Origin of the sequence: Phytohabitans rumicis (genome assembly GCF_011764445.1) — a bacterium.
Taxonomy (GTDB): Bacteria; Actinomycetota; Actinomycetes; order Mycobacteriales; family Micromonosporaceae; genus Phytohabitans; species Phytohabitans rumicis.
This window is the reverse complement of record NZ_BLPG01000001.1, coordinates 8,367,731-8,425,401: the sequence shown is the minus strand read 5'-3', so window position 1 is coordinate 8,425,401 and position 57,671 is coordinate 8,367,731. Positions and strand designations below refer to the sequence as shown.

Annotated in this window: 43 protein-coding genes and 5 pseudogenes (2 of these 48 running past the window's edge); 22 read left to right on the top strand and 26 right to left on the bottom strand. The window is 73.3% G+C overall.

What is annotated here, in order from left to right:
• On the bottom strand, positions 1-601 hold the 5' portion of the coding sequence (locus Prum_RS50135) for an MMPL family transporter (RefSeq protein WP_218577568.1). It extends 296 nt beyond the left edge of the window; 601 of the gene's 897 nt are visible here — the first part of the coding sequence; its start codon is at positions 599-601; its stop codon lies off the left edge, out of view.
• 133 nt (positions 602-734) lie between these two features.
• Here Prum_RS50135 and Prum_RS38110 point away from each other — a divergent pair, with 133 nt between their 5' ends.
• Both Prum_RS38110 and Prum_RS38105 read left to right on the top strand, forming a co-directional pair.
• The gene (locus Prum_RS38110; protein WP_173081572.1) at positions 735-1,895 is read left to right on the top strand and encodes a sensor histidine kinase; all 1,161 of its coding nucleotides are present in this window, start codon (positions 735-737) and stop codon (positions 1,893-1,895) included.
• Between the two features lie 108 nt (positions 1,896-2,003).
• Positions 2,004-2,623, top strand: a pseudogene (locus Prum_RS38105) (response regulator).
• A 285-nt stretch (positions 2,624-2,908) separates the two neighbouring features.
• Here Prum_RS38105 and Prum_RS38100 read toward each other — a convergent pair.
• The gene (locus Prum_RS38100; protein ID WP_173081570.1) at positions 2,909-3,904 is read right to left on the bottom strand and encodes a DUF2278 family protein; all 996 of its coding nucleotides are present in this window, start codon (positions 3,902-3,904) and stop codon (positions 2,909-2,911) included.
• 82 nt (positions 3,905-3,986) lie between these two features.
• Between Prum_RS38100 and Prum_RS38095 the strand changes: the two genes are divergently transcribed.
• Complete coding sequence (locus Prum_RS38095) at positions 3,987-4,568, top strand: thioredoxin family protein (RefSeq protein WP_173081568.1); 582 nt, start codon at positions 3,987-3,989, stop codon at positions 4,566-4,568.
• On the opposite strand, the gene Prum_RS38090 is transcribed toward Prum_RS38095, so the two are convergent.
• From Prum_RS38090 to Prum_RS38080, 3 genes are all read right to left on the bottom strand, one after another.
• On the bottom strand, positions 4,552-5,901 hold the full coding sequence (locus Prum_RS38090) for a sulfatase-like hydrolase/transferase (RefSeq protein ID WP_173081566.1): 1,350 nt from the start codon (positions 5,899-5,901) through the stop codon (positions 4,552-4,554). The two genes, Prum_RS38095 and Prum_RS38090, sit on opposite strands and share 17 nt — an antisense overlap.
• A 27-nt stretch (positions 5,902-5,928) precedes the next feature.
• Positions 5,929-6,873, bottom strand: coding sequence for a WD40/YVTN/BNR-like repeat-containing protein (locus tag Prum_RS38085; protein WP_246278369.1), 945 nt, complete (start codon positions 6,871-6,873; stop codon positions 5,929-5,931).
• 124 nt (positions 6,874-6,997) lie between these two features.
• Complete coding sequence (locus Prum_RS38080; protein ID WP_246278368.1) at positions 6,998-8,785, bottom strand: cellulase family glycosylhydrolase; 1,788 nt, start codon at positions 8,783-8,785, stop codon at positions 6,998-7,000.
• A gap of 55 nt (positions 8,786-8,840) precedes the next feature.
• Between Prum_RS38080 and Prum_RS38075 the strand changes: the two genes are divergently transcribed.
• On the top strand, positions 8,841-10,085 hold the full coding sequence (locus Prum_RS38075; protein WP_246278367.1) for an MFS transporter: 1,245 nt from the start codon (positions 8,841-8,843) through the stop codon (positions 10,083-10,085).
• On the opposite strand, the gene Prum_RS38070 is transcribed toward Prum_RS38075, so the two are convergent.
• The 3 genes from Prum_RS38070 to Prum_RS38060 form a co-directional block, all read right to left on the bottom strand.
• A complete protein-coding gene (locus Prum_RS38070; protein WP_173081562.1) occupies positions 10,039-10,848 on the bottom strand; it encodes a PrsW family intramembrane metalloprotease in 810 nt (269 codons plus the stop codon). The genes Prum_RS38075 and Prum_RS38070 overlap by 47 nt on opposite strands.
• 14 nt (positions 10,849-10,862) lie before the next feature.
• Entirely contained in the window at positions 10,863-12,113 is a 1,251-nt protein-coding gene (locus tag Prum_RS38065) for a sulfite oxidase (protein WP_173081560.1), read from the bottom strand.
• Between the two features lie 407 nt (positions 12,114-12,520).
• Positions 12,521-13,990, bottom strand: a complete 1,470-nt coding sequence (locus tag Prum_RS38060; protein WP_173081558.1) for an MFS transporter — start codon at positions 13,988-13,990, stop codon at positions 12,521-12,523.
• Here Prum_RS38060 and Prum_RS38055 point away from each other — a divergent pair.
• Together Prum_RS38055 and Prum_RS38050 are read left to right on the top strand one after the other, a co-directional pair.
• Complete coding sequence (locus tag Prum_RS38055) at positions 13,989-14,993, top strand: GlxA family transcriptional regulator (protein WP_173081556.1); 1,005 nt, start codon at positions 13,989-13,991, stop codon at positions 14,991-14,993. The genes Prum_RS38060 and Prum_RS38055 overlap by 2 nt on opposite strands.
• Positions 14,994-15,004: 11 nt before the next feature.
• Positions 15,005-15,775, top strand: a complete 771-nt coding sequence (locus tag Prum_RS38050; protein WP_173081554.1) for an IclR family transcriptional regulator — start codon at positions 15,005-15,007, stop codon at positions 15,773-15,775.
• Here Prum_RS38050 and Prum_RS38045 read toward each other — a convergent pair.
• Positions 15,756-16,145, bottom strand: coding sequence for a nuclear transport factor 2 family protein (locus Prum_RS38045; protein WP_246278366.1), 390 nt, complete (start codon positions 16,143-16,145; stop codon positions 15,756-15,758). The two genes, Prum_RS38050 and Prum_RS38045, sit on opposite strands and share 20 nt — an antisense overlap.
• Positions 16,127-16,594 (bottom strand): VOC family protein, encoded by a 468-nt coding sequence (locus tag Prum_RS38040; RefSeq protein ID WP_173081552.1) that lies wholly within the window; start codon positions 16,592-16,594, stop codon positions 16,127-16,129. The genes Prum_RS38045 and Prum_RS38040 overlap by 19 nt, the downstream gene beginning before the upstream one ends.
• A gap of 86 nt (positions 16,595-16,680) precedes the next feature.
• Here Prum_RS38040 and Prum_RS38035 point away from each other — a divergent pair, with 86 nt between their 5' ends.
• A complete protein-coding gene (locus Prum_RS38035; RefSeq protein WP_173081550.1) occupies positions 16,681-17,688 on the top strand; it encodes an aldo/keto reductase in 1,008 nt (335 codons plus the stop codon).
• Between the two features lie 199 nt (positions 17,689-17,887).
• On the opposite strand, the gene Prum_RS38030 is transcribed toward Prum_RS38035, so the two are convergent.
• The 9 genes and pseudogenes from Prum_RS38030 to Prum_RS37990 all read right to left on the bottom strand — a co-directional run bounded on the left by Prum_RS38030 (position 17,888) and on the right by Prum_RS37990 (position 27,458).
• Positions 17,888-18,796, bottom strand: coding sequence for an ABC transporter permease (locus Prum_RS38030; protein WP_173081548.1), 909 nt, complete (start codon positions 18,794-18,796; stop codon positions 17,888-17,890).
• Positions 18,793-19,881, bottom strand: a complete 1,089-nt coding sequence (locus Prum_RS38025; RefSeq protein WP_173081546.1) for an ABC transporter permease — start codon at positions 19,879-19,881, stop codon at positions 18,793-18,795. Before Prum_RS38025 ends, Prum_RS38030 begins: the two co-directional genes overlap by 4 nt.
• A gap of 43 nt (positions 19,882-19,924) precedes the next feature.
• Positions 19,925-21,430: an ABC transporter ATP-binding protein gene (locus Prum_RS38020; protein ID WP_173081544.1), complete on the bottom strand. Its 1,506-nt coding sequence runs from the start codon at positions 21,428-21,430 to the stop codon at positions 19,925-19,927.
• A gap of 2 nt (positions 21,431-21,432) precedes the next feature.
• Entirely contained in the window at positions 21,433-22,497 is a 1,065-nt protein-coding gene (locus tag Prum_RS38015) for a BMP family ABC transporter substrate-binding protein (RefSeq protein WP_246278365.1), read from the bottom strand.
• A gap of 26 nt (positions 22,498-22,523) precedes the next feature.
• Positions 22,524-23,204: a flavin reductase family protein gene (locus Prum_RS38010; protein WP_173081534.1), complete on the bottom strand. Its 681-nt coding sequence runs from the start codon at positions 23,202-23,204 to the stop codon at positions 22,524-22,526.
• Positions 23,201-24,592, bottom strand: coding sequence for an amidohydrolase family protein (locus Prum_RS38005; RefSeq protein ID WP_218577567.1), 1,392 nt, complete (start codon positions 24,590-24,592; stop codon positions 23,201-23,203). The genes Prum_RS38010 and Prum_RS38005 overlap by 4 nt, the downstream gene beginning before the upstream one ends.
• On the bottom strand, positions 24,589-25,608 hold the full coding sequence (locus tag Prum_RS38000) for a zinc-binding dehydrogenase (RefSeq protein WP_246278686.1): 1,020 nt from the start codon (positions 25,606-25,608) through the stop codon (positions 24,589-24,591). Before Prum_RS38000 ends, Prum_RS38005 begins: the two co-directional genes overlap by 4 nt.
• A gap of 103 nt (positions 25,609-25,711) precedes the next feature.
• A complete protein-coding gene (locus Prum_RS37995; RefSeq protein WP_173081530.1) occupies positions 25,712-26,017 on the bottom strand; it encodes a helix-turn-helix domain-containing protein in 306 nt (101 codons plus the stop codon).
• A pseudogene (locus Prum_RS37990) lies at positions 26,014-27,458 on the bottom strand (aldehyde dehydrogenase family protein). Before Prum_RS37990 ends, Prum_RS37995 begins: the two are co-directional and overlap by 4 nt.
• Before the next feature lie 72 nt (positions 27,459-27,530).
• Here Prum_RS37990 and Prum_RS37985 point away from each other — a divergent pair.
• Positions 27,531-28,601, top strand: a complete 1,071-nt coding sequence (locus tag Prum_RS37985) for an NAD(P)-dependent alcohol dehydrogenase (protein WP_173081528.1) — start codon at positions 27,531-27,533, stop codon at positions 28,599-28,601.
• Positions 28,594-30,789 (top strand): cytochrome P450/oxidoreductase, encoded by a 2,196-nt coding sequence (locus Prum_RS37980; RefSeq protein WP_173081526.1) that lies wholly within the window; start codon positions 28,594-28,596, stop codon positions 30,787-30,789. The genes Prum_RS37985 and Prum_RS37980 overlap by 8 nt, the downstream gene beginning before the upstream one ends.
• A 270-nt stretch (positions 30,790-31,059) precedes the next feature.
• Here Prum_RS37980 and Prum_RS37975 read toward each other — a convergent pair whose 3' ends face one another.
• Complete coding sequence (locus Prum_RS37975) at positions 31,060-31,779, bottom strand: hypothetical protein (protein ID WP_173081518.1); 720 nt, start codon at positions 31,777-31,779, stop codon at positions 31,060-31,062.
• Positions 31,780-31,883: 104 nt separating this feature from the next.
• Here Prum_RS37975 and Prum_RS37970 point away from each other — a divergent pair, with 104 nt between their 5' ends.
• Complete coding sequence (locus tag Prum_RS37970; RefSeq protein ID WP_218577564.1) at positions 31,884-35,156, top strand: NACHT domain-containing protein; 3,273 nt, start codon at positions 31,884-31,886, stop codon at positions 35,154-35,156.
• A gap of 64 nt (positions 35,157-35,220) precedes the next feature.
• Here Prum_RS37970 and Prum_RS37965 read toward each other — a convergent pair whose 3' ends face one another.
• Positions 35,221-36,300 (bottom strand): TauD/TfdA family dioxygenase, encoded by a 1,080-nt coding sequence (locus tag Prum_RS37965; RefSeq protein ID WP_173081516.1) that lies wholly within the window; start codon positions 36,298-36,300, stop codon positions 35,221-35,223.
• A gap of 269 nt (positions 36,301-36,569) precedes the next feature.
• A complete protein-coding gene (locus Prum_RS37960; RefSeq protein WP_173081514.1) occupies positions 36,570-37,010 on the bottom strand; it encodes a universal stress protein in 441 nt (146 codons plus the stop codon).
• 67 nt (positions 37,011-37,077) lie between these two features.
• Between Prum_RS37960 and Prum_RS37955 the strand changes: the two genes are divergently transcribed.
• Positions 37,078-37,785, top strand: coding sequence for an RraA family protein (locus tag Prum_RS37955; protein WP_173081512.1), 708 nt, complete (start codon positions 37,078-37,080; stop codon positions 37,783-37,785).
• 19 nt (positions 37,786-37,804) lie between these two features.
• Here Prum_RS37955 and Prum_RS37950 read toward each other — a convergent pair whose 3' ends face one another.
• Both Prum_RS37950 and Prum_RS37945 read right to left on the bottom strand, forming a co-directional pair.
• Positions 37,805-39,286, bottom strand: coding sequence for an MFS transporter (locus tag Prum_RS37950; protein ID WP_173081511.1), 1,482 nt, complete (start codon positions 39,284-39,286; stop codon positions 37,805-37,807).
• Position 39,287: 1 nt separating this feature from the next.
• Complete coding sequence (locus Prum_RS37945) at positions 39,288-40,589, bottom strand: NAD(P)/FAD-dependent oxidoreductase (protein ID WP_173081509.1); 1,302 nt, start codon at positions 40,587-40,589, stop codon at positions 39,288-39,290.
• Between the two features lie 74 nt (positions 40,590-40,663).
• On the opposite strand from Prum_RS37945, the gene Prum_RS37940 reads away from it, so the two are divergent.
• The 3 genes from Prum_RS37940 to Prum_RS37935 are packed head-to-tail and all read left to right on the top strand — an operon-like array spanning position 40,664 to position 43,351.
• Positions 40,664-41,620 carry an FAD-binding oxidoreductase gene (locus Prum_RS37940; RefSeq protein WP_218577563.1) on the top strand — a complete coding sequence of 319 codons (957 nt, stop codon included), beginning with the start codon at positions 40,664-40,666 and terminating at the stop codon, positions 41,618-41,620.
• Positions 41,563-42,033, top strand: a complete 471-nt coding sequence (locus Prum_RS50125; protein WP_218577562.1) for a BBE domain-containing protein — start codon at positions 41,563-41,565, stop codon at positions 42,031-42,033. Before Prum_RS37940 ends, Prum_RS50125 begins: the two co-directional genes overlap by 58 nt.
• A gap of 16 nt (positions 42,034-42,049) precedes the next feature.
• Positions 42,050-43,351 carry a ferredoxin reductase family protein gene (locus Prum_RS37935; RefSeq protein ID WP_246278363.1) on the top strand — a complete coding sequence of 434 codons (1,302 nt, stop codon included), beginning with the start codon at positions 42,050-42,052 and terminating at the stop codon, positions 43,349-43,351.
• Positions 43,352-43,415: 64 nt separating this feature from the next.
• Here Prum_RS37935 and Prum_RS37930 read toward each other — a convergent pair.
• Both Prum_RS37930 and Prum_RS37925 read right to left on the bottom strand, forming a co-directional pair.
• Positions 43,416-44,075, bottom strand: a pseudogene (locus tag Prum_RS37930) (DivIVA domain-containing protein); the annotation flags it as partial.
• Between the two features lie 50 nt (positions 44,076-44,125).
• Positions 44,126-45,088 carry a CapA family protein gene (locus Prum_RS37925; protein ID WP_173081507.1) on the bottom strand — a complete coding sequence of 321 codons (963 nt, stop codon included), beginning with the start codon at positions 45,086-45,088 and terminating at the stop codon, positions 44,126-44,128.
• 225 nt (positions 45,089-45,313) lie between these two features.
• Between Prum_RS37925 and Prum_RS37920 the strand changes: the two genes are divergently transcribed.
• The 8 genes and pseudogenes from Prum_RS37920 to Prum_RS52595 all read left to right on the top strand — a co-directional run.
• Positions 45,314-47,332: an HAD-IIIC family phosphatase gene (locus Prum_RS37920; protein WP_173081505.1), complete on the top strand. Its 2,019-nt coding sequence runs from the start codon at positions 45,314-45,316 to the stop codon at positions 47,330-47,332.
• Positions 47,333-47,340: 8 nt separating this feature from the next.
• The gene (locus Prum_RS37915) at positions 47,341-48,243 is read left to right on the top strand and encodes a glycosyltransferase (protein ID WP_173081503.1); all 903 of its coding nucleotides are present in this window, start codon (positions 47,341-47,343) and stop codon (positions 48,241-48,243) included.
• Positions 48,132-49,418 (top strand): annotated as a pseudogene (locus tag Prum_RS52615) (condensation domain-containing protein); the annotation flags it as partial. The gene Prum_RS37915 and the pseudogene Prum_RS52615, both read left to right, overlap by 112 nt.
• Before the next feature lie 104 nt (positions 49,419-49,522).
• A complete protein-coding gene (locus tag Prum_RS54115; RefSeq protein ID WP_173081501.1) occupies positions 49,523-50,383 on the top strand; it encodes a condensation domain-containing protein in 861 nt (286 codons plus the stop codon).
• Entirely contained in the window at positions 50,380-50,817 is a 438-nt protein-coding gene (locus tag Prum_RS54110; RefSeq protein WP_218577561.1) for a condensation domain-containing protein, read from the top strand. The genes Prum_RS54115 and Prum_RS54110 overlap by 4 nt, the downstream gene beginning before the upstream one ends.
• Positions 50,730-55,640, top strand: a complete 4,911-nt coding sequence (locus Prum_RS54105; RefSeq protein WP_218577560.1) for a non-ribosomal peptide synthetase/MFS transporter — start codon at positions 50,730-50,732, stop codon at positions 55,638-55,640. Before Prum_RS54110 ends, Prum_RS54105 begins: the two co-directional genes overlap by 88 nt.
• 726 nt (positions 55,641-56,366) lie before the next feature.
• Positions 56,367-57,113, top strand: a pseudogene (locus Prum_RS37900) (glutamate-cysteine ligase family protein); the annotation flags it as partial.
• A 206-nt stretch (positions 57,114-57,319) separates the two neighbouring features.
• Positions 57,320-57,671: the 5' portion of a glutamate-cysteine ligase family protein gene (locus tag Prum_RS52595; RefSeq protein WP_178132681.1), read on the top strand. 140 nt of this gene lie beyond the right edge of the window; the window shows 352 of its 492 coding nt (coding positions 1-352); its start codon is at positions 57,320-57,322; the stop codon falls past the right edge of the window.

The following is a 57,671-nucleotide window of genomic DNA, read 5'->3' as shown; positions in this document are numbered from 1 at the left end:
GCAGGCTGGCCGCCAGCAGCGAACCGAAGAGCAGCACGAGGATGACCAGCGCGGCGAGCAGGCCGATGCCCTCGGCCGCCCCGCCCTCGGCCTCCTCCGCGCCCCGGATCGCGTCGCCGCCCAGCTCGACGCGCAGCCCGTCGCCCTCGGCCGCCCGCGCGGTGTCGATGATCCGGCGTACGTCGTCGGCCGGCACGTCCTGGGCAAGTCCGTCCAGCGTGACAGTGGCGTACCCGATCGTGCCGCCGCCCTCGTTCAGGCTGCCGACGTCGGCCACGTGCGGCAGCGCGCGTACCCGATCGAGCATGACCTCGACGCGCTCCCGCGCCTGCGGCGCGCCCTGCACCACCACCTGGATCGTGTCGCCGGCCCGGACCGGGGCGCGTTCGCGCAGCGTGTCCACCGCCCGCTGGGACTGCGTGCCGGGCAGCGAGAAGTCGTTGTGGTAGTCGCTGCCGAGCGCCTGCGAGCCGGCGGTCACGCCGGCGAGCACGAGCACCCACAGCGCCAGTGCCCACCACCGGCGGCGGTACGACCAGCCGGCCAGCCGGGCGAACCGGGACGGCGCGGTCACGGCGCGGGACGATGTCGAGACAGCCATGTGCCGGGACGCTACGAACGGCCGGCGCCCAGCCACAACGCGCCGTGGGACGAAGCGCGCCTCCCCCACGGGGTAAGGGGCGTGCCTCCACGGGGCGATCCGGCACCCCGCCCGGGTGCCCTACGCTCGGGTGGTGACCCGCAGGAACGCCGTGTTCGACGCCGGTCTCGCCGTCCTGGCGTTCACCGTGTCGCTGGGCGTGCTGGCGTCGGACGGGTTCGGGACGCCGGACGCGGCGGTCCGCCACCTGGACGGGCTGGGCGTCGCGCTGGCCGGGGCGACCGCGCTGCCGCTGGCCGCCCGCCGGTTCGCCCCGCTGACGGTGTGCCTGGTGACGATCGCGGCCAGCGCCGTCATGTACCGGCTCGGGTACCCGCTCGACACCCCGGTCGGCCCGGCCATCGCGATCTACTCGGCGGGCGCGGCGTACGGCGGCGACCCGCGGCTGGCCCGCCGCCGGCTGGCCCTGCTGCCCGCCCTCGCGTTCGCCCCGGTGCTCGGCCTGGCGTACGCGGCGCGCGGCGCCGACGTCGTCTCGATCCTGGTGCCCGAGCTGCTGAGCGTGGCCCTGGTCGCCGGCGTGCTGTGGCTGGCCGGCGACCACACCCGGCTGCGCCGCGAGCGGATGGCGGAGCTGGAGCGGCGGGCCCGGCAGGCCGAGCGGGAGGCCGAGCGGGAACGCCGGCTCGCGGTCGCCGAGGAGCGCACCCGGATCGCCCGGGAGCTGCACGACTCGGCCGGCCACGCGATCAACGTGATCCTGGTGCAGGCCGGGGCCGCGCGGCTGTTACACGAGCGCGACCCGGACCGCTCGCAGCGCGCGATCGCCACCATCGAGGAGGTGGCCCGCGGCACGATCGGCGAGATCGACCGCCTGGTCCGGGCGCTGCGCGACGACGAGCCGGTGCCGGCCGCGGCCACCGGCCCGGTCGCGCTGGAGGAGCTGGTCGAACGGCACCGGGCCGGTGGACTGGCGATCGCCGCCACGATCCCCGCACCGGGTCGGGCGCTGCCGCACGGGGTGGCCTGGGCGGCGTACCGGATCCTGCAGGAGGCCCTCACGAACGCCGCGCGGCACGGCCGCGGCACCGCCGACGTGGCCGTCCAGTTCACCCCAGACGCGGTCGACATCCGGGTAACCAACCCAACCACCGCCCCCGCGCCGCCAGCGTCGCCCGGCGGCCACGGCATCGTAGGCATGCGCGAACGCGCCACCCTGCTGGGCGGCACCCTGGTGGCCGCCGCGGTTGCCGGCGAGTTCCGCCTCCACGCCCGCCTCCCCATACCAGGTTGATCAGGGAGTGACTCTGGTGTGTCGTCGGCGATTCGGAGAGCTGGTCCCTGATCAACGGGAGGGTCGGCCGCTTTGGTGACCGTGCTGATCGTGGACGACGACGACCTCATGCGGGCCGGGCTGCGCGCCGTCCTGTCCAGCGACGAGACGATCGACGTCGTCGGTGAGGCCGCCGACGGGCGCGCCGCGCTCGACCGCGTCCGCCAACTGTCCCCGAGGTGGTGCTGATGGACGTGCGGATGCCGCGCATGGACGGCATCGCGGCCACCCGGGAGCTCAGCGCCGCCGCGCCCGCGTCGCGGATCCTGATGCTGACCACGTTCGAGGACGACGACTACGTCTTCGGGGCGCTGCACGCGGGCGCCTCCGGCTTCCTGCTCAAACGCACCCGCCCCGAGCGGCTCATCGAGGCCATCCACACGATCGCCGCGGGTGAGTCGCTGCTGTCGCCGTCGGTGACCCGTACCGTGATCGACCGGATGGCCCGGCAGCCGGTGCCCGACCCGGCCGCGGGGCGGCGGCTGCGCGACCTGACCCCGCGCGAACGCGACGTGCTGGAGCTGGTGGCGCGCGGACTGTCCAACCAGGAGATCGCCGCCGCGCTGGTCGTCGAGGAGTCGACGGTGAAGTCGCACGTCAAGCGGATCCTCGCCAAGCTCGCACTGCGCGACCGGGTGCAGGCGGTGATCCTGGCCTACGAGACCGGCCTGGTCCACCCGGGCGGCTAGAAGAGGTTTTGGGGCCGGGGTGCCTCGCGAAGCCCGTCAAGCTTGATGTCTTCGCGAGTCACCCCGGCCCCAAAACCTGACGAGCGCGTTCGAGTCACGACACTTACCAACTCTGGAGCAACCGCCGACCTTTACCACCCCGGGGACTAAGGGTCGGCGGTAACTCCCTTGTTTAGAGCTGAACTGTCGCCGTCTTGCTTGACCAGGTCGGTTTTGGGGCCGGGGTGACCTGCGAAGACATCAAGCCTGACGGGCTTCGCAGGGCATCCCGGCCCCCAAAACTCCCTAGAAGAGGATGCTCCAGCCCTCTTGGGACGCCTGCTCCTTGGTGTACGCGACGCCGTCCGCCTTGAGCCCCTCCCCGTCCAGCAGGGTGATCGTGCCGCCCTTGTTGCCGAGCTGGACCGGCGCCGCCACCACCACGGGCAGGGCCGCGCCGGCGGCGATGGTGCCGGTCAGCGGCTGCCGGTGCGCGAGCCGGTCCACCAGCGCCCAGCCGTCCAGCCGTACCGGCTCGGGCGAGGCGTTGAGCAGCGTGACGGTCTCCCGCTCCGGCGCCGGGCCGACCGGGTTGACCAGCGCGGCGACGATGCGGACCCGCAGCTCCGGCCCGGTCGGCGCGGGCCCCGGCGGGGTGATCGGGTGGCCGGTGGCGTCGTCGGTGTGCCAGGACTGCGACTGGAACGCGAGGAAGAACGCCACCCACCGGTCGCCCTCGGGCAGCCGCAGCACCAGCGCGCCGTCCTGCCATACGCCGTTGTCGGCGCCGAACCGGCCGCTGTTGCCCTGGTTCATGTGCACGTCGTGGACGCCGTTGCCGGGCCGGAACCCGAAGATCTTGTCGGGCGTGCGGTCCTCCGGCCCCCAGCGCTGCCCGAAGACGTACGCGCGGGCGTCTGTGCCGACGAGCCGGCGTACGTAGTGGTCGAGGAACTCGCCGAGGTCGTTGTCCGGCCCCGGGAGCGTGGTCGGCACCACCCGCATGCCCTGGCGGTCGAAGAGCCCGGCGCGGATGAAGTCGAGCGCCAGCCCGCCCGGCCGGCTGAGCAGCGGCGTGAAGCCGTCCGGCAGCTCCGCCAGGCCCGCGGTCACCGGGTGCCGGAAGTCGTCGTCGACCAGGAAGAGCAGGTCCGGCGGGGACAGCGAGGAGCGCACGTTCACGGCGGCGCGGTAGTCGCCGTCCGGCGCCCGCAGCCGGATCTGGTAGTGCGGGGTGTCCGTGGTCTCCACGCGGCAGTCGACGACCTGCCCCGCGAGCACGCCGTAGCGTTCGATCGGCACCCCTCGACGGAACCACACCGGCGGCGCCGGCCCGCCCGAATGCCGCCAAGCCGACAGCCGTACCGCCGGATAGGCTGGCCGCATGGCCGTTTCCTCGTTTCTCGTGCCGCTCGGCACGCCCGCGCCAGACTTCGTGCTCCCCTCGGTCGCCGGCCCGGAGGTGAAGCTCGCCGACGTGTCGGCCCCCGCGCTGCTGGTCGTCTTCCTCAGCAACCACTGCCCGTACGTCCGGCACGTCGAGTCGGTGCTCGGCGCGCTGACCGCCGAGTACGCCGGCAAGGGCCTGGCCACCGTTGCCATCAGCAGCAACGACACGGTCAACTACCCGGACGACGACGTGCCGGGGCTGGCGGCGCAGATCGAGCGCGCCGGCTTCACGTTCCCGTACCTGGTGGACGCCTCGCAGGAGGTGGCCAAGGCGTACGCCGCGGCCTGCACCCCCGACTTCTTCCTGTACGACGCGCAGCGCCGGCTGGTCTACCGCGGCGCGTTCGACGAGGCCCGCCCCAAGAACGACGTGCCGGTGACCGGCGACCTGCTGCGCGCCGCCATCGACAGCGCGCTGGCCGGCGAGGCGGTGCCCGAGCCGCATGTGCCGAGCCTCGGCTGCGGCATCAAGTGGCGCCCCGGCAACGAGCCGGAGCCGGTCAGCTTCCTGGGCTGAGACCGGCCCTAGGAGCAAGCGGTACCGGTGCAGCGGCGCTGGGCGGCGAGGGCGTCGGCGAGCGGCGCCAGGTCCGGGTCGTTGGCCGGTTCGCCGTCGCCGAGCACATTGGACAGTTGCCACGGGTCGGCCGTGAGGTCGTAGTACTCCCGGTCGACCCGCCGGCCGCCGCCGTCGTAGTACTCGGTGTACTGCCAGCGCCCCGGGGCGTACGTGGACGCCCAGGTGGGGATGCTGCCGTTCGCGCGGTCCTGCCAGTACTCCAGCAGCACCCGGTCGCGGCGGTCCGCCCCGAGCAGGCCGCGGCCGTCCACCTGGTAGCTCGGCGCCAGCCCGATGGCCGCGAGCAGGGTGGGCGTGACGTCGACCAGGGCCGCCAGCCGCCCGTCGGTCGTGGCCGGCACGTGGCCCGGCCACCACAGGTAGATCGGCACGGCGACCGACGGGACGTACGGCGCGAACTTGCTGGGCAGCCCGTGCTCGCCCAGAACTTGCCGTTGTCGGAGACCAGCACGACCAGGGTGTTGTCCAGTTCGCCCCGCGCCGCCAGGTGCTGGCGCACCGACTCGACCGCGTCGTCGACCGACAGCAACGTACGCAGTTGCGCGGTCCGGGTCGCCCGCCCCTCCGCCTCGGTGACCCGGTACTTGCGTACCCAGGTCGGCTTGTCGCGGCGGTCGGTCTCCCGGGCGGCCGGGTTGCCGGACCAGGGGAACTCGCGCTCGGCGTACTTGGGCTGCGGCGTGTACGGCGAGTGCGGCGCGGTGAAGCCCGCGTAGACGAACCACGGCCGGGCGTCGTCCGCCTCGAACCCGTCGACGTACCGGTTGACCTGGTCGCCGATGAACGTGGTCGAGTACGGCGCCCGCCGGCTGCGGCCGTCGACGACGAAGCGGGCGTTCTCGTACCCGCCGCCGGTCAGCGCCCAGCGGTCGAAGTGCGGTGGCCGCTCGCTGAGCCGCCAGTTGTTGAAGAGCTTGCCGACGGCCGCCGTGCCGTACCCGGCGGCCTTGAGGTCGTGCTGGAGCGTGCGGTCGTGGTCGTACCGCCCGACCGCGTCCTGCTGGGTCACCCCGTGGTTGTGGGTGAACCGGCCGCTGAGCAGGGACGCCCGGCTCGGGCAGCAGCTCGGCGTGGTGGCGACCGCGTTCGGGAAGTAGGCGCCGCCGCCACGCAGCCAGTCCTCGGTCTTCGTCATGACCTCGGTGCTGCCGGTGCGGGCGTCGTCCAGCACCAGCAGCAGGATGTTCGGCCGGGCCGGCGCCGCACCGTGCACCGGCACGGGCGCCAGCCCGACGACTGCGGCGGCGAGGACCACGAGGGCGCGCTTCACCCCGACATATCACCATACATCGGACAGTTACCGAGATAGGCGCGCCAATCGGCCCTGCTCGCCGGAGGCCCAGCAGGTGCCGTCCGCCGCGCAGTCGACCGCGTCGAAGCTGCCGGTGTCGAAGCGGCGCCACGTACGCCCGCCGTCGTCGCTGACGTCGCTGCCGGTCGGGCCGACCGCGAGCGCCGTCCTGGCCGTACGCGGGACCCACGCCGACCCGGACCGGTACTCCCCCGGCACGGTGGCCGCGGTACGCCAGGTGCGGCCCGCGTCGCGACTGAGCGCCGCGGCGTCCGGTGCGACGGTGGGCGCCGCGAAGTCACCGCCGACCGCGATGCCCTGCCCCGGGTCGCGGAAGGCCAGCGAGTAGATGCCGGCGGTCGGCCCACTGGGGACGGGTGTGTCGGTGACCGTCCAAGTACGCCCGTACGTCGCGGAGCGGAACACCCGCGCGGCCGCCCCGCCGCCGGTGGCGAACCAGGCGAACGGGCCGCCACGGTCGGCGGTCACCAGGCAGGTGCCGCTCGCCGCGAACGCGAACTCGCCGGCCAGCGCGGGCGGCATCCCGTCCGGGGGCAGCACCCGCCACGAGCGGCCGCCGTCCACCGTGGACGCGATCCGGAAGTGCCCGTCGACCGGGTCGGACAGGGCCAGTCCCCGGCGGTGGTCGAAGAACGCCAGGCAGTCGTAGAACGCCCGCGGCTCGTCGTTGCGGAACGTCTCGGTCCAGGTGCGCCCGCCGTCGGCCGTGGCGTAGATCCGGGACTGCTCGCCCTCGCCGATGGACAGGATCACCGCCCGGTCGGCGCTGAACGCCTCGATGTCGCGGAATTGAAGGTCGGCGGTGCCCGGCGGGCCGACCTGGGCCCAGCTGCGCCCGCCGTCGACGGTGCGCAGCACGGTGCCCGCGCTCCCGCTGGCCCACGCCACCCGGTGGCTGACCACGGACAGCCCGCGCAGCCGCGCCGTCACCCCACTCTCACTCAGCTCCCATCTTGCTTTGGGTGGGGTAGTGAACCCACCCAAAGCAAGAAGGACAACGACGAACGTCAAAACCCTCCCCAGTCTCATGACGTGGGACAATACTCGCCGAGGGCTAGGACCCGAAGTGCGTCGTGCGCCAGGCGAGGAGTTCGGTGCGCGCGGAGGCCAGCGCGGACGCGGAGACCGGCACGCCGGGGTTGACCACCAGGGCCACGTGGACGCCGTTGGTGGGGGCCGAGATGACGAGCTGGCGGGCCACCGTGGAGCCTTCCTCCAGGGCGATGCCGACGGCGCTGGACGGGACGTCGCTGACCACCACGGCCGTCGAGGGGGTGAACGACGCGGGCAGGTGCAGCGCGGCCGACGTGCCGCGCCAGACCAACACGCCGTACTGGCGGCCGCTGACCAGGCTGGACACCGCGGGCATGGAGGACGGCGCGATCAGCCACGCCTGTTGGGTGCCGGCGCCGCCGTACCCGGAGCGGGCCAGGTCCTCGTACGCGAACGCCAGCGTCTGCCCGCCCACCGCGGACGGGAAGAGCCGGTCCAGCACCCGGATGTCCAGCCGCGGCACCACGGCACCGGCCGAGTTGACCGTCACCGCCGAGTGGTCCTCGTCGTTCCAGGCGTCGCCCGACTCGCCGGAGGCGTGCCGTCCACTGTAGATGTCCCAGTGCCACATCGTGTTGGACAGCACCGTGCCGCCGCTGGCCGGGCTGGTCCACCAGGACTTGCCGGCCACACCCGCGTCCATGCCCTGGTACATGCCGCGGATCATCCACGGTGTCCGGTCGTTGGTCATCGCGTTGCCGAACTCGGACACGAACGGCGCGGTGCCCAGCGCCAGCGCGCGGTCACGGATGCGGTTCATCGGGCCGGCGTAGACGCCGTCCGAGGCCGGGCTCAGGTCGAGCGTCAACCGCGGGCCGTCGTAGTAGTGGCTGTTGAAGACGTACCGGGCGCCGAACGCGGGCAGGCCGGCCATGCCGCCCTGCTCGGCGTAGACGGTGTTCCAGAAGACGAGCGGCTCGACGAAGGCGGGCTTCGCGGACCAGCCGTTGGCGTCCATCGTGGACCGGAAGCGCTGGTAGAACGGGACCAGGTAGGTCTGCTCCCACTGCACGCCGGTGCCGCCGGAAAGGCCCCCGTCGAAGGGCTCGTTCCACGGGTCGAAGCCCATGATCCGCGCGAACGACGCCGAGGGCAGCGCCTGCTTCAGGTACGCCATCGTCGTACCGGCCTGGCTCAGGAACGCGTCCTGCACGCCCGCGTGGTTGCGCCAGAAGTCGTACTGCGCCTCGCGGACGGCCGCGTTGGTCTGCATGTTCTGCCCCCACAGGAAGCAGATCCCGCAGAACTCGTCCGGGTAGTCGCCCGCGTCGATCACCCACTTCGGCGCGCCGTCGCCGTCGTACCAGCTGTCCTCGTCGAACAGGTGCGCCGAGTACAGGTCCTGGTGGTAGTCGAGCAGCACGTAGATGCCCCGGTTGGTGAACTCCCGGATCTGCGCCACCGCCCGCGCCAGGTAGGCGGTATCGATCCGGTCCCGCGCCGGCTGCACGCCCTCCCAGCTGATCAGGAACCGGATCGCGTTCGCGCCGGTGAGGTCGCGCATCGCCTGCGCGGACTTCGCCGCGTCGGCCGTGCTGTGGAACGGCAGCAGCCCAGTCTCGGTGAGCTTGGTGCTGCCCGAGACGTTGAACCCGCGCAGGGTCACCTCGCGCCCGTCGCCGTCGCGCAGCACCCAGCCGTACCGGCCCTGGACCACGCTGATGTCCGGAACGGCGGCGGCGTCCGCCGGACGCACGGCCGCGGCCAGCGCAGCCAGCGCCAGGACGACAGTCAGTGGGTACGCCCACCACCTGCGCCCAAACATGAGAAGTACTCGCGTATGCACCATGTGAGGATGTTAACGGAGATCAATACCGCTGACCATTCCCCACCACTCCCTGTCAGTGATCCAATACGGAATGCCCACCGGGTCGCTGTGGCGAGATCGCAACTTCACGCTCTTCTGGGCGGTACAGGCTCTCTCCGTCGCCGGTGACTCGTTCTCGTACGTCGCGATGCCGCTGCTCGTGCTGCGCGCCACCGGCTCGGTCACCCAGATGGGCCAGCTCACCGCGCTGGCGGCCGCCGCGTCGATCGTCTCGGGCGTCTTCGCCGGCCTGCTCGCCGACCGGATCGACCGGCGTACCCTGCTGATCGCGTGCGACGTCTCGCGGGCCCTGCTCTACGCGACCATCCCGCTGATGTGGCTCTTCGCCCCACGGATCTGGCTGCTGTACGCCGTCGTGCCGCTCGGCGCCGCGTTCGCGATGCTCTTCCGGGTCACCTACGTCACCGTGGTGCCCGGCCTGGTCGACCCCGACCGCCTCACCGAGGCGAACGCCCGGCTGTCCGCCACGTACGCCATGGCCAGCATCTTCGGCCCGATGCTCGCCGGCGTGCTGTCCGGCCTGTACGGCCCGACCGCCGCCATCGCGATCGACGCCGGGACGTTCGCCGCCTCGGCCGTGGGCCTGTGCTTCGTGAAGCTCGGCGGGCTGGAGCGCGAGCGGGCCAACGCGCGCGGCGTCACCCGGGGCGACTTCGTGGCCGGCGTGCGGTTTCTGTGGCGGCACCCCGTCCTGCGCTCGCTGACCGTGCTGCTGTCGTTCCTGACGTTCCTGACGCTGGGGCTGACCGACATCCTCATCTACTACCTCGGCCACGAGCTCAACCAACCCGACGGCACCGTCGGCTACGTGCTCGCGGCGGCCGCCAGCGGCACCATCCTCGCCGCGCTGGTCGTCGCGCCGGCCCGTCGCGGGCTGGGCTTCGGCGCCTGCTGGATCGGCTCGTACGCCCTGTGCGGGCTCGCGATCGTGGGGGTCGGCATGTCCCGCAGCGTCCCGATGGTGGCGGCGCTCGCGACCACCGTCATCTTCGGCATCGGCGTGGCCGGGATCTGCACGATGTCGCTGCGCCAGGAGGTGACCCCCGACCACCTGCTCGGCCGGGTCACGTCGGCGTACTGGACCATCCACTCGACGCTCGCCCCGGTCGGGGCGGCGATGCTGACCGCCTCCGTGGCCCGGTACGGCGTGCCGGCCGTCTGCCTGTTCGCCGGCAGCGCCTGCGTGCTGATCGCGGTCAGCGGGACCCTGACGCCTATCCGGCAGGCGCGGCCGGAGCAGCTAGCGGTCGAGCCTGGCTGACCGGCGCGAACGTCCGGTAGCGGCGCATCTCCAGCAGCAGCCAGCCGACGCTGATCAGGCCCAGCACCAGGTACGCCAGCAGGCCACCGAGGCTGTCCCACAGCGCGTGCAGCACGATCGCGCCGGCCAGCGTACCCAGGAAAATGAGGGCGCGGCGGGCGGTCGGACGCGCGGCGAACGCCCACAGCGCACCGGCGGTCAGGCCGGTCCAGGCGGTGTGGCCGGCCGGCGCGAGCAGGCCGCGCACGAAGAGGGTCTCCTCCACCGCGCCGATGTTGCCGTTCGAGGCGAGCAGGGCGGTGAACGCGTAGCCCATCGTCTCCAGCGCGGCGAAGCCCATGCCGCTGGCCACCCCGATGACGAGGCCGTCGCTCGGATCGCGGCGGCGGCGCCAGAGCACCGCGAGGATCGCGATGGGCACCAGCAGCTTCGCGCACTCCTCGATGACGGCGACGCCGACCATCGGCAGGGCGCCGAGGTCGCGCAGCGCGTCGTACTCCAACTGCCCGGCCACGACGACGCCGATGACGCCGCCGAAGAGCGCCGCGACGGCGATGATGGAGGCCGGGACCTGCCAGCGGCCGGACCGGCCCTGCGCGAACGTCAGGAACGTCGCCGGCATCACCGTCGCGCCCAGCAGGATCGTGGCCGGCACGAAGTTGGGGTTCTTGGTGTCCACCATGGTGCGGAGCACGAGCACGTAGAGCACCACGCCGACGACGAGGACGAGCACCCACGCCCAACGGCGGTACGCCTGAGCCATGCAGGCACTGTACGTCAGACGACTGTCACCGGATGCCGAACGACGCCACCGAAGAGGTATCCGAAAGAGTTGTGCGGCACCACGTCCGGCTGGGTGGCGCCGGTGACGTCGCTCGCGCGCGCCCGCAGCGTGTACGCCCCGGGCGCCGGCGGCCGCCACGCGAACTCCCAGCGCTGCCACGCCCGGGCCAGCCCGAGCCCGGTCGGGCGGGCCGGCCGCCAGGTGGCGCCGCCGTCGGTGCTCACCTCGACCGCGCGCACCCGGCCGTTGCCGGACCACGACCGGCCGGTCAGCACGTGCTTGTGCCCGGCGCTGAGCTGCGCGCCCCAAGCCAGCTCGAAGGCGCTCTTGACCGTCTGCCGGCCGACCAGCTCGCCCTCCGGCGGGTAGGTCGCCCCGAAGAGCCGGTAGAACTGCGTGTTCCACGGCGAGAAGAGCGGCGTGTCCGACACCTCGATCCGCCCGACCCACTTGATGGACGCGATGCCGATCCAGGACGGCACCACCAGCCGCACCGGAAACCCGTGGTCGGGCGGGAGCGGCTCGCCGTTCATCTCGTACGCCAGCAGCACGTCGTCGAGCGCCTTGCCGACGGGCAACGGCCGGCGCACCGGGCCCAGGTTGACGCCGCCGCTGACGAAGTCCGGGTCGAGCCCGACCGGCTGCACGTCGACGGCCGACCGGGTCAGCCCGGCGCGTTTGAGCACAGTGGACAGACGTACGCCGCGCCAGCGGGCCACGCCCACCGCGCCGAGCTTCCACGCCGTACCCGAGACGGACTGCTGTTGCTGGCCCGCGAAGAAGCTGCGCCCGTTGCCCGCGCACTCCACGTACGCGGTCAGCGTCTCGGCCGGCAGGTCGCGCAGCTGCCGGTAGGTGAACTCGACCGGGCTGTCCAGCGTCGGCGCCCCGCGCAGCCCGGTGCCGTACAGCCGCAGCCGCCAGGTGTCCGCGTCGACGCGCGGGGTCAGCGTGTGGTTGCGGACGAAGAAGCGGTCGACCGGGACGAGGTAGCCCACGTCGCGCAGGGCCTCCCAGCGGGTCTCCGCGTTGGTGCCGAACACCTGGAAGAGCTCCGGCGGCAACGGCTTGAGGATCGGCCCGTCGGCCGTGACCGACTGCTCAGTCAGCCCGAGGCCGGGCAGCGCGGCGAGTCCCAGGCTCGCCGACAGCCGCATGACGTCCCGCCGGGAGAAGCCGTCGGCGCGCGCCTCACCCGCCAGCCACTGCTCCAGGCGCCGCCCGTCATACCCTGCCTCGCCCATAGAAGGACGATACTCTATCGACTAAGTAGGATTCAATGGTTCGCTCTTCGCGCCGCCCACCCGGTTCAGGACGGTCTGCGCCTGCTGGTCGACCAGCCGGGTGAAGACCTGCTGCGCGTACCCGAAAAGCACCGCCCAGGCGATGATCTGCGCCGACGAGTCCAGCGCGCTGAGCCCCCTTCACCCACCAGAGCCCCCCCACCCCGCAGTCCTGATACACCCCGTCACCCCCCGGTCCCGCCGGCCCCTCCCGGTTGATCAGGGAGTCCCTCTGGCGTGTTTCAGCGCGCCGAGAGAGCCAGTCCCTGATCAACACGCCATAGGCCACGGGCGGCGCGCGACGGGCGGCGCTTAGGCCCGCGACGCGCGGCGGGCCTAAGCGCGGCGATCAAGGAAAACGGCGCCGATCAAGGGCAAAAGGTCGTGGATTGGAGATCGAAGCACGACCGTTTGCCCTTGATCGGCGGCAATGCCCTTGATCGCGCGCGGGGAGCGCGGGTGGGGGCGCGGGGTGAGGGCCGGCGGGCGCGGGGGCTAGCGGAGGCGCCAGGCGACCGCGGGGGCGGGCACGGGGATCGGGATGGGGCGGGGGCGCCGCCGCGGCGTAGCAGGAGGGACAGGACGGCGGCGCCGACCGACAGGGCGCCGGCGACGTACCAGGCCAGGGCGTAGGTGCCGAGCTGGTCGCGCACCAGGCCGGCGCCGGTCGCCGCCACCGCCGCGCCGAACTGGTGCGCCGCGAACACCCAGCCGAACACGATCGGCCCACTCTCGCCGAAGTACTCCCGGCACAGGGCGACCGTCGGCGGCACGGTGGCCACCCAGTCAAGCCCGTAGAAGACGATGAACACCAGCATGCTCGGCCCCGCGCTGTCGGCGAACAGGCTCGGCAGCACCAGCAGCGAGCCGCCGCGCAGCGCGTAGTACGCGCCGAGCAGCAGCCGGCTGTCCACCCGGTCGGTGAGCCAGCCGGACGCGATCGTGCCGGCGATGTCGAAGAGCCCCACCAGCGCGAGCAGGCCGGCGGCGGTGGTCTCCGCCATGCCGTGGTCGTGGGCGGCCGGGATGAAGTGCGTGCCAACCAGGCCGTTCGTGGTCGCACCGCAGATCGCGAAGCCGCCGGCCAGCAGCCAGAACGCCCGAGTCCGGGCGGCCGTCCGCAGGGCGCCCACGGCCCGCCGCGCGGCTCCGGACGGGGGCGCCGGCGCCGCGCTCTCGGCGACCGCGCCGTACGCGGTCACCCCCAGGTCCGCCGGGTGATCGCGCAGGCGCCACACCACCAGGGGTACGACGGCCAGCGCCGACCCGGCCACGATGAGCGCGGCCGTGCGCCACCCGCTGGCCTGCACGACGGTCGCCAGCAGCGGCAGGAAGACCAGTTGCCCGGCCGCCCCGCCGGCGGTGAGCACGCCGGTCACCAGCCCGCGCCGGCGCACGAACCAGCGCCCGGTCACGGTCGCCACGAACGCCAGCGCCATCGAGCCGGTGCCCAGCCCGACCAGCACGCCCCAGCACAGGATGAGCTGCCAGCTCGCGTTCATGAAGACGGTCAGCCCGCTGCCCGCGGCGACCAGCAGCAGCGCGCCGGACACCACCCGCCGCATGCCGAACCGTTCCATCAGCGCCGCCGCGAAGGGCGCCGTGAGGCCGTACAGGATGAGGTTGACCGACACCGCGGCGGAGATGGTGGCCAGCGGCCACCGGAACTCCGCGTGCAGCGGATGCAGCAGCACCGACGGGGTGGCGCGGAAGCCGGCCGCCCCGACGAGCGCGACAAAGGCCACGACGGCGACGAGCCAGGCGGGGTGGAGACGGCGGGTCACCGTCCGAGTGTGGATCAAGGGGTACGCCGTGGCGAGTGGCCCGCAAGCCAACATGCGCAATAATCAGGCCATGAAGCGTCACCAGGTGGCTGTGCTGGCCCTTGACGGGGTTGTCGGGCTGGATCTGGGCACGCCGGCGCAGGTCTTCGGTGCCGCGCGGGACGGGTCCAACGTCCGGCGGTACGCGGTGGACACCTGCACGCCCACCGGTGGGCCGGTACGCAGCGCGGCCCGGTTCACGGTCCTGCCCGACCACGGGTTGGAGCTCACCGAAGAGGCGGACACCGTTGTCGTACCCGGAATCCACTCTGGACCGCCACTGACCGACGGCGTCCTCGATCCGGCGGTGGCCGCGGCCCTCGTGGCCGCGCACGAGCGCGGCGCCCGGGTCGTGTCGATCTGCACCGGCGCGTTCGTGCTGGCCGCGGCCGGCCTGCTGGACGACCGGCCGGCGACGACGCACTGGGCGCACGCGGAACGGTTCCGGGCGCTGTTCCCGCGGGTCAAGCTCGACCCCGACGTGCTCTTCATCGACGACGGCGACGTGCTGACCTCGGCCGGGGTGGCCGCCGGCATCGACCTGTGCCTGCACATCGTGCGGCGCGACCACGGCAGCGCGGTGGCCAACCGGGCCGCCCGCCGCTGCGTCGTGCCGCCGTGGCGGGAGGGCGGGCAGGCGCAGTACACCGAGCATCCGGTGCCGGCCTCGGGTACGACCGGCACCGCACCGACCCGGGAGTGGGCGCTGCACCGCCTCGGCGAGCCGCTGACCCTGGGCGCGATGGCGGCGCACGCCCGGATGAGCGTGCGGACGTTCACCCGGCGGTTCCGGGAGGAGACCGGCGCCAGCCCGGCGCGCTGGCTGCTGCAACACCGCACCGACCGGGCGCGGCTGCTGCTGGAGACCACCGACCTGGGCGTCGACCAGGTGGCGCGGCAGGCCGGCTTCGGTACGGCGGCGGCGCTGCGCCAGCAGTTCCAGGCGGCGATCGGGGTGGCGCCGACGGCGTACCGGCGCACCTTCCGCGGGCACCCGCCGGCCCGTAACCGCGTGTAATAATGCTCGCCATGCTGGGGGAGGACCGAGAGGGCGCCGATGCCGCGCCTACCATCCAGACCGTCCAGCGCGCCGCCCTCATCCTGAGCGCGTTCACGGTGAGCCAGCCGCATCTGAGCCTGCGCGAGATCACCAACCGGCTCGGGGCCAGCAAGGCGACCGCGCACCGCTACACCAAGGCGCTGCGCGCGGCCAATCTCCTGCGGTACGACGAGCGCACCGCGCTGTACTCGCTCGGCCCGCAGGTGCTGACGCTGGCCGCCTCGGCGCGCGCCGGACTGCCGATCGTGACGGTGGCCGAGCCGTACCTGGAAAAGCTGGTCCGGACGGTCGACGAGACCGTCGTGCTGAGCGTCTGGGACGGCGAGACCGCGACGGTGGTCCGCTCGGCGGACAACACCGACCACGTGATCCGGATCAGCGTGCGGGCCGGTTCCCGGCTCGACCTCACCACGTCGGCGCAGGGCCGGGTGTTCTGCGCGTACCTGCCGCCCGACGAGGTGCCCGGCCTGCCGAAGTTGCTGCGCCAGTCGCCGGAGCTGCGCGAGGAGCTGGCCGCGATCCGTGCCCAGGGATTGTCGGTCAACTCGCCGGCGCTCAACGGCGTCCGCACCATCGCGGCGCCCGTCTTCGAGGGCGGCGTCATCGTCGCGACGATGGCCATCGTGGGTACGACGGTGAACGTCCCCTGCGAGGTCGACTCGCCCATGGCGGTCGCCCTGCGGGAGAGCACCGAGGCGCTGTCCCGCCACCTCGGGTCGCTCACCCCACTTGACGAGTGACCTGGCCGCTGTCCCAGTAGTCGATCCGGTGGGCGATCAGCCCCGCCTCGACGCGGAACCGGAACACGCCGCGGATCCGCAGCGGCCTGCCCCGCAGCCGGCACCTCATCGTGTACGCCAGCGCGGCGCGCTCGCCGTCCACCAGCAGGTCCTCGACCTCGTACCGCAGGTCGGCGAAGTCGGCCAGGAACCCGGTCAGGGCGGCCCGGTACGCCGCCCGGCCGGTGACGTTCCGGCCGAGCGTCGAGGTGTGCTCGTTGACGAAGTCCTCGGTCACGCACGCGGCGACCGCGTCCGCGTCGTGCGCGTTGAGCGCGTCGAGATAGCGCAGGACGGCCTCGCGCGTCCCCGTCAGGACCCGCTCCCCCACAGCTTGCGGACGGTCTCGAAGACCTTCTGGTCGTGGGAGATCTCGATGACGTTGCCGTCCGGGTCGCGCAGCGCGCAGACGTAGCCGACCTGCTCGTTGACGTACTGCGGCTCCCAGTGCAGCACGCCCAACTCCCGGGCCTTGGCGGCGAGCTCGTCCACGTCGGAGCGGTTGGGCACCTCCACGCCGATGTGCGCGAACGGCTTGAGCACCCCGTGCTGCCCGCCCTTGTCCTTGTTGAAGCCGACGAGCACCAGCACGAACGGCGTCTCCACCTGCTTGTCGTTCGACAGCCAGGCGCTCTCCCCGTCCGCGTCCTCGAAGCGGTCGACCACGACGAGCGGCGTCAGGGAGGTGTAGAACTCGATCGACTTGTCCAGGTCGCCCACCGGCAGCGCCACATGGGTCCAGCGAGCCTGGGGCAGGGTTGATCCGGATGAGGACGTCATTGTCCCAGGCTATGCGGCTGTCGCCCGCCCGACCATGTGCTGGGGACACAAAGCCAAGGTGCCACTTCCCGTGACATCGTTGCGCGATGCAGTATCGAACGCTTGGGCGTACCGGGGTCGAGGTGAGCTCGCTGTGCCTCGGCACGATGATGTTCGGCGCGTGGGGCAACACCGACGAGGCCGAGTGCCACAAGATCGTCCATGACGCGCTGGACGCCGGCATCAACGTGATCGACACCGCCGACGTGTACGCCGCCGGCCAGTCCGAGGAGATCCTCGGGCGGGCGCTCGCCGGGCGGCGGGACGACGTGATCCTGGCGACGAAGTTCCACGAGGCGCTCCCCGACGTGGACCGCAACCGGCGGGGCAACTCGCGGCGCTGGATCGTCACCGCCGTCGAAGACAGCCTGCGCCGGCTGGGCACCGACTGGATCGACGTCTACCAGGTGCACCGCCCCGACCCGCGCACCGACATCGACGAGACCCTGGGCGCGCTGACCGACCTCGTACGCCAGGGCAAGGTCCGGTACATCGGCACCTCCAACTTCCCGGCCGACGAGATCGTCGAGGCGCAGTGGGTGGCCGAACGCCGGCAGCGGGAACGCTTCACCGTCGAGCAGCTCCCGTACTCGCTGTTCGCCCGGCACGCCGAGGCCGCCGCCCTGCCCACCTGCGCCCGGTACGGCCTGGGCGTACTGGCCTGGAGCCCGCTCAACGGCGGCTGGCTCACCGGCAAGTACCGGGCCGGCGGCGCACCGGCTTCGGACTCGCGTGCCAGCCGGAACGCGGAGCACTTCGACTTCCGCGCCGAGGCGGTGCGAGCCCGCAAGCTGGCGCTGGTCGAGGAGGTGGCCGCGATCGCCGCCGACGCCGGCCTGTCCATGATCGACCTGGCGCTCGGCTTCGTCCTGGCCCACGGCGCGGTCACGTCCGCCATCATCGGCCCCCGCACCCTCACCCAGCTGCACAGCCAACTGGGCGCCGGCGAGGTGGTCCTCCCGGCGGACGTCCTGGACCGCCTCGACGCCCTGGTCCCACCCGGCACCCTGGTAAACCCCGCCGACGCCGGCCACGTCCGCCCCTTCACCCGCTGACCCCCTTTGCCCGGCGCCCGCACCGTGAGTAGGCCGCGCGCCACGGGCGCGTGAACGCGCGCGCCGATCAAGGAAAACCCCGTCGATCAAGGGCAAATGGTCGTGGATCGGAGATCAAAGCGCGACCATATGCCCTTGATCGACGGCAAAATCCTTGATCGACGGGCAGGCGGGCTAGGCGGGGATGGCGGAGTGGGGGTTAGGTGGAGCGGCGTTCGAAGGGTTGGCCCAGCGCGCGGGGCTCGCGGTGTTGGGTCGAGAAGACGAGCATCGCCAGTAGGGCCAGCAGGTATGGCGCCGCTACCAGGAGCTGGGAGTTCAGCGTGATGCCCAGCGCGGGCAGGGCGAGCCGCATCGCGTCGGCCAGGCCGAAGACCAGGCAGCCGAGGAGCGTGCGGCCGAGCCGCCAGGCGCCGAAGATGACCGCCGCGATCACGATGTAGCCGCGGCCGGCGGTCATGTTCTGGTTGAACGAGCCGACCTCCCCCACGGCCAGGTACGCCCCGCCGAGCCCGGCCAGCGCGCCGCACCACAGCAGGGCCTGGCGGCGGCGCTTGTTGACCCGGATGCCGGTGACGTCGGCGGCCTGCGGGTTCTCGCCGACGGCGCGTAGCTCCAGGCCCCAGCGGCTGCGCTCGACCAGCCACCAGGTGAGCGGGATGAGCACGAGCAGCAGGTACACCGGCCAGCGCTCGACGAAGAAGGGCTGGCCGATCAGCGGGATGTCCCGCAGCACCGGGATGCTCACCTGCCAGACCTGGTGGCCCTCGAACGTGCTCGTCGTGATCAGGTAGCTGGTGAGGCCGAGCGCCAGGGCGTTAAGCACCAGACCGACGACGAACGTGTTGATCTCGGCGCGGTGCGACAGGTTGCCGTGGATCCAGCCGATCACGACGCCGATCAGCACGCCCGCGAGCAGCCCGGTGGTGGCGCTGCCGGTGGCGCTCGCGGTGGCGATCGACCCGAACGCGGCGCCCAGCATCATCGCCTCGACGGAGATGTTGAGGGTGCCGGCCCGCTCGGCCAGGTACTCCCCGCAGGCGGCGAACGCGAGCGGCGCGGTGAGGCGTACCCCGCTGGAGAGGATGGTCTCGACGTCGCTGATCACGCGGGAACCCCCTCGGGGACGGACCGGCGGCGCCACAGGGACACCACCACGGGCGGCGCCACGAACGCGAGCACGAGCAGCGACTTGACGACGTCGACCAGGAACGACGGCACGCCGGTCGCGGCGAGGAAGCCGCCGCCGGAGCGCAGTACGCCGAAGAACAGCGCGACCGGCATGGCCAGCAGCGGCCGGTTGCGGGCGACCAGGGCGACCAGCAGGCCGTCCCAGCCGATGTTGATGGACATGCCGGGCTGCAGCCGGTTGGTGCCGACCGGGCTGGTCAGCAGGACCGCCCCGGCCAGCCCGGCGAACGCCCCGGAGATGGCCAGGGCCAGCCCGCCGAGGGCGGCGACGCGTACGCCGGCGTGCTTGGCCGTGACCGGGTTGAGCCCGAGCATGGTGAGCCGGAACCCCCACCGGGTGCGCGCCATCGCCACCGCGATCAGCACGGCGGCCGCGATCGCGATGAAGAGTCCCAGGTTGAGCTGGAGGTTCGGGTACTCGCCGAACGAGGTCAGCCGGGCGCCCACCGGGACCTGGTTGGACTGCGGGGAGGCGACCGCGTCGCCGACCCGGGACTCCTGCAGGAACCACGACTGGTTGACCGCGAACGCGACCAGCTGCTGCGCCAGGAACGTCATGAGCAGGGTGCTGACCACGACGTTCACGCCGCGCAGCCGGTGCATCAGGGCGCTGAGCCCGGCCCAGGCGCCGGCGGCCAGCGCGGCGAACGCGAGCGTGAGGATCAGCAGGATCGGCCCGGCGACGGCCAGCCGCAGGGCGACCCAGGCGCCGGCGAGCGCGCCGATCAGCACCTGGCCCTCCTGGCCGATGTTGAAGTAGCCGGAGCGGGCGCTGACGCAGGCGCCGACGGCGACGAGCAGCAGCGGCGCGGTGAACAGCAGGGTCGAGGTCCAGGCGGTCTGGTCGGCGACGCTGCCCCGGTAGAGGGCCTCCAGCGCGCCGGACGGCGAGCCGCCGGTGGCCGCGATCAGCAGCGCCGACAGCGCCAGCGCCACGACCACGCCGGCCGCGGTGGCGGCGGCGACCCGCCAGCCGACGACGGTGGTCAAGCGAGCGATCATTCGGCCCTCCCGCCAAGAACCGCGGAACATTCGCGCTGCGCGCTCACGCCGCGACACCACCCACCAGCATTCCCAGCTTCTCCGCCGTCGCCTCGCCCACCGCGAGGACGCCGACGATCCGGCCGGACGAGATCACCGCGATCCGGGACGCCAGGGCCATGACCTCCTCCAGTTCAGTCGAGATCAGGAGTACGGCCACGCCGCTGCCGGCCACCTTGCGCAGCCGGACGTACATGTCCTCGATCGCGCCGACGTCGAGCCCGTGCGTCGGCTGCGCGGCCACCAGCACCGACGGGTTGGCGGACAGCTCCCGGGCCAGCACGACGCGCTGCTGGTTGCCGCCGGACAGGCTGCGCACCGGCGCGTCCATGGACGGCGCGACGATGTTGAACTCCTCGGCCCGGCGCTGGGCGGCGGCGCGCATCCGCCGCCGGCTGACGAAGAAGCCGAGGTCCTCCTTGAGCGCCAGGTTCTCCGCGACGCTCATGTCCAGGACGACGCCCGAGCGGTGCCGGTCCTCCGGGACGACGCCGAGCCCGGCCTTGTGCAGCGCGCCCGCCCCGGTCAGGTCGACCGGCGCGCCGCCCACCTCCACCGTCCCCGCGTCCGGCACGACCAGCCCGGAGAGCAGGTCGCCGAGGGTGGCCTGGCCGTTGCCCTCCACGCCGTACAGGCCGACGATCTCGCCCGCGCCGACGTCGAGGCTGAGCCGGTCCAGGACGGTGACCCCGCCGTACCTGACGGTGAGGTCACGCAGCCGCAGCGCCACCCCGTCCGAGGTGACCTCGGCGGGCGAGACCGCCACCGGCAGCAGCCCCAGCGCGGCGGCTTCGGCCTTGAGCGAGACGTCCCGGCCGACCATCTGCTTGGCCAGCTCCTGCGCGGTCGTGTCGGCGGTCCGGCTCTCGTACACGACGCGGCCGCGGCGCAGCACGGTCACCCGGTCGGTGGCGGCGGTGACCTCGGCCAGCTTGTGGCTGATCAGGATCACCGCGCGGTTCTCCGTACGCACCACGCGGCGCAGCACGGTGAAGAGCTCCGCCGACTCGGCCTGGGTGAGCACCGACGTCGGCTCGTCCAGGATCAGCACGGACGGGTCGCGGCGCAGGCACTTGATCAGCTCGACGCGCTGCCGCTCCCCCGCCGACAGCCGGTCCACCCGGGCGGTCGGGTCGACCGGCAGGCCGTACCGCTCGGCCACCTCCTCGACCTGAGCACACGCCAACGAACGATCCACCCGCCCCTTGTCACCCAAAACCACGTTCTCCCAGACGGTGAGCGGGTCGATGAGGCTGAAGTGCTGGTGCACCATGCCGATCCCGAGGGCGACGGCGTCCTGCGGGCTGCCGATCTCGACCGGCTCGTCGCCGCGCAGGATCGTCCCGGCGTCCCGCTGCACCAGCCCGAGCAGGATCTTCATCAGGGTGGACTTGCCGGCCCCGTTCTCCCCGAGGAGGCCGTGGATCTCGCCCTGGTGCACGGCGAGATCCACGGCGTCGCACGCGACGACCGGGCCGTACCGCTTGCTAATGCCGGCCAATCGCAGCATCGTCAGGAACCGAGCCTGTCCACTTCCGCCGTCACGTCGATCTTCTTGCTGCCGATGTCGTTCATGAACGTCTCCAGCTTCTGCGTCTGCTCCGCCGTGCCCTTGCAGATTTTGACCGTCGGGTACGGGTCGACGCCAAGCTGCCACACCCGCTTGACCCCCATCGCCAGCTTCCCCTCGGCGAACTGCTGCAGCGCCGCGTTGAAGTAGTCGCCGGGGCTGAAGAGCACCGAGATGTCGAACGTCGGCTTGGTGGACGCGCACCGGTCGGTACCGGGGGTGAGCGTGATCAGCTTGCCGGTGTTGGCGAGCTCGGTCGCCGCGTCGGTCGCCCCGCCCAGGTACGGGTAGACGAGCTTGACGCCCTGGCTGATCTGCGCCTGCACGGCCTCCTTGGCCTTCGCCGAGTCGTTGAAGTCACCCGTGTACGTGGTGATCAGCTCGGCGTTCGGGACGACCGACTTGATGCCGGCCTTGAACGCCTTGGCCGCCAGCACCGAGAAGTCCGCCTCGGGGCCGGTGACGAACCCGGCCTTGGTGTCGCCGCGCTCCTGCATGAGCAGGCCGGCGGCGTACCCGGCGGCGAGCATGCTCTGCCGCGGCTCGTCCGAGGACAGCACGATCTTGGGGGTCTGCGGCACGTTGTCCGAGGACGGCACGTACCAGGCGGTCTTCTCGCACACCGGCTCCTCGGACGCCGGGATGGCGTCCTTGAGCTCGCTGGCGCCGAGTGCGACCAGGTCCACCTTCTGCTGGCAGAGCGCGCGGGCCGCGTTGAGCGCGTCGGCGACCGGCACGCTGCCCCGCTTGATCACGGTCCAGCCCTTGGACGTGGCGAACGCCTCGGCCGAGTCGACGAAGCTCTGGTAGTACCCCTTGTCGTTGATGTCACCCGGGCTGAGCACGCCGATGACGACCTTGCCGTCGCCGTTCACGTCCGGCTCGCCGGCCGGGATCGTGCCGCCGTCGGCGGCGGCGCTGGCCCCGGTCGTCGCCGGGGTGGACGGCGCGGTGGCGTCGTTGCTCTGGCAGGCGACAAGCGAGCACGCCGAGACGCCAGCGATCACCGCTGTCGTCACCCTTCCAAAAAATCTCACGAGGACAGTCCTCTCAGTTGCGATGGGTTGGGGGCCAGGTCGGCGTACGCGATGCGCTCCTGGCTGAACAACGAGTGCGACGACGCGGTGATGAACCAGGGAAAGCCCATCCTTCCCACGGCGTGCACCTTGGTCGGGTCCACGTGGTTCGGACCCTCCAGAATGGACTCGTCGACCGTGACGCACACGACCTCGGCGAGGACGATGTGCACGCCGGAGAAGCACGATGCGGGGTCGCCGCGGTCGATCACCTCCCGGACCCGGCACTCCATGTGCGCCGGGCTGTCGGCCAGCGACGGCGGCCGCACCACCTGCGACGGGATGGTCCGCCACCCCGCCACCTCGGCCTCGTTGACGCCGGCCGGGTACTCCCTCGCCACCACCTCGATGTGCTCGGCGAGAGCCGTCGTCGTCACGTTGATGACGAACTCGCCGGACTCCCGCAGGTTGACCCAGGTGTCCTTCGGCTCGTCCGTCGCCTCCCGGACCGTGCCCACGGTGACCGCCACGAGCGGCGGCTCACCGCAGACCGGCATGTAGTAGCTGAACGGCGCCACGTTCGGCGCCCCGTCGGCGTCGAGCGTGGTGATCATGGCGATCGGGCGGGGCACGACCAGCTGCGACAGCAGGCCCTGCTTCTGTGCGGGCGTGCGCCCCGCCAGGTCGATGGTCTTCATTGCTGCCCTCCAAGATGGACGGCCGGCACCCGCGGCCATCGATGCGGGACGTCGATGCCGGTGCGCCGCAGCAGCGCCGCGGACCGCTCGGCGGCCTCCCGGCCCAACGCCTCGACGTCCACCGTGGTCACCCGCCGGTCGCGGACCACCACGGCGCCTTCGACCAGGACGTCGCGGACGGTGTGGCTGGGCGCGCCCCAGACGAGGTGGGTGGCCAGGTCGCCGCGCGGCGTCCACGCGGGGTCGCGGGTGTCCAGCACGACGAGGTCCGCGGCCTTGCCGACCTCGATCGACCCGACCAGGTCGCCGAGCCCGGCGGCGCGGGCGCCGTCGATCGTCGCGAGCGCGAACGCCTCGTCCGCCCGCAGCGCCCACGGCCCGCCGCGGTCCTTCTCCAGGGCGGCCAGCAGCCACGCGGCACGCAGCACATCGGGTACGTCGGAAGCGTTGTGCGAGTCGCAGCCCAGCGCGACCCGCCCGCCCCGGCGGACCAGCTCGGCGTGCCGCCCGGCCCGGGTGTAGCCCTGCCCCAGCCGCAGGTACGCCGCCGGGCAGGACGCCACCGCCGTACCCGACTCCAGGAGCACGTCGACCTCGGCGTCGTCGAGGTGGACGGCGTGCCCGAGCAGCAGCCGCGGCCCGAGCACGCCGAGGTCGCGCAGGTGCAGCACCGGCCGGGTGCCGGCCCGCTTGGCGTACGCGACGGCGTCCTCGGGGCCGGGCGACAGGTGCCAGGTGACCCCGGTGCCGAGCCGCTGCGCGAGGGCGGCGGCGCCGGCGAAGAGCGCGTCGCTGGCCAGGTCGTGCCCGACGAGCGTGACCCACCCGGTGACCGGCCCGTCGGTGCCGATGGCCCGGACCGTCTCCTCCTGGGCGGCGAGCGCCTCGGCGGCCGGCAGGGCGTACGGCTGGCCGTCCACGTCCCAGCCCCACCGCCCGACCCTGGCGCGGATGCCGGCGGCGCGCAGCCCGGCGGCGACCCGCAGCGGGTGCGCGACCGTGCCGGGCTCCAGCAGGGTGGTGACGCCGCGGGTCAGCGACTCGACCGCGGTCAGCGTGGCGGACAGCTCGTCGTCGTCGCCGGTGACGGCCGCGTGCAGCGGCACGGCCCAGTCGAAGATGGCCTCCTGGGCGCCGATGTCGTCCGGGATCGCGCTGCGCACGAGCGGGTCGGCGGTGGTGTGCTGGTGGGCGTTGACCAGGCCGGGGATGACCACGCACCCGCGGGCGTCCAGCTCGGGCGTACCCGGGAAGCGGGAGCGCACCGCCGCGGGCGTACCGATGGCGGCGACCCGACCGCCCACGACGGCGATGGCGGCGTCCGTGACCACCTCGCGGCGGCCGTTCATCGTGACGACGTCGCCCCCGACGATCAATATCGCGCTCACGGCAGCACCAGGACCTTGCCGATGGTGTCGCGGGACTCCTGGTGGGCGAACGCGGCGGGCAGCTCGGCCAGGCCGTACGCGCCGGCCCGCAGTGCCCGCAGCCCGCCGGCGCAGTACGCGTCGAGCACCGCGGTGAAGTCCTCCGCGCCGTACGCGCCGGCGCCGAGCAGCCGCAGCCCGCGGTGGTAGACGTCGGCGAGCGAGAACTCGACCTGGTCGCCGCTGGTGTTGCCGAAGACCACGAGCCGGCCGCCGATCGCGAGGCTGGCGACGGAGTTGGACCAGGTGGCCGCGCCGACGTGGTCGAGCACCAGGTCGGCGCCCCGGCCGCCGGTGTGGTCCCGCACCGCGGCCGGTACGTCGTCGTCGTTGCGCAGCAGCAGGTCGGCGCCCAGGTCGGCGGCGACGGCGAGCTTCGCGCCGGTGCTGGCGACCGCGACCACCGCCGCGCCGGCGCGCTTGGCGAGCTGGATCGCGGCGATGCTGACCGCGCTGGCCGCCGCCTGGACGACCACGGTCTCGCCGGACCGGACCTGGCCGACGCCGTGCGTGGCCCGGTACGCCGTGCTCCACGCGGTCGGCAGGGCGGCCGCCTCGTCGAGGCTCACGTGGGCCGGCAGCCGGTACGCGAGGCGGGCCGGCGCGGCGACGTACTCCGCGAAGCCGCCGGGGATGTTGCCGCCGACGACCCGCAGGGCCGGGCAGAAGCCGGCGTCGCCGGCCTGGCACCGGGCGCAGGTCCCGCAGCCGATCGTGGGGTCGAGCACGACCCGGTCGCCGACGGCGTACCCGCTGACGCGCGGGCCGGTGGCGACGACCGTGCCGGCGACGTCGGTGCCGGCGATGTGCGGCAGCCGGAAGCCGGGGAGCACCGCGGGGCCGCGGCGCTGCAGCACGTCGAGGCGGTTGAGGGCGCACGCGCCGACCTCGACGACCAGCTCCGCCGGGCCGGGCGCCGGGTCCGGGACATGGCGGAGGCGCACGACCTCCGGACCCCCGAACCCGGTCTGCACCATCGCCCGCACAGCCCCTCCAGCGATCTACAGATCGAAACGCCGTCTTGCATTGTGAGCCAGCGGCCCACTTAGCGAGGTACTTTGCCCCCGCTCCGAGCACCTGTCAACGGTTGTCACGCTGCTGTAACACGCCACGGGCCGCAAGGGCGGCACGCAGGACCGCGGCCGCCTCCGGGTCCTTGGGGTCCACGCCGAGCAGCCGCTTGATCAGGCCGACCCGGTAGCCGACGGAGTTGCGGTGCAGATGCATCCGCTGCGAGACGGCCTGCCGGCTGCCGCTGGTCGCCAGCCACGACTCCAGGGTGGCCAGCAGGTCCGGCCGGTGTTCGATCGGCCCGAGGTGCTCGTCGACGAACGCGCGCAGCCGGTCCGGCGGCACGGCGACGAGCAGCTCGGCGAGCGCGCTCATCGGTCCAGCAGGCGTACGGCCACCGCCTTCTCCTGCGTGTACTCGCGCAGCGCGCCGTACCCGCCGCCACGGCTGAACCCGCTGTCCTTCTGCATGTTGAACGGGAACCCGATGACCCCCGCGTCGTGGAACTGGTTGACCGACACCTGGCCGGCCCGCACGTCCGCCGCCACCCGCAGCGCCCGCGACACGTCATCCGTCCAGACGCTCGCCAGCAGCCCGAAGTCGGTGTCGTTCATCATCTCGACCGCCTCCCGCGTGCCCCGGAACGACTGCACCGCCAGCACCGGCCCGAACACCTCCTCGCGTACCACCCGCATGCCCGGGTCCACCCGGTCCAGGACGGTCGGCTCGACGTACCAGCCGCCGGGCGAGCCGCCGCCGGTCGCCACCCGCGCGCCGGCCCGCGGCGCCTCCGCCAGGTGGCCCAGCACCCGCTCGTGCTGCGCCGCGCTGACCAGCGGGCCCATGTCCAGGTCGTCGTCCCAGGCGCCCAGCCGGACCGCCCGCATCGCCTCGACCACCCGCCCGGTCACCTCCTCGCGGATCGACTCCTCCACCAGCAGCCGGGAGCCGGCGTAGCAGTTCTGGCCGGCGTTCTCGGTGATGGACCCGACGATCGCCGGTATCGCCACGTCCAGGTCCGCGTCCGCGAAGACCACGTTCGGCGACTTGCCGCCGAGTTCCAGCTTCACGGGTACGAGGTTGCCGGCCGCCGCCCGCATGACCGCGCGCCCGGTGGTGGTCGAGCCGACGAAGCTGATGTGGTCGACGTCCGGGTGGGCGGTCAGCGCGGCGCCGGCCGCCGCGCCGAGGCCGGTAACCGCGTTGAGCACCCCCGGCGGCAGCCCGGCCCGCCGGGCCAGCTCGACCAGCGCGAACGGCGCCAGCGGGGCGACCTCGGACGGCTTGAGCACCACCGTGTTGCCGGCCGCCAGGGCGGGCGCCACGTTGGCGGCGGTGAGCACGGCCGGGACGTTCCAGGGGATGACGACGGCGCACACGCCGTACGGCTCCGGCCGGGTGAAGCCGAAGTAGTCCGGCGACCGGGTGGGCAGCGTCACGCCGGTCAGCTTGTCCGCCGCCCCGCGAAGTAGTCGACGATGCCGTGCGCGATGTAGATGTTGAGGCGGCCGCCGGACAGCGGCTTGCCGACGTCGCGGGCCTCATACCTGGCCAGGTCCTCGACGTGGGTCATGATGAGGTCGGCCCACCGGCGCAGCGCCGCGCCGCGTTCCGACGGGTTCGTCGCCGCCCACGCCGGCGCCGCCCGCCGGGCCGCCGCGACCGCGGCATCGACGTCCGCCGGCTCCGCGCGGGCCACGGGCTGGATCACCTCCCGCGTCGCCGGGTCGAGGACCGGCAGCTCGCCCTTGTCGGCGGCGGCCACCCACTCTCCGTCGATCAGGTGCCGGGCATCGGGTACGACGAGGTCGGCCATGCCTCGAATCCTTGACCCGCCCCATTCCACATGTCAAGATGCAGTCTCGCTTGGTGATTAGGTGGTGTTTCCGTGCGCGTCACCGCGGCCGTCCTCGACAGTGCCGGAGCCCCGTTCACCCTGCGGGAGGTCGAGCTGTCGCCGCCGCGCCCCGACGAGGTGCTGGTCCGGGTCAGCAGCGTCGGCATCTGCGGCACCGATCTGGAGTTCGCGACCTTCTTCCCCACCCCGGCCGTGCTCGGCCACGAGGGCGCCGGCGTCGTCGAGGCGGTCGGCGACCATGTGACCGGCGTGGCCGTGGGCGACCACGTCGCGATGAGCTTCACCTTCTGCGGCGCGTGCGCCCGATGCCTGACCGGGTCGCCCGCGTACTGCCTGAGCTTCGACGCGGTGAACTTCAGCGGGCGGCGGCCGGACGGCTCGTCGGCCGTTTCGCTCGATGGCGACCCGGTCAACGCGCACTTCCTCGGGCAGTCCTCGTTCGCGACGCACGTGGTGGCGCCGGCGCACGCGGTCGTACCGGTGGGCAAGGACGTCGACCTGAGCGTCGTCGGCCCGTTCGGGTGCGGCTTCCAGACCGGCGCCGGCGGCGTCTTCAACGTGCTGCGGCCGGCGCCGGGCTCCTCGCTCGCGGTGTTCGGGGCCGGCGCGGTCGGCAGCGCCGCGATCCTGGCCGCCGTCATCAGCGGCTGCGCCGTGGTGGCCGCGGTGGACGTCAGCCCGGCCAAGCTGGCGGCGGCCCGGGGATTCGGCGCGACGCACTGCGTCTCCTCCGGCGCGGACCTGGCGGGCATCGTGCCGGACGGCTTCGACTTCGCCATCGACACCACCGGGCGCGCCGACGTGCTGCGTACCGCGGTCGAGGCGCTCGGGCCGCTCGGCCGGTGCGGGGTGATCGGCGTGGGCCCGAGCGAGACGATGACGTTCGACTGGCGCAGCATCCTGAACGGCCGCGGCGTCACCGGCATCATCGCCGGCAGCAGCGTGCCCCGGGTGTTCCTGCCCCGGCTGCTCGACCTGTACACGGCCGGCCGGTTCCCGGTCGACCGGATGCTGACGTACTTTCCGTTCGACCAGATCAACGAGGCCGTCGACGCGGTGCGGCGCGGCTCGGTCGGCAAGGCGGTGTTGACCTTTGACTGAGTTCGATGCGGTTTTTGATCATCATTCGGACGTCGCGAACGCGGACCCGGTCGAGTACTACTCCCTGTTTCGCGAGCAGTGCCCGGTGGGGCGGACCGAGGCGCACGGCGGCTTCGTCTACACCACCCGGTACGCCGACGTGGTCCGGATCGCCCGCGACGACGCCACGTTCTCCTCGGCCCGCCGGGGTGAGGACGGGGTCGCCATCGTCATCCCGCGCGGCCCCGGGCTGGAGCAGTACCCGATCGAACTGGACCCGCCGGCGTCCAGCGCATACCGCGACCTGATCAACCCGCTACTCACCCCGTCGGCGGTGGACGAGCTGCGGCCGATGATCACCCGGCACGCCACCCGGATCGTGGACGCGTTCATCGAGCAGGGCTCGGCCGACTTCGTCCGGGACCTGACCAACCCGCTGCCCGCCGCGGTCACGCTCGACTGGCTGGGCTTCCCGTCAGCCGACTGGCCAAAGCTCGCCAAGCCGATCCACGACATCTTCGCCGCCCTCGCCGGCAGCGAGCGGGCCATCCGGGGCGCGCAGGGCCTGGCGTACATGGACCAGCGGATCCGGGAGCTGATCGCGCTGCGCCGGACCGAGCCCGCCGAGGACGCGATCAGCTACCTGGTGCGGCACGGCACCGGCTTCTCCGACGATGAACTCGTCTCGGTCATCGGGCTGCTCATCGCCGGCGGGGTCGACACCACCACGTCGCTGACCGGCTCCACGCTCGTACACCTCAGCCGCCACCCGGACCAGCGGCGCCGGCTCGTCGAGTCGCCGGACCTGCTGGAGAACGCGACCGAGGAGTTCCTGCGCGCGTTCGCCCCGTCCCAGTCGATGGCGCGTACGGCCACGACGGACACCGAGGTCGGCGGCTGCCCGGTGCACGCCGGCGACCGGGTGCTGATCCCCTGGGTGGCCGCCAACCACGACCCGGCCGTCTTCCCCGACCCGGCGCAGGTGCGCCTGGACCGGGACGCGCACCGGCACCTCAGCTTCGGCATCGGCACCCACCGCTGCGCCGGCGCCCACCTCGCTCGGGCCATGTTCCACGAGATGATGACGCAGGTGCTCACCCGGCTGCCCGACTACCAGGTGGTCGAGGACGGCCTGATCCCGTACCCGACCAAGGGCAACCAAACCGGCTGGGACGCCATCCCCGCAATCTTCACCCCCGGCCCGATGCAAGGAAGGGCACCCTCTTATCACTTTTTGCATAGCAAGGGCCCCCTCCTAACACCCACGGCGCTCACTATTAGCGGGGTGGAGGCAGCGGCGGAGGGAGTGGTGTCCGTTCAACTTGCCGCGGCGGATGGGAGCGAGCTGCCCGGCTGGGCGCCGGGCGCGCACGTCGAGGTCCGCCTCCCCTCCGGGCGGGTACGCCAGTACTCGCTGAGCGGCGACCCGGCCGACCGGCACCGCTACCGGGTGGCCGTGCTGCGCGAGGAGGACGGCCGCGGCGGCTCGGTGGAGCTGCACGCGCTCGCCCGGCCGGGAGTCACGCTGCCGGTCCGCGGGCCACGCAACCACTTCCCCTTGGTCCCAGCGCCGCGGTATGTGTTTCTGGCCGGCGGCATCGGGATCACTCCGATCCTGGCAATGGTCCGGTCCACTGTGGAGGCCGGTACGCCGTTCCGGGTCGTCTACGGTGGACGGTCGCGCGCTTCCATGGCGTACGCGGACGAACTGCTGGCCCTCGCCGGCTCTTCTGTTGAGCTGGTGCCCCAGGACGAGCGCGGGCTGCCCGATCTGCCCGCTCTATTGGGTTCGGTGAGCCCCGACACCGCGATCTACTGCTGCGGCCCGGCCGGGATGATCGCCGCGGTCGAGCGCGAGTGCGCCGCCCGGGGGCTGACCCTGTACGTCGAGCGCTTCACGGCCGGCGACGAGCTGGAGGTGGCGTTCGACCCGTCCCGGAACACGGCGTTCGACGTCCACCTCGCCCGGCGCGGGCTGACCCTACGGGTGCCGCCGGACAAGCGACTGATCGAGGTCATCCGCGAAGCCGTGCCCGGCCTGTCGTACGACTGCGAGAAGGGCTACTGCGGCGCCTGCGAGACCCGCGTCCTGGCGGGCACCCCCGAGCACCGCGACTCCATCCTCACCCCGGACGAACGCGCCGCCGCCCGCACCATGATGATCTGCGTAGGCCGCTGCACCACCCCCCGCCTGGTCCTGGACCTCTAACCGCACCCGCCGCCCCTTTTGTGCGTCGATCAAGGGCATACGGCCGTGCTTTGATCTCTTTTCCACGACCATATGCCCTTGATCGACGCGAAAGTCCTTGATCGACAGACGACCCGGGGCCTAGCGCTCGGCCCGCACCGGGCGACGAGGCGCACCTGAAGAGCGCGGACGGGGTGGCTGGCAGCCCTGGGTGGGGCGTGTCCCCCGACTCCCCAGTGGCCGGGACTATGCCCATGCACCGCGCCCGAACGCGACGCCGCGCCCCACCGATCAAGGACTCTCGCGTCGATCAAGGGCATACGGTCGTGGATTAGAGATCAAAGCACGACCGTTTGCCCTTGATCGACGCGAACGCGCGGCGCGGCGCGGCGCGAACGGGGCCTTAGTGGGGGAGTACAGCCAGGGCTGGCGGATGTCGAGGAACTGCGGCACACCCACGTTCAGCGAGTTCAGCTCCTCCATCTGCTTCTGCATCGCCGGCGGCGGCTCCTTGCGCTCGCCCTCGCGCGCCTCCTCCTCCGAGGTGAAGTAGATCGCCATCGTGTACGCGCCGCCCTCGTGCTGGATCGCGACGCTGCCCACGACGTCCGGCCGGAACGAGGCCCACTCGCGGGAGTCCTGCGCTATCAGCTCCCGGGCCCGCTCGGGATCCGTGCCCCGGCCCTGCATGACCTGCACGAAGCCGGCCCGGTCCGGATCGCCGACGGTGTCCACCTGGACGTCGCTGCTGTCCCGGAACGTCGCCTCGCCGGCGAACAGCTTCGCCGTCTCCGCCCACCACCGGTCCTGCTCCGGCCGGCCGCTGTTCCGCCGGGCCGCCTCCTCCGAGTCGAACCGCACCAGCGCGACGAACATCCCGTCGTCGGTCACGCCCGCCGTCGTACCGAGCCAGCCGGAAGCGCCGGGCGACAGCTCCTCGGTCCACCGGTCGAGCGCGCCGCGCATCTCCTCCGCGTCCGGAACCTGCCCCTGGATCACCTGCACAAACATCGCGAACCCCCCTTAGCCGTACAACTCCTGTGACGTTACGCCGAGCAGCGGAGCCACACAGGCGGTTGCGCATCTGCTGGACGGGCGGCGGTACGGTTTGCCGCGTGACCACTGTGGAGGCTGCGCTGGTGAAAGTCGGCCAGGCCGTGGTGGTGCCGGCGTTCCGGTGGTGGCTGGCCGAACGGCGGCGCCGGGAGGAGGCGACGCTCCCGCTCGGCGAGCTGATCAACCGGCGGTTCACGGACGGCTTCGCGCGGCGCAAGCTGGAACGCGAGGTCGCCGCCATGACCGACGCCGTGGCGGAGCGGCTTGCGCCCCTGCAACGGGCCGGCGACCTGCCCGACCACGAGCGGCGGGCGGCGCTGGACGCGGTGGTCGACGCGTTCACGGTGGTCGCCGCCGACGAGGCGCTCTTCGCCGCGGATGCCGACGGCGCCCGGCTCGCCGCCCTGATCCGGGTCCGGGCCGCCGACCGGCCGGACCGGGCCGGGCTCAGCGACGCGGCCGCCCGGCTGTACGACGTGGTCCTCGACGAGTGCTGCGACGTGTACGTGCGGGCGGTGGTCCACCTCGCCTCGTTCGCGCCCCGGGCGACGGCCGAGGTGCTGTCCCGGCTGGCCGGCCAGGCGGAGCAGCTGGCGCAGATCCTCGCCCGGCTGCCGGTGCGCTCGCTGGACGCCCCGGCCGGTACGGGCGAGGACGAGCAGTTCCGGCACCGGTACCTGAGCCACCTGTCCAGCACGCTGGACGAGATGGAGCTCTTCGGCGTCGACGTCCGGAACTACCGGCCGCGCGCCACGCTCAGCGTCGCGTACGTCAGCCTGGCGGTCAGCGCCGACGCGCCGGCCCGGCGGCGAGGCGGCCGGGACCGCGGGTGGACGCCGGGCCTGCTGCGCGGCACCGACCCGGACCGGGACGCGACGGCGGACGCGTCCGTACGCGTGGAGCAGGCGCTCGCCCGGTCCCACCGGACGCTGCTGCGCGGCGAGGCCGGGTCGGGCAAGACCACGGTCCTGAAGTGGCTGGCGGTCACCGCCGCGCGGGCCGCGTTCGCCGCCGAGTTGACCGGCTGGAACGGGCATGTGCCGTTCCTCGTCGTCCTGCGCCGGTACGTCGACGAGCCGCTGCCCCGGCCGGAGCAGTTCGTGGCGGCCTGCGCCCCGGCGATCGCCGGCCTGGAGCCGCCCGGCTGGGCGCACCGCCGGCTCGCCTCCGGCCACGCCGTGCTGCTGGTCGACGGCGTGGACGAGCTGACCGCCACCGCCCGCCGGCACGTCCGGGACTGGCTGCGGGACCTGCTGGCGGCGTACCCGGAAATGAAGGTGGTGGTCACCTCGCGGCCGCCGGCGGCGGCCGGGCGGTGGCTGGCGGCCGAGCGTTTCGGCCCGGCCATGCTGGAGCGGATGAGCCCGGCGGACGTGCGGGCGTTGATCGCCCACTGGCATCGGGCGGTGCGGGACGGGGATCTGCCGTGCCCGCCGGACGACCTTCCCCGGTACGAGAACGCGCTGGTCGGCCGGCTGGACGCGAACACGCACCTGCAAGGGCTCGCGACGAGTCCGCTGCTGTGCGCGATGCTGTGCGCGCTCAACCTGGACCGGCGAACGCACCTGCCGCGCGACCGGATGAGCCTGTACGCGGCCGCGGTGGATCTGCTGCTGGAACGCCGCGACGAGGAGCGGGACATCGCGGCGGAGGTCGCGCTCAGCGGGCGGGACAAGCTCCAGCTCATCCAGTACCTGGCCTGGCGGATGTCGCTCAACAACGAGGCCGAGATCCCGCAGCACCTCGCGGTCGCCCGGCTGGGCGAGAAGCGCGAGGCCATGCCGCAGGTCGCCGCCGGCGCGCAGAGCATCTTCGAGCACCTGCTGCACCGCAGCGGCCTGCTCCGCGAGCCGGTCGCGGGCCGGGTCGACTTCGTGCACCGCACGTTCCAGGAGTATCTGACCGCGCGCGAGGCCGCCGACCGCGCCGACGTCGGCATGCTTGTCGAGAAGGCGCACCGGGACGCATGGCGCGACGTGGTGGTCATGGCCGCCGGCCACGCCAACGGCCGGGTGCGGGAGGACCTGCTCGCCGGGGTGCTTGACCGCGCCGACGCCGAGCCCGCCCACCGGCGTGCCCTGCGGCTGGTGGCCGCGGCCTGCCTGGAGACCGTGCCGGCCCTCGACCCCGAACTGCTGGACCGGGTACGCGCGGCCATCGACGCGCTGGTGCCGCCGCGCGGCCGGAGCGAGGCCCGGTCGCTGGCCGGCGTGGGCGAGCCGCTGCTGCACCACCTTCCGCGGTCGCTCGCGCACCTGTCCGAGCCGGCCTCCGCCGGGACGGTGCTGGCGGCCGCGCTGGTCAACGGCCCGGAGGCGCTGGACGTGCTGGCCGGCTACGCGGCCGACCCGCGCCCCGAGGTGCAGCGGCACCTGGCGTCCGTGTGGACCTACTTCGACCCCGAGGAGTACGCCCGGCGGGTCCTCGCCGACGCCCCGCTCGTCGACGGGACGGTCTCGGTCAGCGACCCGCTCCTGCTGCCGGCCGTGCGCCACCTGCGCCGGCTCGCCGCCCTCGACGTCGTCGTGACGACGCCGCTTGACCTGGCCGCCCTCGATGGCGTGCCTCACCTGCACGGGCTGCACCTGCACGGCGGCACCCCGAGCCGGCTCGACGTGTTGCGCGGCCACCGCGACCTGCGCGAGCTGGTCGTGCACCGCTACGCCGACCCCGCCGACCCCGCCGGGCTCGCGGCGCTCACCCAACTGCGCACGCTCAACTTCTACGGATACGCCGACATCGACGACCTGAGCTTCCTGTGGGACCTCGGCGGGCTCGAACGCCTCGGCCTCAGCCCGGTGCGCGGCGTCACCGACTTCGCTCCCCTCGCCGGCCTCGACCAGCTCGTCGGCCTCACGCTGGGAGATCCGCAGGGACTCGACTACGCCTCGTTACCGGCCATGTCCCGGATGGAGGACCTCTGGGTCTCCAGGGGGCCGGCTCCGGACGGCGGGCTCGCCGGGCTCATCGCGCTGGCGCCCCACCTGCGCTGGCTGGGACTGCCGGGCAGCGACTGGCTGACCGATCTGGCGCCGCTCGCCGGGTTGACCGGCCTGACGGGGCTCGGCATCGGACAAACAGCTGTGTCCGACCTCAGCCCGCTCGCCGGTCTGCACCTGCTCGACTACCTGAATCTGGGCTATTGCCGAGAGATCACAGACCTCACGCCACTGCGCGACCTGCGGCGGCTACGGGACCTCTACGTCTATGACCTCGCCGTGGACCTCGCGCCGCTGGCCCACCACCGGCACCTGACCATCTACGCGTCCGAAGGCCGGGAGCTGCGGGGCGTCGAGCAGCTCGGGCCCGGCGTCAAGCTGCGGTACGTATGAGGAAGGGTGTCCCCGAGACCTGGTCTGGGTCAGGTTCGGGGACACCCTCGTCTCGGTGCGGTCGCTAGTTGCCCCACTCGAAGTTGGGCACGACCGCCTCGGCGATCCGGAACCGTCCGCCGTCCTTCACTGTCTCCTCGCGCTCTTCGCCACGCGCCTGTACGACGTTCTTGCCGAAGCCGGACACCAGCGGCCGGCCCACGTCCCGCTTCAACCACAGACGCAGCAGGTGCCGGCGCCGTTCCGGCTCGGGGAAGTCGACATACCCGGTACGCGAGTGCAGGGCCGCGTAGTTCAGCAGCCACTGCACGTCGCCGGGCTGGAAGTCCATGTCCAGCGCCAGCCCAGGCTCCTGGGTGATCTCGTCGTACAGGCGGAGCACCTCGATCTGGTCCTCGGTGAGCCGGGGCACCTCGGGGTAGTCCTGCGCCGACGTGATCATCGAGCTGCCCGCGTACGTGCTGAAGATGCCGTCGACGTAGCTGCAGATCGGCGACGTGTACGTCTTGGCGGGCGCGTCGTGGTCCTGCTTGTACCAGTCCCAGTGCCACGGCTCGAAGAGCAGGTGCGCCAGGTCGGGCCGGCGCCGCAGCACCTCGTTGTAGATGGTGGTGCCGCTGACCAGGCTGCTGGATCCGCCGGCCTGCGCGGCGCGCAGGCACATCAGCGCGACGACGTCCGAGCTGTCGGAGTGGAACGGCAGCCGGTCGCGGACCCGCGACGGCAGCGCCGTCGGGTCGTCCAGCGTCTTGTTCGACGTGGCGATGACGTGGTCGAGCACGTCGCCCAACTCGTTCTGCTTCATGGGTACGCCGAGGTGCAGCCCCATCAGGTAGAAGATGGCACCGGCGAGCGCGTCGCCGTACTCCTCGGTGCGCAAACCCCGGACGAGGACGAACCCGCGCCCGGCGTCGAGCTGGTGCGCGCATTCGGCGTTGAGGCCGGCGCAGGCGGGCAGCGGGTAGTCGGCGGCGGTGACGGTACGCAGGTCGGGGTTGTCCGTGACGAACCTGCGGCCGACGGTCTCCAGCTCGGCCCGCTCGGCGTCGCTCAGGTGGTAGATCCAGTCGGTGGCGGTGGCCAGCTCGTCGCCGCGCCACGAGGACGGGCCGGAGATCGGGGACAGGTCGATGGCTGTGGTCATGAGATTGGACTCCGAGGGCTCGATGGTCTGACAAGGGGGCACGGAAGTAGCCCTCGGATCAGAACGGCACCTGCGGGTCGCCAGCAGCGGTGCCGGGGCGGAGGCCCTCGCGCGGCGGGTTGACCCGCAGCGGCTCCTCGTAACCGCGCACCAGCAAGGCTCTGATCATGAACCCTCCTGCGTCTAGCGTGGTTTCGGCCAGACTAGGCGCGGGGTCCCCGTTCCGTCAACAGAGACACCGTCTCACCGTGCGGATCTAGGACGGGCCGCTACGGCACCACCGTCACCGGCCACCTGCCGGCCTTGACCAACCGGATCGCGATCGAGCCGGCGAACCGGTGACCGGCCTGTGTGGACGCCCCGACGATCACGCCGTCGGCGCTGACCTCGTCGGCGATCCGCACCAGCTCGCCGTACGGGTCGCCGGCCACCGAACGGAACGTGAACTTCAGCCCGATGATCGCCGCCCCCTCCTCGGCCTGCCGGCGCAGGTCGGCGACCATCTCCTCGTCCGCCTGCCGGGCCACCGCCGCGGCGCCGGGTGCCATGCCGACAAAGGCGCCGGGCCGCGAGACGTAGACGACCACGAGGTGGGCGCCCTGGCGTCGGGCCAGGCCGGCGGCGTACGCCCCGGCGCGCAGCGACGTCGTCGAACCGTCCACACCAACGACGAGGACCTTGGGCCCGTCCGTCCCCAGTTCGAAGGTCACGCGCTAAGTATGAACTCAGGCCACCTGGTGGCGCCGCTCCAGATCGTTCTCTGACTATTGTCAGAGGATGGATCCCGACGTACTCCGGCACCGGTTCGCCACCCTGACCACCCCGCACGTCGCCGACGCCTGCGTCCGCGCCCACGTGCCGGTGCGCTGCGCGCCGGCGAACACCCGCGCCGCGGTCCCCGGCAGCCGGCTCGCCGGGCAGGTGCTGCCCGCCCGACACGTCGGCAGCGTCGACATCTTCCTGGAGGCGTACGAGGCGGCCAACCCCGGCGACGTCCTCGTGGTCGACAACGACGGCCGGCTCGACGAGGCGTGCGTCGGCGACCTGGCCGTCCTGGAGGCCGAGGCCGCAGGGCTCGCCGGCGTCGTGATCTGGGGCCTGCACCGGGACTCCGCCGACATCCGGGCGATCGCGCTGCCGGTCTTCAGCCTCGGCACGCTCCCCACCGGCCCGCAACGCCTGGACGAACGCCCCAAGGACGCGCTCGAAGCCGCCACCGTCGGCGAGTGGACCGTCGACCGCGCCGACCTGGTCCTCGGCGACGACGACGGCGTGCTCTTCCTCCCCGCCGCGCGCGCCGACGAGATCCTCACGCTCGCCGAGAAGATCCGCGACACCGAGCGCCACCAGGCCGACCGCATCCGGGCCGGCGAGTCCCTGCGCGACCAGGTGCGGTTCGCCACGTACCTCGCCCAGCGCGCGGAGAACCCGGCCCTGACCTTCCGCGCCCACCTGCGCGCCGTGGGCGGCGCGATCGAGGAGTGAGCGACCTCCCCGGCGCGGGTCAGACCTCCTCGGGTACCCGGGCGCGCGACGGGTGCAGCGGCGTACCGGCCACCGCGCAGTGCACCTTGACCGGCGACGGCGGGCGCACCAGGCGGCTGGGGACCCACACCGCGGCGATCACCGCGCCCACCACGAGCAGCCCCGCGGAGATCAGCATCGCGTTCCGGTACGCCGGTGCGAGGGCGCCCGGGTCGGTCAGGCTGCCGGTGCCGATGCCGGCGGCGAGCGGCAGGACGGCGACGGCGAGCAGGCCGGCGGCGCGGGCGACCGCGTTGTTGACGCCGCTGGCGACGCCGGCGTGGCTCTCGTCCACGGAGCCCAGCGCGGTGGCGGTCAGCGGCGCGACGGTCAGCGACAGGCCCAGCCCGAGGATGATGGCCGCGGGCAGCACGTCCACGACGTACGTCGCGTCCGGGCCGACGCGGGCGAGCAGCAGCAACGCGACCGCGCAGACGGCCGGGCCGGCGGTCATCGGGATGCGCGGCCCGATGCGCTGGCCGAGCGCGCCGGCGCGGGCGGACAGCAGCAGCATCAGCAGCGTGACCGGCAGCAGCGCGGTGCCGGCGGCCAGCGGGCTGAACCCGGCGACGACCTGCAGGTTGAGCACCACTAGGAAGAACACCCCGCCGAGCGCCGCGTAGACCGCGAAGGTGACCAGGTTCGCCGCGGTGAACGCCTTGCTGGCGAACACCTCCAGCGGCAGCATCGGGTGCGCCGAGCGACGTTCGGTGATGATGAACGCCGCCATGCCGGCGACGCCGACGGCCAGCGTGGCGAGCACCACCGGCGACGTCGGGCCCATCGCCGGCCACGCGGTGAAGCCGTAGGTCAGACCGGCGAGGCCGACGGCTCCGGTGAGCACGCCGGGCACGTCCAGCGTCCGCGCCGCTTGCGGATTCGACGATTCGGGTACGTGGCGGAGCGCGACCGCGGCGACGACGGCGGCCAGCGGCACGTTGATCAGGAAGATGAGCCGCCAGCTGGCGACCTCCAGCAGCCACCCGCCGACGAACGGGCCGATCGCGCCGGCGACGCCGCCCAGCCCGGACCAGGCGCCGATGGCCTTGGCCCGGTCGTCGGGGTGAAAGGACGCCTCCAGGATGGCCAGCGACCCCGGCGTGAGCAGGGCGCCGCCGACGCCCTGCAGGATCCGCGCGGCGATCAGCGTCTCCGGGTTGGGCGCCAGCCCGCACAGCAGCGAGCTCACCGCGAACCACGCCACCCCGATGACGAAGACCCGCCGCCGGCCGAACCGGTCCCCCAGCGAGCCGCCGAGCAGGATCAGCGCGGCGAGGCTGAGCGTGTAGCCATTCACCGTCCACTGTAGAGCAGCGGCGTCCGCGCCGAAGTCCTCGCCGATCCGGGGCAGCGCGATGTTGACCACGGTCGCGTCGAGGAACGTCAGCCCGGACCCCAGCACCGTCGCCAGCAGCACCCAGCGGCCGGCAGGCTCCGCATAGCGCACCGTCACGGGCCACACCCTACGGTGTACGCGGCAGCTCCGGTGTGGCGGTGTCGAGCGGTACGGCGGGCGCGCGTACCAGCCCGAGCTGCACGGTGTGCCGCGGGAGTACGGCGTTGAGCAGCCAGTCGGCGGCGGTGCGGACCCGGTTGCCGGGCATCGCGAGCAGGTGGTAGCCGGCGGTGACCGCCTTCGCGAGTGGGCCGCCGAGCGGGACGCCCAGCGGGTCGGCCGCCGCCTGCGGGCCACCCAGGTCCACGACGAAGCCCAGGTCGTGGTGGCGGTATGTGCGGCGTACCCCCTGGTTGTAGGAGGCCGCGATGTTGCGGGCGGCGAGCCTGCCCTGCCGGGTGGCGTGCTGCGCGGTCATGGCGGTGATCTCGCCGGGCCGGGTGAGGTCGGGCACGGCGGCCGCGTCGCCGCAGGCGTACACGTCCGGGTGGCCGGGCACGGTGAGGTACTCGTCGACCACCAGCCGGCCGTGGTTCGTGGCCAGCCCGAGGTCGGCGACCAGCGGGTCGGGGCGTACGCCGACGCACCACACCAGCGTCCGGGTGGGCACGTGCGTGCCGTCGCTGAGGTGGACGCCGTCCGGCGTCGCCTCCCGCACCGAGGTGCCCGTGCGCACGTCCACGCCGCGCTGCCGCAGCACCCGGGACGCGGTCGTGGACAGCCGCTCGTCCAGGTCGGGCAGCACCCGGTCGGCGAGGTCGAGCAGCAGCCACCGCACCGGCTGGTCGCGCAGCCCCGGGTGCCGCTCGACCAGGTCGTCGGTGAAGAGCGCGCCGTGCGCGGCGACCTCGGTGCCGGTGTAGCCGGCCCCCACCACCACGAACGTGCACCGGGCCTGCCGCTGCGCCGGGTCGTCCGCCGAGTCCGCCAGCTCGATCTGCCGGGTGACGTGATCGCGCAGGTACAGCGCCTCGGGGATGCCGCGGAAGCCGTGCGCGTGCTCGGCCACCCCCGGGATGGGCAGCAGCTTGTTGACGCTGCCGGCGGCGAGCACCAGCCGGTCGTACCCCAGCTCGCCGGACCCGCCCTCGGGGTCGGCGTAGGCGACCCACTTGCGGTCCAGCTCGATCCCGGTCGCCTCGCCGAGCACCAGCCGCACGCCGGGCAGCGTCGCGGGCAGCGACACCGAGATCCGGCGCGGCTCCAGCACGCCGGTGGCCACCTCCGGCAGCAGCGGCAGGTACAGGAAGTAGTCGGTCGGGTTGAGCAGCACGATATCGGCCGCGCCGCGGGCCAGCCGGGACAGCTTGCGGGCGGCGCTGTAGCCGGCGAAGCCGGCTCCGACGATCACGATCCGGGGCCTGCGCATGATCACACGGTCCCCCCGATCCTGCCGGTTCAAACACCTTCCGGGCCCGCGCCCAAAGGTCCAGGCTGGGAGGCATGAGCACGGGTACGGCGCTGCGGGACCGCCTGCGCGGCCAGGTGATCCTGCCGGAGGACAACGGGTACGACGAGGCACGGCGGGTCTGGAACGGCACGATCGACCGCAAGCCCGCCGGCATCGCCCGGTGTGCCGGCGTGGCCGACGTCCTCGCGGCGGTGCGCTACGCACGCGAGGCGGACCTGCCGGTGGCGGTACGCGGCGGCGGGCACAACATCGCCGGCAGCGGCACCTGCGACGGCGGCCTGGTGATCGACCTGTCCGCGCTGAAGGCGGTCCGGGTCGACCCCGCCGGGCGTACGGCGTGGGCCCAGCCCGGCCTGTTGTGGGGCGAGCTGGACCGGGAGACGCAGGAGTTCGGGCTGGCCGTGCCGGGCGGGATCGTCTCCACCACGGGGGTCGCGGGGCTCACCCTGGGCGGTGGGTTCGGCTGGCTGCACCGGCCGTACGGCCTGACCGCGGACAACCTGGTCGGCGCCGACGTGGTCACCGCCGACGGCCGGCTGGTCCGGGCCGACGACGACCTGCTGTGGGGGCTGCGCGGGGGCGGCGGCAACTTCGGCATCGTGACGCTGTTCGAGTTCCGGGCGCACCCGGTCGGCCCCGAGCTGGCCGCCGGACTGATCTTCTACCGGGCGGACGACCTGGCCCGGGTGGTCCGGGGCTACCGGGACCTCATGGCGGCCGCGCCGGACGAGCTGACCTGCTTCCTGGTGCTGCGCCGGGCGCCGGCCGCGCCGTTCCTGCCGGAGGAGGTGCACGGGCAGCCGGTGGTGGCGATCGCGGCGTGCCACGCCGGCCCGGTCGAGGACGGCGTCCGGGCGCTGGCCGCGCTGCGCGAGCTGGCCCCGCCGGTCGCCGACCTGCTGGCGCCCGGGCGTACCGGGACTTCCAGTCCATGCTGGACGGGTCATGGACGGCGGGGTTCGGCAACTACTGGAAGGCCGAGTACCTGACCGGGATCCCGGACACCATGCTCGACGTCCTCGCCGAGTACCTGCGGGACATCACGTCCCCGCTGTCCGACTTCAAGCTGGTCGTGCTCGGCGGCGCGGCGGCCCGGGTCGCGCCGGGCGCCACCGCCGTCGCCCACCGGGACGCGCCGTACGTGTTGAACATCAACTCCCGCTGGGCCCTGCCGGGCGACGCCGAGCCGCATGTCACCTGGACCAGGCGCCTGTGGGAGGCGATGCGGCCGTTCTCGGCCGGCGGCACGTACGTCAACTTCCTCGGCGACGAGGGGCCCGACCGGGTCCGGGCGGCGTACGACGAGGCGACCTACCAGCGGCTGGTCGACCTCAAGACGCGGTACGACCCGGACAACGTGTTCCGGATCAACCAAAACATCGGCCCTCGTAGTGGCGGATGATGAATAAGATGCGGCGGTGAAGAGAAGAGTCGCCCAGTGGGTCGTGGTGGCGTTCGTAGTGGCGAACCTGCTGGTCGTGGAGGCGATGTTCGTCGCGTACGGCGAGGGCAAGAACGGCGTGCTGACCGTCGCCAAGTTCTTCGGCCTGCACCTCGCGATGACCATGATGTTCCAGATCCTGCTGGTCTCCCGTATACCGTGGCTGGACCGCCGGCTGGGCATGGACCGGCTGACCCGCTGGCACCGGCTGATCGGTCTGACCCTCTTCTGGCTGATCCTGCTGCACTTCTCGTTCGTCATCGCCGGCTACACCCGGCTCGGCGGCGCGTCGCCGTGGCAGACCTTCCTTGACCTGGCCGGCGTCACCGCCTCCCTGCTCGGGATGTGCGCGGCCGCGATCTTCCTCGTCGTGATCGGCCTGTCCGTCCGGTGGGCCCGCCGCCGCCTCGGGTACGAGGTCTGGCACGCCCTGCACATGCTGCTCTACGTGGCCCTCGGCATCGGGCTGGTGCACCAGGCGCTGGAGGGCACCACGTTCGACGCCACCGGGGCCACGATCTACTGGTGGACGCTGTGGGTGCTGATCCTGACCAACCTGGTCGTCAGCCGGTTCGTGGTGCCGCTGTGGCGCAACGCGTACCACCGGTTCCGGGTGGCCGCGGTGGTGCCGGAGTCCGACAACGTGGTGTCCGTGCACGTCACCGGCCGCCACCTGGACAAACTGCCGGCCCGCGCGGGCCAGTTCATGATCTGGCGGTTCCTCGGGCACAACAACTGGTGGCAGGCCAACCCGTTCTCGCTGTCGGCGGCCCCGAACGGCCGTTCGCTGCGGCTCACCGCGAAGGCGGTCGGCAAGACCAGCGCCGGCCTGCGGAACATCCCGGTCGGCACCCGGGTCTTCGCCGAGGGCCCGTACGGCGCGTTCACCGAACTGCACCGCACCCTCGACGCGTCGCTGCTCATCGCCGGCGGCGTCGGCATCACGCCGATCCGCGCGCTACTGGAGGAGGCGGCCGGCGACGTCGTCGTGCTCTACCGGGTGCACACCATGGACGACGCCGTCCTGCTCCCCGAACTGCACGCCCTGGCCCAGCCGCGCGGCGCCCGCGTGCACGTGCTGACCGGGCGCACCGGCGCCGGGTCGCCGCCGAACACCCCGTTCGCGCCGGGCAACCTGCTCGCCCTGGTCCCGGACATCGCCCAGCGCGAGGTGTACGTCTGCGGGCCGACGCCGATGACGGACGCGGTGATCGGCAGCCTGCGCGCCCTGAACGTGCCCACCGACCAGATCCACGCCGAGCGTTTCAGCCTGGCCTGAGCCGCACCGCGGCAGTCTCACCGCGGCGGCCTCACTGCGGCGCCGACGTGACCTCCGCGTCGGCGCGGCCACCGTGGTCGCGCAGCTGGCTCTCCAGGTAGGCCATCAGCCGGGTGCGGTACTCCCGCTCGAACTGGGTCAGCTCGGCGATGTGCTGCAGCGTCGCGGTGCGTTTGGCGTCCAGGCCGCCCATCGCCTCCTGGTGGCGCTGGCGGGCGTCCCGCTCCACGGTGTCGGCCGTGGCCTGCGCCTCCCGGGTCAGCTCGTCCGCCCTGGACCGCGCCTCGGACAGCAGCCGGTCGGCCTCGCGGCGGGCGTCACCGACATGGTCGTCGGCCGTGCGCTGGGCCATCATCAGCACCCGCACGGCCTGCTCGCCGTCGCCGCCCGGGCCCGGTCCGCCCTGCGCGCGCGCCTGCTCCAGCTCCGCCATCAGGCTCCGGGCCGCCTGGTCGGCGGCCACCCGGTCCCGCTGGGCGTTTTCGAGCTGGACCCCGAGGTTGCTGATCTCGGCGGCCAGCCGCGGGTCGCCCGACGCGCCGCCGCGACCCACGCCCCCGCGCTCGACCTGCGCACGGAGCTCGTTGTTCTCCTCGATGAGGCGGGCCAACTCGCGCTCGACCTCGTCCAGGAAGGCGTCGACCTCTTCCTCGTCGAACCCCCGCTTGCCGATCGGAGGCTTCTTGAAGGCGACGTTGTGTACGTCGGCCGGGGTGAGCGGCATCGCGTCTCCTCGGGTCGGGCGCCACCAGTTGGCGACGTGCCCGAGGGTACTCACGTGCGCCAGGTCACAGACAGGTGGTCGCCCTCGTTCACCACCTCGGTGCCGAGTTCGGCACACGCGGCGGTGAGGCGGTAGGCGACCCAGTCGTACTCGGGCCCGGTGGCCAGCCGGGTGTACGCGGTGTCCAGGGCGAGCGGCACCGCCCGCAGCCGGCGCGGGCCGCCCGCGTCCAGCGTGACCAGCCACAGCAGGCCCAGGTCGTTGTGCAGCACCGGGTCGACGGCGTAGTCGTCGATGAAGTCGCCGAGGTCGTACAGCACCGGGCCGGCCACGCCGTGGAACACGTGCGCCGAGTGCCCGGCGACCAGCGTCGCCCCGGCGTCGACCAGCGCTTTGGCGGCCCGCCGCACGTACGGCAGGGGCTCGGTGATCAGGTTCGGCCCCCAGTGCGGCGTGACCAGCACGGCGTCCGCGTGCTGGCGCAGCGCCGCGATCTCGTCGGCCAGCCATCCGGGTACGCCGGCGCGCAGGTCGGCGTACGCGACGCCGGGGCGGGTCCGGCCCGCCGCGTAGTCGTTGGGATGATCGGTGACGCCCAGGACGGCCAGCCGCAGCCCGCCGCCGGTCAGCACGACCGCCGCCCGCGCGGCGTCCCGGTCCGGGCCCGCGCCGACGGTACGCACGCCCGCGTCGGCCAAGTGCCAGCGGGTGTCCCGCAGCGCCTGGTACCCGAAGTCCAGCGCGTGGTTGTTGGCCAACGTCACGCAGTCCACGCCGAGCCAGGCCAGCGTCTGGGCGGCCCGCGGCGGGGCCCGGAAGAAGAACGGCTTGCCCGGCTGCGGCCACGGCTGGCCGCGCTCGGACACGCAGCACTCCAGGTTGACCACGAAGAGGTCGGCCTCGGCCACGATGTCGCGCACCTCCGGCGCGACCAGGCGGCGCGGCCCGACCTCGTGCAGCCGCTCGGCGACCAGCCGCCCGAGCATGGTGTCGCCGGCCAGGGCGATGTCCACCCGCCCACGCTAGTCCTTGCCGCCGGTCCGCCGCCGGCGTGTCGCGAGCACGCCCTAGAGGCGACCAACCGAACGGATCATCGCGGATGGTCCGTTGGGTCAGGACAATTCACCGGTCCACAGTGGCCGGTTGACACCCTTACAAAGAGATCAGTAGATTTCTTGGTATTGACCTTGGGAGCGCTCCCACACGCTCGGCGTCGTCTCACGAGGGGACCTTCTACAGTGGACTCACTGCGCCTTGCCATCGCCGCGAGCTTCACCGCGGACCCGATCGACGACGTGCTCAGCCACTGGTGGGACGAGTGGGGCGTGCCCGCGCGGACCGAGTTCGCGCCGTACAACCAGGTGTTTCAGGCGCTGCTCGACGGCGACGGCCCGCTCGCCCGCAACCGCCGCGGCGCCAACGTCGTACTCGTGCGGGTGGACCAGTGGCGGGACGGCCTCGCCGGGGCCGACGAGCTGGCCGAGGCGGTGCGGCAGAGCGCCGGCACGGCGGCGGTTCCCCACCTGGTGGTATGTTGCCCGCCCGCGCCCGGGGCGGACGGCGCGGCGGCGGAGGCGCACCTCGCGGCGGCGCTGGCCGGCGACGCCCGGGTGCGGGTAATCACGAGCGCCGACATTACCGACCAGTACCCGGTGGCGGACTACTTCGACGCGTACGGCGAGCGGTCCGCGGACGTGCCCTACACGCGGGCGATGTTCGCGGCGCTCGGCACCGTCGTGGCCCGCGCCGTGCACGCCTGGCTCACCCCGCGCCCGAAGGTGATCGCGGTCGACGCCGACAACACGCTGTGGGACGGCGTGGTCGGCGAGGACGGCGTGCTCGGGGTGCGGGTCCCGGCGGGGCGCCGCGCGCTGCAGGAGTTCCTCCTCGCCCAGCGCGCCGCCGGCCGCCTCATCGCCCTGTGCAGCAAGAACACCGAGGCGGACGTGCTCGCCGTGCTGGCCGACCACCCCGACATGGTGCTGCGCCCGGAGCACGTGACCGCGCACCGGATCGACTGGCGGCCCAAGTCGGCCAACCTCGCGGCGCTGGCCGCCGAGCTCGACCTCGGGCTGGACTCGTTCGTCTTCCTCGACGACAACCCGGTCGAGGTCGCCGAGGTCCGCGCCGCCCACCCCGAGGTGCTCGCCCTCGCGCTGCCGGCCGCGGCGGACGCGGTCGTGCCGTACCTGCGGCACTGCTGGCCGCTCGACCACGTCCGGGTGACCGCCGACGACGAGCGGCGCGCCGACCGCTACCGGGTCGAGGCCCAGCGCCGGGCCGCGCGGACCGAAGCGCCGTCGCTCGCGAGCTTCCTGGACGGGCTCGGCCTGGTCGTCGACGTACGGCCGATGGCGCCCGCGGACGCCGGCCGCACCGCGCAGCTCACCCAGCGCACCAACCAGTTCAACCTCACCACGGTACGCCGTACCGCCGCCGAGCTGACCACAGTGGACGTACTGGTGGTCGAGGTGGCCGACCGGTTCGGCTCGTACGGCCAGGTGGGCGTCGTCGTCCACGGTGCCCGGGGCGACCGGCTCGCCGTGGAGACGTTCCTGCTCAGCTGCCGGGTGCTGGGGCGCGGCGTGGAGCACCGGGTGCTGGCCGTGCTCGGCGCGCTGGCCCGGGAGCGCGGCCTCGCCGACGTGGCGCTCGCCTACGCGCCCACCGACCGCAACCGCCCCGCGTACGACTTCCTCACCGGCCTGCCGGGCGTACGGCGGGACGGCGACGCGTTCCTGGTGTCCACATCGGATGCCCTGGCGGCCCGGTACGAGCCGCCCGTGGTGGCGCCAACGGCGGAGCTCTCGACGGCGGCCGCGCCTTTGGCGGAGCGAGCGCCAGCTGACACCACGCACCGGATCGCCAGCGGCCGCACCACCGCCGCCCAGGTGCTGGCGGCGGTCGACGCGCGCCGGGCGGCCGCGCCGGCCGCCGCCATCCAGACCGACGACCCGACCGAGGCCCACGTGGCGCGGATCTGGGCCGAACTGCTCGACTTCGCACCCTCGTCGGTGCATGACAACTTCCATGAGCTGGGCGGCCATTCGCTGGCCCTGGTCCGGTTCGCCGTACGGGTCCGCGACGACTTCGGCGTGGAGCTGCCCGTGGACGCGCTCTTCACCGACGCGTTCACGGTGGCCGACATCGCCCGCACGATCCGCGAACACCAGTCCGCGGACCTGGACGACCTGCTCGCCGAGCTGGAACAGCTCACCGACGACGAGGTCCGCGCGCTGCTCGACGCGGACCGCTGACATCGGCCATGGGTACCTTCCTGATCAGCACCTACGGCACCAACGGCGACGTGCTGCCGTTCATCCGGATCGGCAAGGCCCTGCGCTCCCGCGGTCACGAGGTGGTGCTGCACACCCACGAGTACTACGGCGCGACGGCCCGCGCCGCCGGGCTGGCGTTCGTGCCGGTCGACACCGAGGAGGCGTACGCGCGGACCCTGCACGACGCCCAGCACCTGCTGCTCAACGTGCTCGCCGACGTCAACCACCTGGCCGACTACTACGAGCGCAACGGCCTGTGGGAGCAGATCCGCAAGGAGTACGAGTCGATGGCCGCCCTGGTGCGCGAGCGCGACCCGGGCCAGGTGGTGGCGGTCAGCCGGCACACCTCCGGCCTGTCCGTGCTGATGCTGCGCGAGGCGTACGGCGTACCCGCGGCCTGGCTGGCGCTGTCGCCGACGCTGTTCATGGCGGTGCCGCTGACCGAGCGGCTCTTCCCGCGCACGCTGGCCGGGCCGGCGAACCGGGTCCGGGCCGCCGCCGGACTGTCCGCTGTGGACGACTGGGCGCCGTGGCTGAACTCCGCCGACCTGCAGCTGGGGTTGTGGCCGGACTGGTTCGACGAGGCCGGCGACCCGGCGCCCGCCGGGGCCGCGCTGCCCGGCTTCGTGCTGCACGACGACGCCGAGACCGGCGAGCTGCCGCCCGACGTGGCGGCGCTGGTGGCCGACGGCGTCCCGGCGGAGCGCCGGCCGGTCCTGGTCACCGGCGGGTCCGGGCAGCTGCTGCACCAGGAGTGGTACCGGGTCGCGGCGCAGGCGTGCGCCCGCGCCGGCCGGCCGGGCATCCTGGTCTGCCGGCACCGCGACCTGGTCCCGAGGCGCTGCCGGACGGCGTGCACTGGCAGCCGGCGCTGCCGTTCCGGACGCTGATGCCACGGGTGGCGGCGGTCGTGCACCACGGCGGGGTGCTCACCTGCGCGCGGGCGATCGCGTCCGGCGTACCCCAGGTGGTGCTGGCGCACGGCACCGACCGGCCGGACAACGCCGCGCGGCTGCGGCGGCTGGGCCTGGCCGAGTGGCTGCCGGCCGCGCGCTGGACGGCCGACGCGACCACCGCGCTGCTGACCCGGGTGCTGGACGACCCCGGGTACGCGGCCCGCAACCGGCAGCGCGCGCCGCTCGTCGACTCCGCGGCCGCCGTGGAGGCCGCCTGCGACCGGCTCGAAGGGCTGCTGGGCGCGTCCACGCGGCCGCCCACGATCCCACGACCGCGGACGAAGGAGGACGGCGTGAGCGAGCGAGCTGGCGCGGCGGCGTCTGGACTGAGGAGCGCAGCGACGAGGGAAGACGGCGCCTTGAGCGCCGCGCGAGCGAGCGAACCATCTAACACCGTGCGGGACCGGATCGGCCAGCTCACGCCGGAGCAGCGGGCCCTGCTCCTCAAGCGGCTGCGGCCGGTGCCGCGCCCGCCCCGCACGACCGGCGAGCAGGTCGTTGACTGCTCGGTCAATCAGCGGCGGGCCTGGCTGGCGGCTCAGGTGGACCCGGACAGCGCGCACGTGGCCACCGCGATCCGGCTGCGCGGCCCGCTCGACGTGCCGGCCCTGGCGGCGGCCGTCGACGAGGTGGTGGCCCGGCACGACGGCCTGCGGGCGGTGCCCGTGCCGGGCGGCGAGGAGCCCCGGCAGCGCATCGTCGGCGGCCTGCGCGCCCCGCTGCTGGTGGACTTCGCCGGCTCGGCAGGCGCGGAGGAATGGGTGGCGCGGCTGCGGGCCGAGCCGTTCGACCTCGCGCGCGGGCCGCTCGTGCGGGCCGCCGTGCTGCGGGTCGGCCCGGAGGAGCACGTGCTCCTGCTCGCCGGCCACCACTTCGTGCTGGACGCCGCGTCGCTCGGCATCGTGACCAGCGAGATCGCCGCCGCGTACCAGGCCCGGCAGACCGGCGGCGGGCCGGCGTTCGACACCCACCCGGTGCAGTACCCGGACGTCGCCACGCACCAGCGCCGCCGGCTCGACGCGGGCGGGCTCGGGCGGGCGCTGGCGTACTGGCGGTCCACACTGGACGGCATCGGAGCGCCGCTCGACCTGCCGCTGCCACCGCCCGCGTCGCCCGCGCCGGGCCTCGCCGAGGAGGTCAGGATGCTGGCCCCGACTTCGTCGACCGGCTCGTCGCGGCCGGCGGCGGTGCGGGCCGCCTCAGCCTCGGACCGGTGCTGCTCACCGCGTACCAGCTCCTGCTCGGGCGGTACACCGGGCGGGCCGAGGTGCCGGTCGGCGTGTTCGTCGGCGGGCGCACCGAGCCGGGCACCGAGCGGGTGGTCGGCGACTTCACGAACATCGTCGCGGTGCGCGCCGCCCTGGACGGCGAGCCGCGGTTCCCGGACGCTGTGCGGCGGGTCAGCGAGGCGGTCGCGGGAGCGCTGGCACACCAGGACGCGCCGTTCGAGGCGGTGGTCGCCGCGCTCGCTCCGCCGCGCGTACCGGGCCGGCCGCCGCTGGTGCAGTTCGGCTTCAACATGCAGGACTACCGGCTGCACGACATCGAGTGGGCCGGCCTGTCCGCGACCGTGCTGCCCGTGCCGGCCGGCAACTCCCATGTGGACCTCACGCTGATCGTGCTGCCCACCGGCACCGGCGAGGTCAAGCTCGTCTTCGAGTACGCCGCCGGCCGGTTCGCCGCGGACGCGGTGGCCGCCCTCGCCACCCAGTTCCAGGACCTGCTCCGGATGCTCGCGACCGGGCCCGAGCGCCCGGTCGCCGAGGCCGTGCTGGCCAGCGTGCCCGAGCCCGCGCCGATGGCCGTCGCCGCCGCACCGCCACCGCCGGTCGCGTACGTGCCGCCCCGGACCGAGGGCGAGGAACTGGTGGCCGACGTCGTCGGCGACGTGCTCGGGCTCGACAAGGTCGGCGTGCACCACGACTTCTTCGCGCTCGGCGGCCACTCCCTGCACGCCATGCGGGTCATCGGGCGGATCAACGCGGCGACCGGTCTCGACGTACCCGTGCGATTGCTCTTCACCCACCCGACGGTGGCCGACCTGACCGAGGCGCTCGAGGAGCTGGCCCTGTGACGTCGGCGCTCGCCCAGCGGTGGCGCGCCGCGGGTGCGGCGTCGCCGGCCATCGCCCGGTGCGCCGACGGCAGCCCGCCGCCGCTGTCGTACGCCCAGGAGCGGATGTGGTTCCTGGAGCAGTACGCGCCGGGCACCGCGACCTACCACATGTGGCTGCCGCTGCGGATCGCCGGACCGCTCGACGAGGACGCGCTGGAGGCGGCGCTGGCCGCGCTCGTGGCGCGGCACGAGAGCCTGCGGATGCGCTTTCCGGCCACTGTGGACGGCAAGCCCACCGTGGAGGTGGCCACGCCGGGACCCGTGCCGCTCACCCGGTTGGACTCCCCGACGCGCTGGCCCGGGAGGTGGCCGTCCCGTTCGACCTGGCCGCCGGGCCGCTCTTCCGGGCGGCGCTGGTCACGATCGGGCCGGACGACCGGGTGCTGTGCCTGACCATGCACCACATCGTCAGCGACGGCTGGTCCACCGAGCTGATCCTGGACGAACTGGGCGCGCTCTACGACGCCGCGCGCACCGGCCGCCCGGCCGGGCTGCCGGAACTGCCGATCGGGTACGGCGACTGGGCACGCTGGCAGCGGGCGCTGACCTCGACCGGGCGCGACCTGTCGTTCTGGCGGGAACGGCTGGCCGGGGTGCCCGCGTTGGAGCTGCCGACCGACCGCCCCTACCCGCCCGAGCAGACCGCCAACGGCGCGGTGCACACGTTCCGGCTCGACGCGGGGCTGACCGCGGCCCTCGCGGCGGTCGGCCGGGCCCGCGGCGCGACGCCGTTCATGGTGCTGCTGGCCGGGTTCCAGGCGCTGCTGGGCTGGTACGCCGGCCAGGACGACTTCGGCGTCGGCGTACCGGTGTCCGGGCGGGGACAGCCGGAGACCGAGGGCCTGGTCGGGCTGTTCGTCAACACGGTCGTCTTCCGGGCCGACCTGGCCGGCGACCCGACGTTCGACGGGCTGCTCGGCCGGGTACGCGAGGCCGCCATCGACGCGTTCGCCCACCAGGAGCTGCCGTTTGAGCGGCTGGTCAGCGAGCTGAAGGTGACCCGGGACGTGCGCCGGCCGCCGGTCTTCCAGGTCAGCTTCGCGATGCAGAACTACGCCAAGCCGCCCTCGACCCGGCGCGGCTCGCTCGCGTTCGGCCCGTTCGACGTGGCGCCGGCGACCACCCGGCACGAGCTGGCCCTGTACCTGCACCACGACGGGGACGAGCTGGTCGGCACGGTCACCTACAACACCGACCTGTTCGACGCCGGCACCGTGGCGCGGCTGTTCGGGCGCTACGCGACGTTGCTGCGCCAGGCGTGCGCTGATCCGTCCCTACCACTGTCCACACTGGACCTGCTGTCGCCCGACGAACACGTGGTGCTGCGGCGGTTCAGCCTCGGGGAGCCGGTGGACTCGGCACCGGCGCTGCTGACCGACGCGTTCGACGGCTGGGTGGCCCGCACGCCCGACGCGCCGGCCGTGGTGCACGGCGCGGCCGCGCTGACGTACGCGGAGCTGGACAGCCTGGCGAACGGGCTCGCGGCGCGGCTGCGCGCGCTCGGCGTCGAGCCGGACGCGCGGGTGGGCATCTGCCTGCCGCAGTCCACCGGCTCGGCGGTGGCGGTGCTCGGCGTGCTCAAGGCGGGCGGCGCGTACCTGCCGCTGGACCCGGAGCAGCCGCCGGCCCGGCTGGCGTACCTGCTCGACGACGCGGGCGCCGGCGTGCTGCTCACCACGCCGGAACTGGCCGGGCTCTTCGCCGGCTATACCGGCCGGGTGGTCACCGACGTGGTGGGTCCCGCTGGGGCGCCGTTGGCCGGGGCGCCTTTGGCTGGGGTAGCGACGCCCGACAACCTCGCGTACGTCATCTACACCTCCGGCTCCACCGGGCAGCCCAAGGGCGTCGCCGTCCAGCACCAGCAGCTGGTGCGCTACCTCGACGGGATACGCCACCGGCTGGCCATCGTGGACGGTGCCCGCTTCGGCCTGATGCAGTCGCTGTCGTTCGACTTCGCGGTCACCATGTTCTACCCGGCGCTCGCGACCGGCGGCTGCGTCCACCTGATCGACCGGCGGTCCACCGCCCAGGAGGTGGCCGCCCGCATCGCGGCGGACCGGATCGACTACCTGAAGCTCACCCCGTCCCACCTGGCCACGCTCGCCGCCGAGGTGCCCGCCCGCGACCTGCTCCCCCGGCGCGCGCTCGTGCTCGGCGGCGAGGCGTCCCGGGCGGACTGGACCCGGGAGCTCGCATCGCTCGGTTCCGCCGAGGTCGTCAACCACTATGGACCGACCGAGGCCACGGTCGGCGTCACCACGTACCCGGTGCGCCCCGACGTGGATCCCGGCTCGGTCACCACGCCGATCGGCCGCCCCCTGCCGTACGCCGAGGCGCACGTGCTCGACCGGCTACTCCGGCCGGTGCCGGTGGGCGCGGTCGGCGAGCTCTTCCTGGGCGGTGACCGGCTCGCCCGCGGCTACCTGGGCAAGCCGTCGCTGACGGCCGAGCGGTTCGTGCACACGCGAAGCGGCCAGCGGCTCTACCGCACCGGCGACCTGGCGCGCTGGCTGCCGAGCGGTGACCTGGAGTTCCTGGGCCGGCGCGACCACCAGGTGAAGCTGCGCGGCTACCGGATCGAGCTGGGCGAGATCGAGGCCACCCTCGCCGCGCTGCCCGAGGTGACCCAGGCGGCCGTCGTCGTGCACGGCGAGCGGCTGGTGGCGTACCTGGAGCGGGCGTCCACTCCGGACCTCCCGCTCGCCGCGCTGCGGGAACGGCTCGCGCGGACGCTGCCGGAGTACATGCTGCCGGCCGCGGCGGTGTGGCTGGACGCGCTGCCGCGGATGGCGCACGGCAAATTGGACCGCGGCGCGCTGCCCGCTCCCGCTGTCGCCGCGCGCGGTGACGCCTTTGTGGCGCCCGACGGGCCCGTCGAGGAGGCCATCGCTTCCGTATGGCGGGAGCTGCTGGGCGTTTCGCGGGTCGGCGCGGAGGACGACTTCTTCGCCCTCGGCGGGCACTCGCTGCTCGCGATCCAGGTGGTGAGCCGGCTGCGCGGGCGGCTGCCCTTTCCGGTCAGCGCGATGGACCTCTTCAAGCACCCGACCCCGCGCGGGCTGGCCGGCCTCGGCGACCGGTCCGGCCCGCGCCCGCTGCTGCACGAGCTGACCCGCCCGGCGGCCACCCGCACGCTGTCGCTGGTCTGCGTGCCGTACGGCGGGGCCAGCGCGATCGTTTACCAGCCGCTCGCCGACGCCCTGCCCGACGGGGTGTCGCTGTACTCCGTCGCCGTGCCGGGACACGACGTCGGCGTGCAGGAGGAGCCGCTGCCGCTCGCCGAGGTGGCAGCCCGCGTGACGGACGAGGTGCTGCGCCGGGTCTCCGGCCCGCTGGTCCTCTATGGACACTGCGGTCCGGGTGCGGCGCTGACCGTGGAGGTCGCCCGCCGGCTGGAGGCGTCCGGCCGTACCCTCGAAGCGGTGTATCTGGGCGGCGTCTTCCCGTTCGCGCGCCCCCGGATCTCCTTGCTGGCGCGGCTGTCCCGGCTGCGGTCCGACACCGTGTACGCCAACTGGCTGCAGTCCATGGGCGCCGACGTGGGCGCGCTCGACCCGGCCCAGCGGCGGCACCTGATCCGGGCGATGCGGCGCGACGCCGAGGAGGCCGAGGACTACTTCACCGCGCTGCTGGCCTCCCGGGCGGCGCCGTTGCGGGCGCCGATCGTGTCCGTCGTCGGCGAGAAGGACCCGGGCACCGACTACTACCAGGAGCGCTTCCGGGAGTGGGGGTTCCTGACCCCGCGTACCGGCCTGGTGGTGCTGGACGAGGCCGGGCACTACTTCCTCAAGTACCGTGCGTCTGAGCTGGCGCGGATCGTGACCGGGCCGGTGCCCTCCTCCCCGTCGACGGCCGCGGTGGCCGGCCCGCGCCCCAGCATGGCCCGCTTCCTCGCCGTCGCGGCCGGGCAACTGGTGTCCATGACGGGTACGGCGCTGACCGAGTTCGCGCTGCCGATCTGGGCCTACCTGGAGACCGGCTCGCTGCTGCGCTTCGCCCTCTTCGCCGTGGCCGGCCTGCTGCCGGGCATCCTCGTGGCACCCCTCGCGGGGGCCATCGTGGACCGCGGCGACCGGCGGCGGGTACTCATCGGGGCGAGCGTCCTGGCTGGACTGATCCAGGCGGCCCTGGCCCTGCTGCTGGCCTCCGGGGTACTCGCGTCGGGTGTCCTCTATGGACTGCTGGCCACGCTGTCCGTCGCGCTGACGCTCCAGCGACTCGCATACACCTCCGCGGTGCCACAGCTGGTGCCGAAGCACTACCTCGGGCACGCCAACGGCGTCGTGCAGCTGGCGACCGGGGCGGCGCAGTTCCTCGTACCGCTGGTGGCGGTGGCGCTGCTGCACTCGCTGGGCATGCTCGGCATCCTGCTCCTCGACGTGGCCAGCTACATGGTGTGCGTGACCGTGCTGCTGGCCGTACGCTTCCCGCGCACCTTGGCCTGGCGGCGACGGGAAACGGTGCTCGCCGAGATCCGGGGCGGCTACCACTACTTCTTCCGCCGCCCCGGACTGCGCGCCATGCTCCTGTTCTTCGTCGGTCTCAACGCGCCGCTGGCCGCCGTACTCGTGCTGGTTTCGCCGCTCGTGCTGGCCGTGGGCTCACTGGCCGACGCCGGGCGAGTGGCGATGGTGTCCGCCGCCGGGGCGGTGGCCGGCGGCCTCGTCATGGCCCTGTGGGGCGGGCCGAAGCGGCACCGGATGCGCGGCCTGCTGTGGGCGGCGGCCGGTGTGGCGGCCAGCGCCGCGGTCTCCGGGCTGCGCCCCTCGGCGGCGCTGATCGCCGCCGGGACGTTCTGCCTGTCGTTCGCGCTGGTGCTGGTCAACGGCGCCTGGATCACGATCATCCACACGAAGGTGCCGCAGCGCTTCCACGCCCGCGTGATCGCACTGAACCAGATGGTCGCGCTGTCGGTGCTCTCCCTCGGGTACGCGCTGGCGCCGCTGGCCAGCGCCGCCCTGCAACCACTGGTCAACCCGGACGGCCCGCTGGCCGGCACGGTCGGCGCGGTGATTGGCGTCGGCGCGGGCCGCGGCACCGGCCTGCTCTACCTCCTGTGCGGGCTGGCGATGGGCGCGCTGGTCGTGCTGTCGCTGCGGCGGCCGGTCCTGGCCCACTTCGACCGCGACGTCCCCGACGCCGAACCCGACGACCTGGTAGGTCTAGCCGAGCTCTCCCGCCGCACCGACCCCCCACCCCCACAGCCACGCCCGTAGCCACCCACCCAGCGCGGCCCCAGTGTTCTCCCCCGCCCCCGCCCCGCCCCCGCCCCGCCCCCGCCCCGCTCCGCTCCCGCCTCGCCTCGCCCCGCCTCGCCCCGCCCCGCCCCGCCCCGCCTCGCCTCGCCCCGCCCCGCCTCGCCTCGCCCCGCCTCGCCTCGTCGATCAAGGGCATATGGCCGTGCTTTGATCTCCAATCCACGACCGTTTGCCCTTGATCGACGAGGAATCCCTTGATCGGCGGGACGCGGAAGGCGGCGGGCGGCGGCCGTGCGGAGGGCCTCGACGTGACCGCGTCCGACCGCGAGTACCCCGCGCCGCGGGCCGCGGGTGACCCGCGAGTAGGGGACCCCTCCTGGGTGATCGGACGTGAGCAGGGCACCCCTGTACGGGTCAGCGCGGGTATAGGGGCGCCCTACTCACGTCGGGACGCCCCATAGGGCCCCCTTTGGGGCACTGCCCCGCTCCGCCCGCCCACTCCGGCCCTGCCCGGCTCGCCGATCAAGGGATTCCGCGTCGATCAAGGGCAAATGGTCGTGGTTTGGAGATCAAAGCACGACCATATGCCCTTGATCGACGAGGCGGGGGCGGGGCGGGCGGGGCGGGCGGGGCAGAGAAGGGGCAGAGAGGGGGAGAGGGCGCAGAGGCGCAAGGGGGTGAAGAAGGGGTGAAGAGGGGGGTGAGGGCGGGTGGTTGTCGTACCCGCGAGGTAGCGTCGGCTCCGTGTCATATCTCGAATCGGTAACGGACGAGCCAGTAGCTGGCACGGTCGTCACGGACCGGGCCGGCGCGGAGGGATATGTCGGGAAGGTCTGCTTCAAGACCGGGCCACCTCGCCACGTGGGCATCGAGCTCGAGTGGACTGTGCACCACACCGACGACCCCACCCGCCCTCTCGACCCCGCCGCGCTCGCCGCGGCGCTCGGTGACCACGCGCCCCCTACCCTGCGGCCGGACAGTCCACACGACCCGTTGCCGTACGGCGGCGCTGTCACCGTCGAGCCCGGTGGTCAGGTGGAGATCTCCACCCCACCGGCAGCCTCCCTGAGCAGCCTGTACGCCGGAACGGCGGCCGACATCGCGTTCGTCGCGGAGCGGCTCGCCAGCGCCGGCCTGCGCCTCGGCGACCACGGTTGCGATCCGCACCGACCGGCCCGGCGCGTCCTGCACACACCGCGTTACACGGCGATGGAACGTGCCTTCGATCGGTTGGGCCCGCATGGCCGGGCGTGGATGTGCGGGAGCGCCGGCCTGCAGGTGTGCCTGGACGCGGGCACGCCGGAACGGGTGGGCGCGCGCTGGACGGCGCTGCACGCGGTGGGGCCGGTCCTCGTCGCGCTGTTCGCCAACTCGCCCCGGCACGCCGGCCGCGACACCGGGTGGGCGTCACACCGGGTGCGGACGTGGTTCGGGGCCGACCCGAGCCGCACCCACCCGCCACCGCCGATCAAGGACTTCCACGCCGATCAAGGGCAAACGGTCGCGGATCGGAGATCAAACCACGACCATTCGCCCTTGATCGACGGGGAAGGCGCGGCGGGCGCCGCGGGCGCCGCAGGCGCCGCGAGCGCGGGGGACGCAGCGAGCGCGGGGAGCGCGGCGAGCACAGCGAGCGCGGAGGGAAGCGCGGCGGACGCAGCGAGGGCGGCGAGGGCGGGGGCGCGGGGGCGGAGGCCGTGGGGGCGTGGGCGCGGCGGGTGCTGGATACGCCGGTGCTCTGTGTGCGCGAAGGGGACGGGGTTCGCGACGTGCCCGGGCGGGTCACGTTCGCGGACTGGGTCGCGGGGGTGCCCGGCGCCCCGGACCGGCCGCCCACCTACGACGACCTGGACTACCACCTCAGCACGCTCTTCACGCCGGTACGGGCCCGGGGTTACCTGGAAGTCCGCTACCTCGACGCCCAGCCCACCGGCGACTGGTTCACCCCCGTCGGCGTACTCGCGGCGCTTTTTGCGCGGGAAGAGACGGTGGACGCGGCGTCCGCGATCGCCGCGCCCGCCGCGGACCGGTGGGTGGAGGCCGCCCGCG

Excerpts from the sequence above, each read along its gene's own strand:
- Prum_RS37915 (WP_173081503.1), top strand. The coding sequence starts at position 47,341 with ATGGGTACCTTCCTGATCAGCACCTACGGCACCAACGGCGACGTGCTG.
- Prum_RS38095 (WP_173081568.1), top strand. The coding sequence starts at position 3,987 with ATGGCCGTTTCCTCGTTTCTCGTGCCGCTCGGCACGCCCGCGCCAGAC.
- Prum_RS38040 (WP_173081552.1), bottom strand. The coding sequence starts at position 16,594 with ATGACGTCCTCATCCGGATCAACCCTGCCCCAGGCTCGCTGGACCCAT.
- Prum_RS38010 (WP_173081534.1), bottom strand. The coding sequence starts at position 23,204 with ATGAAGACCATCGACCTGGCGGGGCGCACGCCCGCACAGAAGCAGGGC.
- Prum_RS38060 (WP_173081558.1), bottom strand. The coding sequence starts at position 13,990 with ATGTTGGCTTGCGGGCCACTCGCCACGGCGTACCCCTTGATCCACACT.
- Prum_RS38070 (WP_173081562.1), bottom strand. The coding sequence starts at position 10,848 with ATGGCTCAGGCGTACCGCCGTTGGGCGTGGGTGCTCGTCCTCGTCGTC.
- Prum_RS38020 (WP_173081544.1), bottom strand. The coding sequence starts at position 21,430 with ATGCTGCGATTGGCCGGCATTAGCAAGCGGTACGGCCCGGTCGTCGCG.
- Prum_RS37940 (WP_218577563.1), top strand. The coding sequence starts at position 40,664 with ATGAGCACGGGTACGGCGCTGCGGGACCGCCTGCGCGGCCAGGTGATC.
- Prum_RS37955 (WP_173081512.1), top strand. The coding sequence starts at position 37,078 with ATGGATCCCGACGTACTCCGGCACCGGTTCGCCACCCTGACCACCCCG.
- Prum_RS38035 (WP_173081550.1), top strand. The coding sequence starts at position 16,681 with ATGCAGTATCGAACGCTTGGGCGTACCGGGGTCGAGGTGAGCTCGCTG.
- Prum_RS37965 (WP_173081516.1), bottom strand. The coding sequence starts at position 36,300 with ATGACCACAGCCATCGACCTGTCCCCGATCTCCGGCCCGTCCTCGTGG.
- Prum_RS37975 (WP_173081518.1), bottom strand. The coding sequence starts at position 31,779 with ATGTTTGTGCAGGTGATCCAGGGGCAGGTTCCGGACGCGGAGGAGATG.
- Prum_RS37945 (WP_173081509.1), bottom strand. The coding sequence starts at position 40,589 with ATGCGCAGGCCCCGGATCGTGATCGTCGGAGCCGGCTTCGCCGGCTAC.
- Prum_RS38080 (WP_246278368.1), bottom strand. The coding sequence starts at position 8,785 with ATGGTGCATACGCGAGTACTTCTCATGTTTGGGCGCAGGTGGTGGGCG.
- Prum_RS38065 (WP_173081560.1), bottom strand. The coding sequence starts at position 12,113 with ATGGGCGAGGCAGGGTATGACGGGCGGCGCCTGGAGCAGTGGCTGGCG.
- Prum_RS50125 (WP_218577562.1), top strand. The coding sequence starts at position 41,563 with ATGCTGGACGGGTCATGGACGGCGGGGTTCGGCAACTACTGGAAGGCC.
- Prum_RS37995 (WP_173081530.1), bottom strand. The coding sequence starts at position 26,017 with ATGAGCGCGCTCGCCGAGCTGCTCGTCGCCGTGCCGCCGGACCGGCTG.
- Prum_RS38025 (WP_173081546.1), bottom strand. The coding sequence starts at position 19,881 with ATGATCGCTCGCTTGACCACCGTCGTCGGCTGGCGGGTCGCCGCCGCC.
- Prum_RS38000 (WP_246278686.1), bottom strand. The coding sequence starts at position 25,608 with ATGGTGCAGACCGGGTTCGGGGGTCCGGAGGTCGTGCGCCTCCGCCAT.
- Prum_RS38050 (WP_173081554.1), top strand. The coding sequence starts at position 15,005 with ATGCTGGGGGAGGACCGAGAGGGCGCCGATGCCGCGCCTACCATCCAG.
- Prum_RS38055 (WP_173081556.1), top strand. The coding sequence starts at position 13,989 with ATGCGCAATAATCAGGCCATGAAGCGTCACCAGGTGGCTGTGCTGGCC.